The 57,224-nt window shown below is 67.3% G+C and carries 49 protein-coding genes and 1 pseudogene; 17 read left to right on the plus strand and 33 right to left on the minus strand.

Going from position 1 to position 57,224, the window contains the following annotated elements:
* Positions 1-576 precede the first annotated feature (576 nt).
* The 7 genes and pseudogenes from ASF49_RS20615 to ASF49_RS23955 form a co-directional block, all read right to left on the minus strand.
* Entirely contained in the window at positions 577-762 is a 186-nt protein-coding gene (locus tag ASF49_RS20615; protein ID WP_056477546.1) for a hypothetical protein, read from the minus strand.
* A gap of 36 nt (positions 763-798) precedes the next feature.
* The gene (locus ASF49_RS20620) at positions 799-1,338 is read right to left on the minus strand and encodes a DUF2059 domain-containing protein (RefSeq protein ID WP_056477548.1); all 540 of its coding nucleotides are present in this window, start codon (positions 1,336-1,338) and stop codon (positions 799-801) included.
* Positions 1,339-1,409: 71 nt separating this feature from the next.
* Entirely contained in the window at positions 1,410-1,787 is a 378-nt protein-coding gene (locus tag ASF49_RS20625) for a hypothetical protein (RefSeq protein WP_335338472.1), read from the minus strand.
* A gap of 991 nt (positions 1,788-2,778) precedes the next feature.
* Positions 2,779-3,045, minus strand: a complete 267-nt coding sequence (locus ASF49_RS20630) for a hypothetical protein (protein WP_056477550.1) — start codon at positions 3,043-3,045, stop codon at positions 2,779-2,781.
* 2 nt (positions 3,046-3,047) lie between these two features.
* On the minus strand, positions 3,048-3,260 hold the full coding sequence (locus ASF49_RS20635; protein ID WP_056477552.1) for a hypothetical protein: 213 nt from the start codon (positions 3,258-3,260) through the stop codon (positions 3,048-3,050).
* A 602-nt stretch (positions 3,261-3,862) separates the two neighbouring features.
* Positions 3,863-4,285: pseudogene (locus ASF49_RS24640) on the minus strand (hypothetical protein); the annotation flags it as partial.
* Positions 4,286-4,682: 397 nt separating this feature from the next.
* Positions 4,683-5,012: a hypothetical protein gene (locus ASF49_RS23955; protein ID WP_156653127.1), complete on the minus strand. Its 330-nt coding sequence runs from the start codon at positions 5,010-5,012 to the stop codon at positions 4,683-4,685.
* Positions 5,013-5,202: 190 nt separating this feature from the next.
* On the opposite strand from ASF49_RS23955, the gene ASF49_RS23960 reads away from it, so the two are divergent.
* Positions 5,203-5,493 (plus strand): hypothetical protein, encoded by a 291-nt coding sequence (locus tag ASF49_RS23960; RefSeq protein ID WP_162240991.1) that lies wholly within the window; start codon positions 5,203-5,205, stop codon positions 5,491-5,493.
* A 779-nt stretch (positions 5,494-6,272) separates the two neighbouring features.
* Here the strand turns inward: ASF49_RS23960 and ASF49_RS23350 are convergent.
* The 3 genes from ASF49_RS23350 to ASF49_RS20660 form a co-directional block, all read right to left on the minus strand.
* On the minus strand, positions 6,273-6,584 hold the full coding sequence (locus ASF49_RS23350) for a DUF6894 family protein (protein WP_082511447.1): 312 nt from the start codon (positions 6,582-6,584) through the stop codon (positions 6,273-6,275).
* Positions 6,585-6,701: 117 nt separating this feature from the next.
* Complete coding sequence (locus tag ASF49_RS20655; RefSeq protein WP_056477558.1) at positions 6,702-7,841, minus strand: GGDEF domain-containing protein; 1,140 nt, start codon at positions 7,839-7,841, stop codon at positions 6,702-6,704.
* 212 nt (positions 7,842-8,053) lie between these two features.
* Positions 8,054-10,414: a bifunctional diguanylate cyclase/phosphodiesterase gene (locus ASF49_RS20660; protein WP_056477560.1), complete on the minus strand. Its 2,361-nt coding sequence runs from the start codon at positions 10,412-10,414 to the stop codon at positions 8,054-8,056.
* Between the two features lie 445 nt (positions 10,415-10,859).
* Between ASF49_RS20660 and ASF49_RS20665 the strand changes: the two genes are divergently transcribed.
* Entirely contained in the window at positions 10,860-11,138 is a 279-nt protein-coding gene (locus ASF49_RS20665; RefSeq protein ID WP_056477562.1) for a hypothetical protein, read from the plus strand.
* A 191-nt stretch (positions 11,139-11,329) separates the two neighbouring features.
* Here ASF49_RS20665 and ASF49_RS20670 read toward each other — a convergent pair whose 3' ends face one another.
* Positions 11,330-11,782, minus strand: a complete 453-nt coding sequence (locus ASF49_RS20670; RefSeq protein ID WP_056477564.1) for a hypothetical protein — start codon at positions 11,780-11,782, stop codon at positions 11,330-11,332.
* 257 nt (positions 11,783-12,039) lie between these two features.
* Between ASF49_RS20670 and ASF49_RS20675 the strand changes: the two genes are divergently transcribed.
* Both ASF49_RS20675 and ASF49_RS20680 read left to right on the plus strand, forming a co-directional pair.
* Complete coding sequence (locus tag ASF49_RS20675; protein WP_056477566.1) at positions 12,040-12,597, plus strand: hypothetical protein; 558 nt, start codon at positions 12,040-12,042, stop codon at positions 12,595-12,597.
* A gap of 222 nt (positions 12,598-12,819) precedes the next feature.
* Positions 12,820-14,142 carry an MFS transporter gene (locus tag ASF49_RS20680; protein ID WP_056477931.1) on the plus strand — a complete coding sequence of 441 codons (1,323 nt, stop codon included), beginning with the start codon at positions 12,820-12,822 and terminating at the stop codon, positions 14,140-14,142.
* Positions 14,143-14,539: 397 nt separating this feature from the next.
* On the opposite strand, the gene ASF49_RS20685 is transcribed toward ASF49_RS20680, so the two are convergent.
* Both ASF49_RS20685 and ASF49_RS24785 read right to left on the minus strand, forming a co-directional pair.
* Positions 14,540-14,806, minus strand: a complete 267-nt coding sequence (locus ASF49_RS20685; protein ID WP_056477568.1) for a hypothetical protein — start codon at positions 14,804-14,806, stop codon at positions 14,540-14,542.
* Positions 14,807-15,251: 445 nt separating this feature from the next.
* On the minus strand, positions 15,252-15,386 hold the full coding sequence (locus ASF49_RS24785; RefSeq protein WP_272481518.1) for a hypothetical protein: 135 nt from the start codon (positions 15,384-15,386) through the stop codon (positions 15,252-15,254).
* 69 nt (positions 15,387-15,455) lie between these two features.
* Here ASF49_RS24785 and ASF49_RS20690 point away from each other — a divergent pair, with 69 nt between their 5' ends.
* Together ASF49_RS20690 and ASF49_RS20695 are read left to right on the plus strand one after the other, a co-directional pair.
* Positions 15,456-15,647, plus strand: a complete 192-nt coding sequence (locus ASF49_RS20690; RefSeq protein WP_056477569.1) for a hypothetical protein — start codon at positions 15,456-15,458, stop codon at positions 15,645-15,647.
* Between the two features lie 85 nt (positions 15,648-15,732).
* Complete coding sequence (locus ASF49_RS20695) at positions 15,733-15,924, plus strand: hypothetical protein (RefSeq protein ID WP_056477571.1); 192 nt, start codon at positions 15,733-15,735, stop codon at positions 15,922-15,924.
* Between the two features lie 107 nt (positions 15,925-16,031).
* On the opposite strand, the gene ASF49_RS20700 is transcribed toward ASF49_RS20695, so the two are convergent.
* Positions 16,032-16,277, minus strand: coding sequence for a hypothetical protein (locus tag ASF49_RS20700; protein ID WP_056477574.1), 246 nt, complete (start codon positions 16,275-16,277; stop codon positions 16,032-16,034).
* 230 nt (positions 16,278-16,507) lie between these two features.
* Complete coding sequence (locus tag ASF49_RS20705) at positions 16,508-16,732, minus strand: hypothetical protein (protein WP_279292746.1); 225 nt, start codon at positions 16,730-16,732, stop codon at positions 16,508-16,510.
* A gap of 375 nt (positions 16,733-17,107) precedes the next feature.
* Between ASF49_RS20705 and ASF49_RS23965 the strand changes: the two genes are divergently transcribed.
* Positions 17,108-17,248 carry a hypothetical protein gene (locus ASF49_RS23965; RefSeq protein WP_156653129.1) on the plus strand — a complete coding sequence of 47 codons (141 nt, stop codon included), beginning with the start codon at positions 17,108-17,110 and terminating at the stop codon, positions 17,246-17,248.
* A 151-nt stretch (positions 17,249-17,399) separates the two neighbouring features.
* Here the strand turns inward: ASF49_RS23965 and ASF49_RS20710 are convergent, their stop codons facing one another.
* Positions 17,400-18,716 (minus strand): polysaccharide biosynthesis/export family protein, encoded by a 1,317-nt coding sequence (locus ASF49_RS20710; protein WP_056477578.1) that lies wholly within the window; start codon positions 18,714-18,716, stop codon positions 17,400-17,402.
* Positions 18,717-19,353: 637 nt separating this feature from the next.
* Between ASF49_RS20710 and ASF49_RS20715 the strand changes: the two genes are divergently transcribed.
* The gene (locus ASF49_RS20715) at positions 19,354-20,712 is read left to right on the plus strand and encodes a glycosyltransferase (protein ID WP_243214839.1); all 1,359 of its coding nucleotides are present in this window, start codon (positions 19,354-19,356) and stop codon (positions 20,710-20,712) included.
* Positions 20,713-21,228: 516 nt separating this feature from the next.
* On the opposite strand, the gene ASF49_RS20720 is transcribed toward ASF49_RS20715, so the two are convergent.
* The 3 genes from ASF49_RS20720 to ASF49_RS20730 form a co-directional block, all read right to left on the minus strand.
* Positions 21,229-22,017: a response regulator transcription factor gene (locus tag ASF49_RS20720; RefSeq protein ID WP_082511450.1), complete on the minus strand. Its 789-nt coding sequence runs from the start codon at positions 22,015-22,017 to the stop codon at positions 21,229-21,231.
* 362 nt (positions 22,018-22,379) lie between these two features.
* Entirely contained in the window at positions 22,380-23,153 is a 774-nt protein-coding gene (locus ASF49_RS20725) for a methyltransferase, TIGR04325 family (RefSeq protein ID WP_056477582.1), read from the minus strand.
* A 279-nt stretch (positions 23,154-23,432) separates the two neighbouring features.
* Complete coding sequence (locus ASF49_RS20730) at positions 23,433-24,431, minus strand: hypothetical protein (RefSeq protein ID WP_056477584.1); 999 nt, start codon at positions 24,429-24,431, stop codon at positions 23,433-23,435.
* A gap of 257 nt (positions 24,432-24,688) precedes the next feature.
* Between ASF49_RS20730 and ASF49_RS20735 the strand changes: the two genes are divergently transcribed.
* Genes ASF49_RS20735 through ASF49_RS20750 form a run of 4 tightly spaced genes read left to right on the plus strand, consistent with a single transcriptional unit; the run spans position 24,689 to position 38,518 of the window.
* Complete coding sequence (locus ASF49_RS20735) at positions 24,689-26,584, plus strand: non-ribosomal peptide synthetase (protein ID WP_162240992.1); 1,896 nt, start codon at positions 24,689-24,691, stop codon at positions 26,582-26,584.
* Positions 26,581-34,632, plus strand: a complete 8,052-nt coding sequence (locus tag ASF49_RS20740) for a hybrid non-ribosomal peptide synthetase/type I polyketide synthase (RefSeq protein ID WP_056477590.1) — start codon at positions 26,581-26,583, stop codon at positions 34,630-34,632. Before ASF49_RS20735 ends, ASF49_RS20740 begins: the two co-directional genes overlap by 4 nt.
* Complete coding sequence (locus ASF49_RS20745) at positions 34,629-37,394, plus strand: condensation domain-containing protein (RefSeq protein ID WP_056477592.1); 2,766 nt, start codon at positions 34,629-34,631, stop codon at positions 37,392-37,394. Before ASF49_RS20740 ends, ASF49_RS20745 begins: the two co-directional genes overlap by 4 nt.
* On the plus strand, positions 37,391-38,518 hold the full coding sequence (locus ASF49_RS20750; RefSeq protein ID WP_056477594.1) for a dienelactone hydrolase family protein: 1,128 nt from the start codon (positions 37,391-37,393) through the stop codon (positions 38,516-38,518). The genes ASF49_RS20745 and ASF49_RS20750 overlap by 4 nt, the downstream gene beginning before the upstream one ends.
* 113 nt (positions 38,519-38,631) lie before the next feature.
* Here the strand turns inward: ASF49_RS20750 and ASF49_RS20755 are convergent, their stop codons facing one another.
* A complete protein-coding gene (locus ASF49_RS20755) occupies positions 38,632-39,777 on the minus strand; it encodes a glycosyltransferase family 4 protein (protein WP_056477596.1) in 1,146 nt (381 codons plus the stop codon).
* A 268-nt stretch (positions 39,778-40,045) separates the two neighbouring features.
* Between ASF49_RS20755 and ASF49_RS20760 the strand changes: the two genes are divergently transcribed.
* Complete coding sequence (locus ASF49_RS20760) at positions 40,046-41,257, plus strand: glycosyltransferase family 4 protein (RefSeq protein WP_056477598.1); 1,212 nt, start codon at positions 40,046-40,048, stop codon at positions 41,255-41,257.
* Between the two features lie 181 nt (positions 41,258-41,438).
* Entirely contained in the window at positions 41,439-42,311 is an 873-nt protein-coding gene (locus ASF49_RS20765) for a glycosyltransferase family 2 protein (RefSeq protein WP_056477600.1), read from the plus strand.
* A gap of 90 nt (positions 42,312-42,401) precedes the next feature.
* On the opposite strand, the gene ASF49_RS20770 is transcribed toward ASF49_RS20765, so the two are convergent.
* From ASF49_RS20770 to ASF49_RS20800, 7 genes are all read right to left on the minus strand, one after another.
* The gene (locus ASF49_RS20770) at positions 42,402-42,785 is read right to left on the minus strand and encodes a hypothetical protein (protein WP_056477602.1); all 384 of its coding nucleotides are present in this window, start codon (positions 42,783-42,785) and stop codon (positions 42,402-42,404) included.
* Positions 42,786-42,796: 11 nt separating this feature from the next.
* Positions 42,797-43,789, minus strand: a complete 993-nt coding sequence (locus ASF49_RS20775; protein WP_056477604.1) for a CsgG/HfaB family protein — start codon at positions 43,787-43,789, stop codon at positions 42,797-42,799.
* A gap of 139 nt (positions 43,790-43,928) precedes the next feature.
* Positions 43,929-44,345: a curli assembly protein CsgF gene (locus ASF49_RS20780; protein WP_243214838.1), complete on the minus strand. Its 417-nt coding sequence runs from the start codon at positions 44,343-44,345 to the stop codon at positions 43,929-43,931.
* Between the two features lie 93 nt (positions 44,346-44,438).
* On the minus strand, positions 44,439-45,128 hold the full coding sequence (locus tag ASF49_RS23970) for a hypothetical protein (RefSeq protein WP_156653130.1): 690 nt from the start codon (positions 45,126-45,128) through the stop codon (positions 44,439-44,441).
* A gap of 8 nt (positions 45,129-45,136) precedes the next feature.
* Positions 45,137-45,538, minus strand: coding sequence for a curli-like amyloid fiber formation chaperone CsgH (csgH, locus tag ASF49_RS20790; RefSeq protein WP_056477610.1), 402 nt, complete (start codon positions 45,536-45,538; stop codon positions 45,137-45,139).
* An 8-nt stretch (positions 45,539-45,546) separates the two neighbouring features.
* Positions 45,547-46,116: a LuxR family transcriptional regulator gene (locus tag ASF49_RS20795; protein WP_156653131.1), complete on the minus strand. Its 570-nt coding sequence runs from the start codon at positions 46,114-46,116 to the stop codon at positions 45,547-45,549.
* Positions 46,117-46,323: 207 nt separating this feature from the next.
* Positions 46,324-46,539: a hypothetical protein gene (locus ASF49_RS20800; protein ID WP_156653132.1), complete on the minus strand. Its 216-nt coding sequence runs from the start codon at positions 46,537-46,539 to the stop codon at positions 46,324-46,326.
* Positions 46,540-46,894: 355 nt separating this feature from the next.
* On the opposite strand from ASF49_RS20800, the gene ASF49_RS20805 reads away from it, so the two are divergent.
* Positions 46,895-48,139, plus strand: a complete 1,245-nt coding sequence (locus ASF49_RS20805; RefSeq protein WP_156653133.1) for a hypothetical protein — start codon at positions 46,895-46,897, stop codon at positions 48,137-48,139.
* Between the two features lie 4 nt (positions 48,140-48,143).
* Here the strand turns inward: ASF49_RS20805 and ASF49_RS24790 are convergent, their stop codons facing one another.
* Complete coding sequence (locus ASF49_RS24790; protein ID WP_272481519.1) at positions 48,144-48,278, minus strand: hypothetical protein; 135 nt, start codon at positions 48,276-48,278, stop codon at positions 48,144-48,146.
* Positions 48,279-48,323: 45 nt separating this feature from the next.
* Between ASF49_RS24790 and ASF49_RS20810 the strand changes: the two genes are divergently transcribed.
* Both ASF49_RS20810 and ASF49_RS20815 read left to right on the plus strand, forming a co-directional pair.
* On the plus strand, positions 48,324-48,905 hold the full coding sequence (locus tag ASF49_RS20810; RefSeq protein ID WP_056477618.1) for a hypothetical protein: 582 nt from the start codon (positions 48,324-48,326) through the stop codon (positions 48,903-48,905).
* 140 nt (positions 48,906-49,045) lie between these two features.
* Positions 49,046-49,939 (plus strand): lytic transglycosylase domain-containing protein, encoded by an 894-nt coding sequence (locus tag ASF49_RS20815; protein ID WP_056477620.1) that lies wholly within the window; start codon positions 49,046-49,048, stop codon positions 49,937-49,939.
* A gap of 2 nt (positions 49,940-49,941) precedes the next feature.
* On the opposite strand, the gene ASF49_RS20820 is transcribed toward ASF49_RS20815, so the two are convergent.
* From ASF49_RS20820 to ASF49_RS20840, 5 genes are all read right to left on the minus strand, one after another.
* Complete coding sequence (locus tag ASF49_RS20820) at positions 49,942-50,289, minus strand: hypothetical protein (RefSeq protein ID WP_156653134.1); 348 nt, start codon at positions 50,287-50,289, stop codon at positions 49,942-49,944.
* Between the two features lie 834 nt (positions 50,290-51,123).
* Entirely contained in the window at positions 51,124-51,522 is a 399-nt protein-coding gene (locus ASF49_RS20825) for an MAPEG family protein (RefSeq protein WP_056477624.1), read from the minus strand.
* A gap of 134 nt (positions 51,523-51,656) precedes the next feature.
* Positions 51,657-52,778, minus strand: coding sequence for a catalase family protein (locus ASF49_RS20830; RefSeq protein ID WP_243214836.1), 1,122 nt, complete (start codon positions 52,776-52,778; stop codon positions 51,657-51,659).
* Positions 52,779-53,258: 480 nt separating this feature from the next.
* Complete coding sequence (locus tag ASF49_RS20835; RefSeq protein WP_056477628.1) at positions 53,259-55,505, minus strand: polysaccharide biosynthesis tyrosine autokinase; 2,247 nt, start codon at positions 55,503-55,505, stop codon at positions 53,259-53,261.
* A gap of 779 nt (positions 55,506-56,284) precedes the next feature.
* Complete coding sequence (locus ASF49_RS20840; protein ID WP_156653135.1) at positions 56,285-56,761, minus strand: hypothetical protein; 477 nt, start codon at positions 56,759-56,761, stop codon at positions 56,285-56,287.
* Between the last annotated feature and the right edge of the window lie 463 nt (positions 56,762-57,224).

Here is a 57,224-nt window from a genome sequence, read left to right on the forward strand (position 1 = left end):
CGGCACCGGCTACGCCGCTGCCGTCGGCACCAACCGCCGCGGCGAGACCGAGTTCGCCGTCGTCCGCGCCGGCCTGAACTACAAGTTCGGCTCGTACTAGGATCGACGGGACTTTTAGGTTCGGCCTAAGCGTCCCCAGCCCCGATCACCTGGCCGCTTTCGTCGTAACGCGCCTCGAGGAGAAATCCTCGGGGCGCTTTTCTTTGGTTGAACCTCGAGCCTTGACGATCGGGACCAAAGCAGGAACCAGCCGGGTCGACTCCATCAGGCTCCTGCAAATCGAGTTCCTCACACGCTCAGCCGCATGACCCGGCGCTCAATGAAGAAGACCGGCCAGCCGAAGCTATGGCTCTGCCCTTCTGCTTCAGGCGATTTCCTTGGCTCGCGCTTGGTCGATGCGCACCGAACAGATCAGCAGAACATCGCCGCTTCCGACCGGAACAGGCACATGCCAGAAGCGACGGGCTCGATCGACCCAGTGTCGATGCGGCGGTGTGCGGCCGCCCATGGTGCCAATGAGGACCTGCCGCCGCAGAGCGAACCCTCGCCGCCACGACGGCTCTGAATGCTGAGGCGCTACAAGCCTTTTTCGGCGTTCTCTTTTGCAAGCCGAAGGGCCTTGAGACGCACCGTCTTGTCCTCGACGGCCTGCTGGGTCGCGTCGTAATCGGCTCGGGCCTCGCCTCCGGCACGAGCCTTTTCCAGATGCTTGGCGGCTTTCGTCTCGCGACGATCCTGAGCGCCGCTGTCATCGCTGGTCATGCTGATGTCCCTCTTCGAGGCCGACGACCGCCGATTTCAACGCGGCTTCGGTTGGCCATTCGTGGTCCAGCCGTGTGCCTGGATCGCCTTCGCCAGCTTGCCCTGCATCTCGGGCATCACGGACTGCATCCACTGCTGTGTTCCAGCCAATTGCGCTTGGGCAAGCTGCGGCTGCGCCGTGACGAGACGCTTGCCGGCCGGCGTCGCATAGAAAGTCGCGATCGCCTGCAGGTCGTCCTTCCCGAGCACTGAGGCGAAGCTCCGAGCCTGGATGTCGAGAAGCTCGTCGTAATGTGCGGTCAGGGTCGGCATCACGACCTCCTGAACGAGGACCTGCGCCTGGTCCTGCTGCTTGATCCCGATCTGCTGCATCATCCCGACCATGGGCGCAGCGATCGCGCTCAGCAGGGCCGTACGATCGCCCTGCATCTGCATGACTACCTCTCGGGCCGCCTTCAAGGTGGCCGGGTCAGAAACGGCGGTCGGTGCCGTGGGCGCAGGCGCAGGCTGAGCCATCGCCGCGCAGGGCAGGACGACACCGAGGCAGAGGCTGGCAAGAAGGCGGGGGATGCGCATGTCTGTTCCAATCACCGGGACCGCGCGATCCAAGCGGCGCGGCTCACAGGCGCTGCTAACACACTTCCGTGTCAGATCTGCCCAGGCTGACAGCCGTAAGGTGGCACTGCGCGGGGAAACCTATCCTTGATGCGTTCGCAGCCCCAGGAGCGCAGGAAACCGGGCAGGTGCCGGTTCACCTCGATGCCGACTTCATCGTAGGGTGAGGCACCGGCCGTCACGTAGCTGTACCAGCGCCAGCCGATTGTCCCGAAGCCCGCGACGAGGATCGCGACGGCCACCGTCAGAGCTAGGGCCGCTCGCGACAGTGGGCGCTGTGCTTCGCTTGCCATGTCGGACTCCTCCCGTTTTTCGGCACCATCCGTCGCCTCATGAGCGAGGAAGCGGCAGAGGCCAAGCTCGATCCGCGTCACGGCTCGCGCCGAGCTGCCGTGGGGTTGCGGCGTCATCCCGCCTCCGAGATTGACCGCCGATTCCCCGTTGGTCACATCCTGCTGTCTCCAACAGGATGAGGCCATTTTCTACAGAATCCATGACGGATGGAACGACGGATACCTGCCAATCTCAGGGATCAAAGAGGACTCAGGCCGCGTTCACTGACGATCCCCGCTCTCGGCAGGAGGGTCGTCATGGGTCTGACCGCGTTCATTGTGTTCGTCGTTCCGTGGATGTTACTCGCAGTCTGGTTGTTCAGCTTGCCCAGTGCCATCCGTCTAGGTGCTCCCTCCGCTCCATGGCGCCCACTGGCACCCGGGCGGGACCAGATACGGGAACAGGCGCGGCGCGAGACGATTCGCAACGACATGGCCGTCTTCAGGTCAGGCTCGGCAGCCGGAAGTCCGCACGAGCCGCACACGCTTCCGCGCGGAGAAGCGTTGGGACCGAGCGTCGAGGATACTGAGCCAAGAGAATAGCAAGGGGATAGGCCGCCCCCGATGCCTCTCCGTTCAGAAGGATCGTTCTGCGAACCCGTCGCCACGATCCGCACCATCGCATCCGGCAGGGCGCGCTGCGGCTAAAGCCCGATCTCCGTCGGTGTCGCGCTCCCCGCCTCCGGCGTCGTCGGCAGGATCGGAATGGCCTTCGGGTGGTTCGGCCCGACCAAGCCGCTGGTCCCACAGGTCAGGAGCGAGAACAGGCGATGATCCGCCTCCGCGCGGTCGGGGCCTCGGCCTTGATACCGCGCAGGGCCGCCCAGGGCCGTCGGTCCGGGCTCCCCACGTTGCGCACGTCGGAGACCGGACGGCCAGAACTGCTTCGGGTTCGGGAGCTCTCGGCGAAACATATCAAGAATGCGCGCCATCCACGGCCACCTGCACGATCGGCAGCGCTGATCGGAGACGATGCCCGGCAGCGGGTTGCCCGCGCGATCCACCGAGACCCGAAGGAGGTGCCGAAGCTCGGGCCGATGCGCAGCCGACCGTTGAGGTCGCGCATGGCTCAGGTTCTCGATGGCAATCCCGCGCTCGTCGGGCCACCCGTCGTGTCGAGCTTGGCCCGGCACGTCAGGCCGTAGACGTTGGGCGTCCGGCTTCCCGCTTCGCGCTGGAAGCGACAGGTTTGTGTGAGGGTCAGGTACACGTCCAGCATCGAGGCTTGCGCCCCGAAGCGCTGGCGCAGTCGCTCGACTCCGTAGGACCCCCGTCGCCCGCAGGGGCTGCACAGGACCACGAGGCGTTTGGCCTGGACATCGCACAGACGCTCCATGGTCAGGCGTCCCGATCAGTCGGTAAGGCGCCGCGGACATAGCCGTAGGAGATCCGTCGCTCAGCCGTCGTCAGCTTCGCCTCGAGGCGCAGGATGTCCTCGATGGCTTGCAGCAGGGCACGGCGCGCGTCGCCCGCGGCCGCTTCCTCGTAGGCCAGGGCGATCCTCTCGACCTCGCTCATGGACGCCATCTCGGCCATCTGCGCTGCGGTCATCGTCCTGGTCCTGGTCCTAACGGGCACAAAACAGGAACACGCTGAACCAAAGCGGGTCAAACGCTTTGTGGAGACCCTGTGTAGACCGAGGATAGGCAGCCGAATGTCCTTGCCAGGAGGTGCGTCACGCTGGGCGCGAAAGTCTGGCAAGCGCGAAGAAAGACCCGCCGCGGCCGGCGGCCGGGCGGGTCTCGGACCGTGGATCGGCGCGCCCGGGCCCTTACAGGCTCAGGAAGGCATTGGCCGAGCCGACGATGGTGAAGGCAAGGCCACCCGCGAAGGCGGCGATCATCGCGTAGGAGAAGCCCTCCAGCAGCATCGACGCGTCTCCGCCGATCAGCAGCGGTTTCCGCCGGAGGTCTGGCCGTATTGCTGGGTGGGGAAGTTCTGCTGGTTGGCGTTGCCCTCACGCGGTGGCGAGGGCGGCGATACGGGTCTTCATGAAAGTTTGCGAGCTCCTTCACAGTACGAACCAGGTCTCTGGTGCGTTTCTCTCTGTCTGAACCTCATATGGGAAGGACTTTCCCGTCTCGACGTGTCGGAGGACACGCGCTGCGCGGGATTAAGGCCGAGCGCCGCGCATCCGATCTTTGGCTATTCTGGTACGGGCCGCGGAAGAGGCCGCCTAAAGCCTTGCGTCCGAACAAGGTATACCAGCGTCGGCGCCGGTGTTCCGGCCGATCGTGGTGCCTGTGGCAGCGCTGACCGGAGACCGCGCGGTTCTTGTCCGCGATGTTCGCCAGGTCAGGATCGCGATGGGCGGTGGCGAGGACCACGCGGGTCGTTCGGACAGTCCCGAGCCCGTCGTCTGCCCCGACCGCGAGGCAGACGAAGCGACCGGCTCTATCCCGCCAGGATCCCGCCTCTCCGTCCTATCAGCGGCCATCGCCGCGGTGGTGGACGGTTTGCCCATGCGGCCGAGCGCGGACCTCGCACCTGCCACCTGCGCGCGTGAAGTGGATGACGGCCGAGAGCTGGAGCCGCTCGATGGGATCGACGAAGCGGTGCGCGCGCCGGATGGGCATGGCCGCAAAAGGCCGTGCTTCGTGCCCCGAGGGCCAGGCCTTCGTTCACGGATCAGGTCCGACCCGGCTTGCCCGCCTGCAATCCGGCCGGGGGTACGATCTTTGATCGACCAGCCCTACATCCGGATCGAACATGGAGGGCATGTCGTGTTGACAGTGAAGGGGATCGATCCGAGCGGCAGGACCATGACCTTTGCCTGCGGTACGGACGAGCAGGCGATGGAAAAGACGTGGGAGCTCCGGCGCCGGGGCTTCCGGGACGTCGTGGTCATCGACCACAAGGGCAAGGAACTCGGGGACGCTGCCTTCGAGCGATCCTTGGAGATCGAGTGGGACTGACGTGCTTCAGCAGGCGCCGGCTGCAACGTGGAAGCCGGTCGGAGTGCAACGAGGACACCTACTCGGTTCGGTACTTTCCGCGCCATCTACGGCGATTGATGTGCTTTTTGAGCTCAGGTAGCTGCGAAGGCAGAAGTTCGTGCGTCCTCGTTGGAGCCGGTAGGACAGGCTTCAAATCATCATTCGGAACTTTGTCGTTTTTCGTCGTTCCGCGGGCCGCCGGTAGCACCCAGGCGATCGCCGACAAGCCGACGAACATCGTCAGGCCGAAGAGTCCGCTCGAAATGCCTTTCCAGGAGGGCTCGGGCTGAATCATCATCGAGATGATCCCGCCGAACGCGAAGGCCGCGGCAAGAATGCGAAAGAGGTCGGAAGTCGTCATTTCCATGAGAGGATCGATCAGGGTAATTACCAGTCGATGAAAGGGCTCATGGCTTTACACGCCAGGTCTCAGTTTTACACTGCGAAGCGGCCAAGAGGGCATCAGGGTGCCGACACAGCTTTGTTCGGATATTGATCACGCGCTGTCAGCGGCCTGTGAACATGTCGGTGGTCCTGAGAGTCAGACTCCTGGATTCGTGGATGACGTCATGCGCGTGGTCGATGGAGCCCTCCGATTCCTCGAACAGGACCGCGGCATCTGGGAGGCCCGCCGAGCCGTGCTCGAACGGCTGGAGAGTGCTGCGCAACGGATCGATCGCGATAGGACCGGACTTTATGACGGACGTTCCAAGCGAGCCATCGAAACGGCGCGGGCGCATGCAATCCAAACGATCAGAGATCTGCAGGCGCAGATCATGCGGCACGGCTGCGTGAACGCTGCGGGTGACCGGGTTGGGCTCGGAAAGGCCGGCGCGACCATCTCGTAGGAACCGGCGTGCGCATCGAGAATACGGGCGGATCAGTCCGTAATCGCATGCAGGCGTCCCTGTCGTCCCACGATGCCTATCGAACGCCGAGCTGCGGTGCATGCGTTCGAACGACCGGGAAGCTCCGGTATCCTGCCGGTGCACTTACAGGAATGCGACGGAGCCTGCCGACGTCACTGAAGATCCAGCCGCCTGACGAAGCGCTCCACCTTCGGGTGCGCGGACGCAACCAGCGCGGCTGCGCCGAAGGCGCCGAGAGCATGACGAGCACGGCCTGGTCAGCCATTCCGCTGGCGGATACGTGAGCAAGATGACGCGCTGTCGTGTGGCCGCCTGCATCACCGTGTTGTCAGTCGGACCCGGCGCCCCCAAAGGCGGCCCGCGCCCCAACCGGTGAGATAGAGGATCAGAGCCGCGAGCGTGGCCATTCCGGCGGGTCGGAGATCGGGCATTCCGGAGACGCTGCCATGCTCAACCAATTGGAGAGGCGATCCCGCAGCGTTCGGGTTCATGGGAACGCCACCCAGCATCGTCATGCGTCGACACTTCTGAGCCGGATGAAGCGGGTCCAGACCTCCTCCCAGACAGGCAGGAAGCGGTCGGGCCTCCCAGACGGCTTGCCCTGCGAGCGCGATAGCCAGCAGCAGGCAGGGAACTGCAAGGGTAAGGCCCATGCGCTGCTGCCGTAACAATCGATCCACGGCCTCGCCTCCTCGGTTGGGTACGCCGTTGCAGGCCCCGCCTTAAATTGGTGGGGGACTTCGGGATGCCCCTGCCTCTCACGCGGGCCGGCTGGCGGACGGCCGATGCTTGGGAGAGCGTGGCCGACGTCTCCGAGACGGCGGCGGCCCATCCTCGTCCGGCAACAGATCGGTGAACGGCACCGTGAACAGATGCCGATGCTCGGCATCGGCCACCGAGAACCGATAGCTGGTCAGCTGCGGATTGCGGCTGCAATCCCCGTGCGAGGTGAACCCGGCTCCGTGACGGGCCAGCGTCAGTGCCGCCTCATCATCGGTGCAGTCCAGCCCCTGATAGTCCAAGCACACGAGGCCGGACTGGGATTGTACGTCGAAGAAATATGTCGGCATGGCGCGCTCCGCCCCTGCCCCCTCTCGAGGCGCTCGGGCTGTTGGTCGCCCTGGCCTCACGGCGCGAGTGTCGCGCCAATCCGGCCGGCTGTCACCCTGCCTTCCACCGCCGTCGGATCAGGCCGCCTCGTCGATCGCCGCGAGGGCGCTGCAGCTCTTGCCGCTGCCCTTTGCCGCGTAGAGGGCCTGGTCGGCGGCCGAGAGCAGGCTCGTCAGATCGGTGCCATGCTCGGGGGCCAGCGCGATGCCGATGCTGACGCCGACCGTCACGGTCCGATCCGGGTTCAGCGTGAAGGGGACGCAGATCTGCGAGACGATTCGTTCGCTGAAGGCGATCAGTGCAGCGGGGGCCAGGATGTCGGTCAGGACGACGAACTCGTCGCCTCCGATGCGCGCGACGACGTCCCGAGGGCGCGCGCCTTCCCGGAGGCGTTCCGCGACGGCCTGAAGCAACTGGTCGCCCGTGCCGTGGCCATGGGTGTCGTTGATGGCCTTGAAGCCGTCGAGGTCGAGGTAGAGCAGAGCGGCGAGACCATCGCGTCGTGCGGCGATCGCTTCGGCCAGGCCGGCCCTGTTCAGCAGGCCTGTCAGGCTGTCGTGCTGGGCCCGGAACGCCTGGTCGCGCTCGGCCTGCATGGTGGCGACCAGCATCCGGTTCAGGCGAAACCCGGCGGCGCTCATGCTGGCGAGATAGAACGGGATCTGCAGGAACGTGATGAGGAGGAGCGGCTCTCCGGTAAAGGGCGCGGCGAGGCAGCAGGAGCCGAGGGTCAGGACGATCATCGCGCCCGCCAGCCGCGGGGCTCCGAAATTGCGGAACGAGATCCCCCCGACCATCGCTGCCGCCGAGAGGCACGCCAGGGTCGCCGCGACCCAGTCCCCGCTGGCCAGGCTGATGAAGGTCCCGTAGCCGACGCTCGCGGCCCAGGCGAGGCCGAGCAGGATGTAGAGGTCCGTCGGGGTCCTGCGCCGGGCGACGGCGGCGCGCTGCGCGATCACCAGCACCAGGAGGCGGGCGATGCAGATGCTGAACTCCAGTGCGCACCAGAGCAGGAAGGATGGGTGCGGGATTCGGTAGGCGAGGAGCGTCGAGACCGAGAGGGTGTTGAGGACGCCTCCGGCGAAGATCGGTAGCGTGCCGAACAGGCTCGCGATCAGGGCGGTGCGGATCTCCTCCGGCACGTCGCGGCCGGCATCGGTCAGCCACCGCGTCACGCGCCAGCGGGGAAGGCTGAACAGCCGTGAATCGTTCTGCATCGAACCACCTGGAACCCGTGGATGAACGGCCCCCGTGGCGCCTGACGATCTGAAGGATGCCGGGCACCTGCCTCGTCCCGATCGATCGCCCGGATTGGGTTAAGATTCACACCATCACGCGTCTCGTGCCGTGCCCTGGGAGCACTCGCAGTGCTTTCGCCCGCGAGCCGCGCGGCCTTCGCCGGGCCGGATCGATGCGGTCGCCGATGCGGCTAGGCGGCCTGACTGCCCACCTCTGGAAAAGCACTCTCCAGGAGACGGGCAGGGCGGCCGATCAGGTAGCCCTGGACCGCGTCGCATCCGATCGCGCGCAGGAGATTGAGCTGCTCGCGGCTCTCGACCCCCTCGGCCAGCGTCGGGATGTTCATGTCCCGGCCCATCTGCGTCACGGCCTTGATGACGGCCAGGGACTGGCGGTCGTGCAGGGCCGTGGCGACGAAGCTACGATCGATCTTGATTCGATCGAGGGGGAGGTCACGCAGGTGGGCCAGGGAGGAGTAGCCCGTCCCGAAATCGTCCATCGCGATCTTGATGCCGAGCCCGCGGAGGGCATCCAGGGTGTGGGCGATCTGCGGTCCGTCCTCGACGAGCGCCGTCTCCGTCAGCTCGAGTTCGAGGCGGCCCGGCGGCAGCCCGCTGCTGGCCAGGGCATCGGCGACGTGCGAAAGCAGAAGGGGCGACCGGAGCTGCACCGCGGAGACGTTCACGGCCAGATGCCGCTCGGCCGGCCAGTTCGCCGCCTCGCGGCAGGCCTGCTCCAGCACCCACCGCCCGATCGGGACGATGAGACCATTCTCCTCGGCGAGGGGGATGAACTCGTCCGGCGAGACCAGTCCCCGATGCGGGTGGTTCCACCGGATCAGGGCCTCGCACGACACGATCCGGTCGCTCGCGAGGGACATGATCGGCTGGTAGACGAGGTGGAGCTGTCCCTGGGCGAGCGCCCCGCGCAGATCGTTCTCGAGATGACCGCGCTCGGCGATGGCCTCGATCATGCCGGGCTGGTAGCTGATGGCCAGCCCACGGCCACGGCGCTTGGCCTCGTAGAGCGCGATGTCGGCGCGCTGCATCAGATCGCTCGGGCTGGTGCTGTCGTCGAGGCTGCACACGCCGATGCTGCAGCCGATGACCACCGTCACGCTCTCAAGCGCGTACGGCTTCTCGATCTCGGCCACGATCCGGTCCGCCAAGGTCTTGGCTGATCCGGCATCGCGCGGGGTCAGGATCGCCAGCTCGTCGCCGCCGTGCCGCGCGATGAATCCATCCGTGCCGATCACGGCGCGAAGCCGGGTCGCGACTGCCACGAGAAGCTGATCCCCGACGGCATGCCCGAAGGTGTCGTTGACGAACTTGAAACGGTCGAGGTCGATCAGCAGGAGAGTCGATCGTGCGGCATCGTGGTGATCGGCGAGCATCCGCTCGTTGAGCGCGCGCCTGTTGCACAGGCCGGTCAGCGGGTCGTGATAGGCGAGCTGCGAGATCTCCTCCTGGGCAAGCCGGTCCCGGGTCACGTCGTCATAGGTCAGGACGGCGCCGTCGGCGACGGGCTGACAGGCGATCGACAGGATGCGGCCGTCGTCGAACCGGTGTTCGACGCGGGTCTCCTCGCCCTTGCTCATCCAGAGCCAGTGATTGTCGATCACACGCCCGATGCGATCGACGTCCCACCCGTTGACCGCACCGGTGGCCTTGAGGAAATCATCGAGCCGCATCCCGGGGCGCAGGCTCTCCGGCGTCAGGCCGAGCATGCCGACGAGGCGCTGGTTGTAGAGCTCGATCCTTCCGCCGGACGAAATCTTCAGGATGCCGTTGGACATGTTCTGGAGCGCCGTCGCCAGGACGTTCAGATGCGCCTGTTCCCGTGCTTCGAAGCGCTGCGTCGCGGCCAATGCGACGAAGGCGCCGGTGATCAGGATCGCTGCGCCGCCCGCGGTCAGGATGCCCAGTGCCACCTGGATGTTCGAACCGAGGCCGCCGACACGCTGCCCCTCCACGACCGTGCCGGCGAGGGAGGTGAAGTGGGTTCCGCACACGGCCAGGACGATGAGCGCACAGGCGACCGCACCGAATGGCCGCCGGGCCGGAAGCAGGCTCGCGACGGCCATCACCCCCGCTCCGAGCAGGTAGGCCAGCATGTTCGCCGTGGCCGACTGGCTCTGCGTGCAGCCCTCCAGGGCGGACATGCCGGTGATGTGCATCGCGCCGATGCCGAGGCCCGACACCGCGCCGAAGAGGCCGCGGCACGGGCGGCTCGCCGGCAGGACGGAGAGGGCGAGGGGCAGGCCGACCGCGAGGACGGCGATCAGCGCGGACGCGACCGTCGTCCCGTAATGATAGCTCAGGACGAGATCGCTCCGGTACCCGAGCATTCCCATGAAATGCGTCGTCCAGACGCCGAGCCCCGCTGCGAGGGCCGTGCCGACCAGCCACGGGGCGCGCCGTGCCGGGAGAGCGGTCTCCGCTTTCCGCAGGAGGTGCACCGTCAGCCACGCACTGAGGGTGCAGATCGTCGCTGCGGCCAGGACAGAGATGACTGCCTGACTGTCCAGAAATGTTGCGAGGGTGAGCATCATGCGCCAGATCTAGCGCGAAAGGCCTTGAGTCTCCGTCAAGAGCTTGGGTGAACGAGGCGTTATTTCGTCTACCAAACGACTGGGTGCGCGCTGAATTTTTATCATAGATCAAAAGACTATCGAGTGCGCACGACTTTGTGAACGCGCGAAAGTGGCTTGGTTGTCTGGTGAAGGTGTTCGAGCCTCCTGGTGTGCCGAACTTCGGGCCTGGGGATCCCCGCGTGTCGATGCGGCCGCGGAGGTTCTCAGGTCGGGCTTCACACCACCTGACGCGCGCCGTTCGAATTCGGTGCCAGCTCGATCCGCGATTCGTCCGTGCATCCCTGCTCGGCACCGGTTAGAACACAAAAAGAACATGCAGGGTCTGCGGCCGTGCAGCGCGGCCCTCCGTACCCAGTTCCGTCGGCCCGAGACGCTACGGCCGGCGTGAGAGAAAGGCTCGAGGATGGCATTCAAGACGAAATCCGCGGCCGAGACGAAGGCCGCCGACTTGGCGTCCGCCCTGATCAGGATCGCCGATCGCGAAGGCGCGCCGCTGAACATCGGCGTCGACGCGCTTCGGCAGAGCAACCCGCGCCTGACGCCGCTGGCGATCGGTCAGACGTTCCGCAAGCATCGGGACAGTCTCGACGCGGCGCTGGCCGAGCGTGGCTACGTCCTCGTCGCCTATGCCGACCAGGGCCCGGGCGGGGGCATGGCGTTCGAGATCGGGACGGACGACTGAAAGGAACGGCCATTTCGGCCGAACCTCAACGCAGTATCATGGATTCCGTAATCGCCCGCCGACCCGCCCCGCCCGGGCGTCGGCTCCGACGCCGGGGTTCCCATCACGGTGACGGGGCGGGCTCCGCGAAGGCAGCGCCTCGCCGATGGGCAGCAAAGCGGATCCGTCCCGGTCCTCGAGCCCGAACGGGTCTAACCTGCGGGTGGGGTCAGCACGAGCTTGCCCTCGAACGGGGCCTTGCGGTTGCGGGTGCTCGTGCAGGCGTAGGTTTCCTCGCCCGCCTTCATGGTCCGGATGCGCAGGACGCCCTTGCCGTTCTGCTTGACCAGGTATCCTTTCTCGCTCGCCACGTGGACGAGGTCGCCGTCGGCATGCAGCACGTTGGCGTTCTCGAACTGTCCCGGCGCCGTGATGGTGATGGGCTCGGCAGCCTGACTCACGACGTGAAGCTCCACGTTCGTATTGGCCGGAAGCTTCAGTTCCGCCGGCGCACATACGGGTTTGTCGCCATCCATCGTGATCGTGAGTTCGACGGGCGGCATCACGTCACTCGAGGCCGGCGGCAGCGGCTTGCTCTGGGCAAGGGCCGCGCTCGCGAATGAAGTGGCGGCCAGCGCACCGAGTCCGAGCACTGCATATCGCATGGGTTTGACCTCGACAGATCTGAGTTGACAGTCTGGGAAGGGGCCGCGGCGGGTCGGAGTTCCGGCACGCGGCGGGTGGCCGCAAGGGCGGTCCGGTGCGCGGCCGCCTCATCGCAAGCTCCGACCCATCGCATGTGTCGGCAAGGGGTAGGCGACATTGCGTCCGCTTGAGGGTCGCGGGCGCCGTGCCATCTCGAAGAGCGGCACCACGACGGGCGACATCCGCCCTTCGCAGAGGCGTCCACGCCGAAGGCTGCATGGCAACGTTCTTCACGGCCGACACACATTTCGGGGATGCCTCCCTCGTCCAGCGGCGGCGCCAGGCGTTCGGAGCGGTGGAGCGTCACGACGAGGCCCTGATCGCCCGCTGGAACGCGGTCGTCGGTGTGGGCGACGAGGTCTGGCACCTGGGCGACTTCGCGGCCGGCGCCAGCCGCGCGCATTGCGCTGCGGTCTTCGCGCGGCTCAACGGCATCAAACGCCTCGTACGCGGCAACCACGATACCAACCGTGTGCTGGAATTGCCCTGGACGGACCCACCCGTGGAAAGTGTCCGCATCACGGTGCCGGATCGCGAGGGGCGCGCCTGGCGGCTCTTCCTCTCGCACTACCCGCACCGGTCCTGGCCGGGTTTCTGGCGCGAGACCCGCCACCTGTACGGGCACACCCACGCCTGCCTGCCGGACACGACTCGATCCTGCGACGTCGGCGCGGATGCGTGCGACTACCGCCCGGTCGACTTGGCGACGCTCCTCGCCCGCCAGGAGGCGGCCGGGCAGGCGCCCGAGGAGATGGCGGCGCGGGGCATGCGCTGAGCCGTCGGAGCGGGCGTGCCGGAAGCTTCCGGCGCTCACGGCTTCGCGAGGGGAGCGGCGATCGCGATGCCCGTTGGCTCCCGTTCATGCGAGCGGCGGCACGAGGCAGACGCGCGGTTCGCGCGGGAACGGCCCCTTGTAACGAGCCTCGGAAGAGAGCGACGCGACCCGTCCGGTAGGGCGACCTCGAGACACCAGCCCTCCGAACCTGAGGATATGACGATGCACACGGACGAGACGACCGAGGGCGCGCCGCGCCTTGAACGCAAGGCGGTTGCCGCGGTGGTGCTCGGCAACGCCCTCGAGTTCTACGACTTCACGATCTACGCCTTCTTCGCCAAGCCCATCGGCGAGGCGTTCTTTCCCGCGCAGAACGCGACCGACAGCCTGCTCGCCTCCCTCGCCCTGTTCGGCATCGGTTACGTCATGCGGCCCATTGGCGGCGTCCTCATCGGAGCCTTCGCGGACCGGGCCGGGCGCAAGCCCGCCATGCTGATCACCATCGCGCTGATGGCCATCGGCATGGTGATGCTGGCGGGCTCCCCTGGCTACGCCACCCTGGGGGGCTGGTCGCAGGTCATCGTCATCGTGGGCCGGCTCATCCAGGGACTCGCCCTCGGGGGCGAGGTCGGCCCCTCGACCGCCTACCTCCTCGAGGCCGCGCCCCCGAAGCACCGCGGCTTCGTGGCGAGCTGGCAGATCGCCAGCCAGGGCTGCGCCGCGCTGATCGCCGGCCTCGTCGCCTCGGCCCTGACCTACGCGGTCGGCGATGACGCGATGGCGAACTGGGGCTGGCGGGTGATGTTCGCGCTCGGCATCTGCGTCGTCCCCGTCGGCCTGATCATCCGCAGCCACCTGCCAGAGACCGCGGGGGAACGGACCGACCCGGCCGCGGCCGATTCGACCCTCGCGGTGGTCCGGCGCCTGGTGCGCGAGCACGGCCGGATGCTGCTCCTGACCTTCCTCATCATCGCGGCCTCCACCGTCTCGAACGCGGTGGGCACCAACATGCCGGTCTACGCCCAAGCCACCCTCGGGCTCACCGAGACGATCTCCACCGCCGTGCCGATCGCCCTCGGCCTCGCCTCCATCGCCTTCCCGCTCCTCGGTGGCTGGCTCGCCGACCGGTTCGGCCGGCGCGCGGTGATGATCTGGCCCCGCGCCCTCATCGTGGTTCTGACTGTGCCCGCCTTCGCCTGGCTCGTGCGCGAGCCGACCGGCCCTTCGGTCTATGCCGTGACCTTCCTGCTGTCGGCCCTGTCCTCGATCAACGCGGCGGCGATCATCGTGGCGATCCCCGAATCGCTGCCGCGGGCGGTGCGCAGCGCCGGACTCTCCATCGTCTACGCCTTCTCGGTCTCGGTCTTCGGCGGCAGCACGAACTACGTCGTGAACAAGCTGATCGCCCTGTCGGGCGATAAGCTGGCTCCGGCCTACTACCTCGTGGCCTTCAGCGTCGTGGGCACGGTCGCGGCGCTGCTCATGCCCGAGACCCGTGGCCGGGATCTCGGGGCGGAGGCGGGGCGGTATCCAGACCGGCCGTGATGGGCAGACCGAGCGATTCCGAGAGCCTCGCGGCCCGACCGGGCCGGATCGCGTCGACGACACCCGCGATGACGCCAAGGCCGTAGGCGATTCCGCGTGCGCCGCGATCGCCTGGGCGAGTGCCCGAGGTTTCTGCGCGTGGACGTCCGCGACGACCTGGATCCGGCGGATGGGCTTGGCCGGGGCGCCCCTTCGTCGCGTCTGAGGTCGCAACGAAGCGGGATCCGCCGCGGCCGGGGCCGGGCGGATCCGCGAGGGCAATCCGTGCGAACGGAGCTTACAGGCTCAGGAACGCGTTGGCCGAACCCGCGATGGTGAAGGCGAGGCCGCCGGCGAAGGCACCGATCATGGCGTAGGAGAAGGCTTTCAAGAGCATCGGGTTACCTCTTCTCCTCGATCAGCAGCGGTTTCCGCCCGAGGTCTGACCGTATTGCTGGACCGGAAAGTTCTGCTGGTTGGCGTTGCCCTCCGCGGCCGAGCTCATCGGACAGCTATTGGGATTCCGAAGAGGTGCGGTGCTGCGCATCTCGATCGATCCGGTGGTTTCGACGTCGTAGGGCGAGAACACCGTGTACCGGGAGGGGCTGTCATAGGCCATCGCGGACGAGATCGGAGCAAAGCCAAGGACAAAGGCAGTGGCGAGAGCGGCGATACGGGTCTTCATTTTAGCTGACAAGCTCCTTCACAGTACGAACCAAATCTGCTGGTTCGTTTCTTTCTGTCTGACACTAAGATGGGGTATGAATTTCATCCTTGACGTGTCGGGGAACACATGATGAGCCGGATTAAGCTCGACGACGAAGATCCATTGTCGATGTCTTCGACGGATGTTTTGCATTTTATGCCCTAAAGTTCTGCACCCAAAGCAGATATACCAGCGTCTGCGGCGTCGATGCGTCCGGCCACGATCGATCTGTTTCGCATGACCGAGGCTGCGCCGGCTTGCCGTGGCGTGGCCATGCGCGGGGCGGGACAATCGTCGCGATATGCCGAGCATGGGTAAGGGCGCGAGACTGCGTGAGGGCCGATCGGCCGGTACGATATGGGATCCGCCGGATGTGGGCGGTCCGCCGGCTCATCGCGCAGGAGGGGGCCTCCCTCGGATTGGCTTAGGCCGCCGCCCGGTCGATGGGCTTGACGTGGAGCACGCCAGCCTCGGCACGCGCACCTGATGCGCGTCCCGCGCGCATCGCCGTGAACCAGCGCTTGCCGGAGGCGTTGCGTGCCTGAAGATGCGGACGCATCCGGGAGCGGTTCCCCGCGCGGTGCCACCCGGTGGGGATTGGCCGGGGCAGGTCTGAAGCCGAGGCTCGATGGATTGCGAAGCGGTGGCGGCTCGGGTGCTCGAGCTCATGGTCGAGAACACGGAGTTGCGCCTGCAACTGGCCGAAGCGCAGGAGCAATGCATCGAGATGGCCGTGGATGCCGGAGCTCTCCAGGCGGAGATCGATGCGCTGCGCGACGAGGTCGCGAGCCTGCGGGCGGGGCGAACGGACCCGCGTTAACGATACGTTAGTCATACGCGTTGCGCTATTACCGGGTGCCCAAGCGTGCCAGGCACGGGCCGATATCGAAGGCGAGGGAGTTTCCATGCAGCTGATCGTCACCGGCAGACAGAACGACAGCGAGGTATCCTTTCAGCGGTCGTCCCCCGACGACGCCTTGCAGATGGCGCGGGACCTGGAAGCCAGCGGATTGCATGCGGTCAGCATCAGCGACATCACGGGGCGGGCCTATGAGCCCGACGAGTTCGATGCCTGCTTCGTACGGTTATCGGACTGAGCCGTGGCGACGGCGGTGCCCGGGACCGCCGGGGCGCAATGGCCTGACGAGACGGTGCACCTCACGGCCTTCCGGCTCTCTGGGCGAGGGGCAGCCGGGCGGACAAGCTAATTCGGTCGCGTGACCGACCGTGGCTCGGCCTCGCTCTCCGCAGGTGCGAAGCGTGCGAGGCGGCCCAGGCTCGCTTCGCTAAGGCCGCCCGCATTGGCGAAGGTCGTCAGCGCAACGCTGACGAGCATCTCGGCTTCCTCCTTCGACATCTCCGTGCCGTACATGACGCTCGCGACGCCGCGCGTCGCCTGTACCGCCTTGCAAAAGGCCGCATCCGCTCTCAGGTCATCGTGCCGGGTCATCGCGCACCCCTGTCGTCGGGGCATTCTCCGGTGGATGCCCCCAGCCTTGCGATAACCGCCCTCGCCGTGTCGAGAGTTCGGGGCTTCGTTGACGCAGGCCGTCGTCGCGCGATCGAGGATCGCTACGGTCCGGATCGGTCGGCGCGATGTCCGATGTCTCTCCGACCGGAGGTGGCGGCCCGCGTGCCGCGGGATCGTCGGGTGCCGTCGCGAGGGCAGTCAGGGGCGGCTTAGGCCGCGGTCAGGCGCTTCGTGTTGGCAGCCACATGTTCGCGGTAGCGGGCGATGACGGTCTCGGGCGAACCGCCCATCATCAGGGTTCCGGCCGCCTCCATCGCGGCTTCGATCTTCTCGGCCACCATGGACTGCATCTCGTCCCGGCCTTCGCGGCCGCCCCATGCCAGGCGCACGAGCCGAAGCTCGACGACCTTCTGAGCCTCGAGGGCAAGCATCATCGTCGAGAGAAAGGGATTGTACACGGCACACTCCTCGCCGCGGGCAGATGCGGCGAAGGTCAACCTCGCCGCGTCGCCGAATGATCCCTGCCGGTACAGGGCCGGGCACTGCGTGAGACGCATGCCGATCGGAACGGAGCACACGCATATCCGGCGCCACGCGTCGCCGACGCCGCATCCGCGTTCTGTCGCGAAACCGCCATCGATCCGATCCATGGCGGGGCACCGATCGCCGTCCCAGTCCCCGGACGGGACGCATTCCGGTCCATCGAGCCCGGATCGGACGTTAACGGTTCGTCAACCGTATTCCATGATCGTTCTGGTGCGGGCAAATGTAGGCCGGTCCGTCACGGGGGACTGTCTATGGACGACATCATGGCAGCACGGGAGGATGCAGGCGGACGTTGGGTCTCCGACCCGCATGTCTGGCACATCGCACCGATCACCCTGGTCCTGAGCGCCGCTCTCTGGACGCTCATCAGCCTGGTCGTGGCGCTCTGCCTCAGGATGATCTGAACACCGGCACGGGACCCCGTCCCTGCGCCTCGATCCATGTGCCCCGAGGTCGAGGATATCCGAGTGTCGCACCGCAGGCGGAGCGATCCGACCGCGGCTGACGTGATGGCCGCACACGCATTGCGCCCCGAACCATTTCTCGAGCCAACCCTCAGCGTGCGAGCGTGGGGCCGGATGCCTCTGCCGCGGGAGGCAGGATGGCTGCCTCGTGACGCAGTTGCGGGTTGTAGTCGGGCAGCTTGAGTTCCACGGTCAAGGTATCGCCGGGCAGGAGAATGTCCGTATCGATGGCCGGCACCGTCTCGCCCCCGGACGGCGTCCGTCGTGTGATCGTGTAGTTCTGGACCGGTCGGGTTCGGCTCCGCTGCAGCAGCAACGGGGCTGACAACTCGGACTCGCTCAGCAGCCGCTGCGTCGTCGCATACTTCGCCGTGACCGTGTCGATCTTGCCCTGAACTTCCCGAAGCTCCGTCGTCACGTCGCCGGCCCGCTTGTTGCGCAGCTCCAGCAATCCGATCTCGGTCCTCGAGATTTCCTGGAAGCCTTTCATCAGGCTGACGCTCAACTTGATCTTGTCGCTCTCACTCTGGGCGACGGAGCGTTCCATCGCGAGCTGGCGCGAGGTGACGGCGAGACCCTTGTCGACCAACGTGATCAGGGTCTGAAGCTCGCGCTTGATCAGCGAGATCTGCTTGTCCTCGAGGACCAACTGCTCCTTGAGGGAATCGATCTCCTTTTCGACATGTGCCCGCAACTGAACGAGTGCTGCCGTCTGGGTGTCAAAAGCCTCTCGACGGGCCGAGAAGATCGCCTGTTCCTGCCGCAGGGCCGTCGTGAAGGCGCTGTCCGAGCGGTAACGCTCCAGGGTCGTGGGCGGCTGGAAGGTCTTGCTGCCGCTGAGCTCGGCCTCCAGGCGCGATCGGCGGATCGACAAGGTCAGCCACTCGACGAACTGAAGGCGCAGGTCGCCTTCCGAAGTGATCATCTCGCGTTCCAGCCGCAGGGGTCCGAGGTCTCGGGACTGCAGCACGCCGCCCGCGATCGCCACCGCCTGAAGGACTGTGAGTCCCGGCCTGTAGGGATAGTCGCCAGACTTCATGACCTGGCCCGTGACGTAGAATGGGCGGTATTGGATGATTTCGACCGAGACGTCAGGCTGACTCTTCAGTCCGAGGTTGCGCTTCAGTTGTTCAGAGATCCTGGCTGACAGCTCGTTGGTTGTGGTCCCATCCGCCTCCAGCTGGCCGACGAGGGGCAGCATGACCGTTCCGCTTGGACCGACGTTGTACTCGTCGTTCAGCGATTCCCATTCGTAGATTTCATCGCGCGACGGGCGCCACTCGAAGGCCTTGACCCTGATCTTGTCCTGCGGCGCGAGGCGATATTCGTCCGCTGACGCGGGACACGCCACCACGAGCGCAACGGCGGCCACGAAGAAGCCGCGCAGGAAAGGGGAGTGAGTGTGCATGGAACCTCTCGCTTGCTCAGGCATCGAAGCGCAGCGGCGACGATTAAGGGACCACGGTCTCCACGCGCATCGGACTGCCCGTGAGAAGCCGTTCAACGGAACACCGTCGCGCGAGCGGTCATAGGACGCCCCTGCGGAGCCGCGGCCCGCGACCCTTCGGCCGGTCACCGACACTGGTCCGCCGCGTGTCAGAGCCAGGGCGCGCGAGACCTTCGTGGCGCCTGCGTCGGCCTGAGCAGAGCTTGGACCTGCGCCCACCGGGAAGGGTGCCCATCATGTCGTCTCGCTTACGAAATCTCGCTTGCCGCAGGATAGGCGTAAGCCGGTGCGGCGGAACCACCGCTTTTCGGGCGATTGATCGGTCTCGCCCTGTCCGAAAGGCGTAGCATCGCGGCGTTTTCAGTCTCGGGACCCGTCGCGCCGGCTTGTCCGGGCGCGAATGCTCAAGCCCCCGCGACGTGACCTACGGTGTAAAGCCGCTCCAGCCATCGCTGCGTGTTTGTGCCCAGTCTTCCCGGACGCCCAGGACTGCGAGCCGGACCCTGTAATCGTTCGGTGCCTTTCAGGGTGCCAAAAGGGGTAGTCGGCACAATAGAACGGCGTAGGCCACTCGTCGATCGACGCCCGATCTCATCCGATGATCTGTCCCTACCGCACTTTGCATTCGTGGCGACGTCCGGGAAGGCTGACCACAATGCGGTTCAGGCCATCAAACCGGAAGAGCCCGTTCCGAATGTCCAGCCAGATTCTCAGCCATCCGGCGGCCCTCGCGACCCTGGCCGCCTCCGCCGCTCCGTCCTTCTCGGTTGTCCCGAAGCCGGAGACCTGGGACGCCGGTGTCGAGACCCGCCAGGTGTCCGACCTATCGGTGGCCGTCGTGCATGACTGGTGTCCATCGTTCCGCGGAGGCGAGCGGGTGCTGTCCGCCCTCTGTCGCATCTTTCCGAAGAACGATGTCTATACGCTGTTCGATTTCCTGGAGGATTCCGTCAAGGACGAATTCTTTCCGAATAAAACATTCTACACGTCTCCGGCCAACAGCCTGCCGTTCATCAAGAAATACTATCGATCCCTGTTCTTTGCCTGTCCGTTCCTGATCGAGCAGTTCGACGTGACGGGCTACGACGCCGTGATCTCGTCCTCCGCGGCCTTTGCCCGTGGGGTCATCACCCATCCCGACCAGCCGCATCTCTGCTACGTGCACAGCCCGGCGCGCTACGCATGGGACGAGCAGTTCTCCTACCTGAACGAGGCGAAGCTGGGATTCGGGCCGAAGGGGCTGCTCTACCGCATGATGCTCCATCATCTGCGGACCTGGGATACCCGCACGGCGAACGGGCCGGACATGATGCTCGCGAATTCGGAGTTCGTCAGGCGGCGCATTCGTCAAGTCTACGGTCGCGATGCGCGGGTCGTTCATCCGCCCGTCGACTTGAACGAATCGGTCTACGGGCGGGAGAAGGACGACTACTACGTCACCGCGTCCTTCCTGGCGCCGTACAAGCGCACGGATCTCGTCGTGGAAGCCTTCCGGACGATGCCGCACAGGCGCCTCGTCGTGGTGGGCGAAGGTCAGCAGTCCAAGAAGCTGCGCGCCATGTCCGCACCCAACATCACCTATACGGGATATCTGCCGCGGCAGGATTACCTCGAAACCGTCGCGCGCGCGAAGGCGCTCATCTTCGCCGGATGCGAAGATTTCGGGATCGCGCTCGCCGAGGCTCAGGCATCCGGCACGCCCGTCATCGCGTTCGCGCGCGGGGGAGCCGTGGACATCGTGCGACCTCTCGGCAAGGACCGGCAACCTACGGGAATTCTCTTCCGGGAGCAGACCACGGGAGACATCCAGGCCGCGGTCGAACGTTTCGACGATCGCAGGCATGAGATCCGGGCCGAGAACTGCCGCCTGAACGCGCAGCGCTTCTCCGTTCAGCGCTTCGATACGGAGATCGCCGCAGCCTTCGCCGACGTGCTGGAGCAACGAGCTTCCGTCTGAGCTCCCTCGGCCGCGCCCGGACCGTGTCCGGGCGGTGCATTCGAAGCCGAGCGCTGCGGCGTGGGGCGCGGTCCAAGGAACTCTCGTTCAAGGTCGTGGAGACCTGATGCGCTGCGGACGCATCGGCCCCGCGCGAAGCGGTGGTACCGAGCGAGGAGGCGGCCCGTCGCGAGCGACTGGATGGCAGCACCCGCGGGGGCGGATCGTCTGGAGGGATGCTCGACAGGAAGCGTTCGCGATCGAGCCGGGTGCACCGTCCGTGATCATCGGCGGGGACTGGTAGGGCGTGTTGCGCTCACCATCCGGCATCGAGAGATGCCGGCCGTCGATCCGAGCGGATCGATCGCATCTCCGTGGCGACCGACTGAGTTCTGCGTGCCGCTTCGGGCGACCGCCCACCGGCGGTACGAACGCTCCCGGACACGCCGCTACGATGCGGCGTCCCCGGGAGCGGTGTACGGAACAGTCCTGCATCGGCGATGCTCCCAACCGGACACCGCCACATAGACCCTGTGGTCACATGGCATGGACGTCGCGGTTCCATTCCGACGGGGCGTGTGGCCGCGCGTCGTGGCGGAACGCGTTGATGAGGACTGCAACCTCGGTCCGGTTCTTTGCCTTGAGCTTGCGCATGATGTTGCGAACGTGAACCTTGACGGTGCTTTCCTGCATGCTGAGTTCGTAGGCGATCACCTTGTTTGCCTTGCCGCTGCGAAGCGCATCGAGGACGGCCGCCTGGCGGTGGGTGAAGATCGCATCGCCGACATGCAGTGCCAGGGACGGCGGCTTCACGGGAGTCCGGGCGGCGACGAGGCTGTGAGCCGGCACGTAAGTCCCGCCGGCCTTGACGAGGCGGATGGCCTCGACGGCCACGCGGATCGGAAGGTTCAGGGGAACGTAGCCGCGGACACCCTTCCCGAGCATCTCCAGGATGCACTCGATGTTGTCCTGCTCAGCGAGCACCATGATCGGCAACAGGTTTCCAGCTTTCGCCAGGATATCGAAGTCCGAGAGCACGTCCTGGCGGCTGCGTCCCCCGCCCGAAAGCATGAGGACCACCGCGGATTTTCCGGCTCCGCTGGACATCCAGTCCTCAACCGTCGCGTGAGCCGAGACCTTGAAGGTTGAGAATGATTCGACACCTTTGACGAAGCATTCGCGAATGAAATGTCTGGGTTCGATGAGGATAATCGTACCGTCGACCGCGACGCTGTTGATCTCTATAGCCGTCTCACTGTCGGAATTGTCGTGAGTCTGTAACGCCGCTTTCTGAATGGTCGAGCGCGATCCATTAAGGACGTACATGACTCAAAGTCCCTCTGTTGTTCATCACATTTATCAAGTTCTTAGTTTTCCGACGTTTCGGCTTTTTGGGCGCCAACGGAGATCTTAATACTTCATTAACTTCTTAGGCGGAAGTGGCCGCCCCTACCACTTTGGGGTTACGTGGGCCGAATCGACTGTTGTCTCAGAATCCGGGCGGGCGGAGGCGGGGCGATCTTCTCAGGATCGGCTTTTCGCGACTCGCGCAGCACATGCCCTTGATTGGCGCTGATCTCGGGACGGGAGATCGTTGCTGCTCTCTCTTCTCTCACCGATCGTGTTGGACGGGCAGCCGGCGAGTCCTGTTCGAACGAAGTGGCAAGGATCCTGTGGATGGCTCGCGCTCAGGCTCGGATCCAGGCCTGGCCGATCATGCCCGCTCTCAATTCACCCGTCTGATGCGGGACCTTGAATCGGCGGCCCGGAATGTCCCACTGGTTCAGCTTCTCATAGCCGAGACCTTCCCGAACCTTCGTGAGGTAACCGTCCGTCACCACCCGGTGCGGCATGCGCTCGCGGTCGAAGGATTCGAGCGTGTAGAAATCCTGGTCCGAGACCGAGACCTTGTTGATGATGATCATTCGAGGGGCAGTGCGCATGTCCGCGACGATCTGATCGACAAATCTGTCCGAATACTGCAACGAGCCCGAGCACAGGAGGACGTCGCAGTCTGCCGCGGTGTCGAGGCTTTCGTGGTAGCTCAGGCCTGCGTCGTCCGGCCGTATCCTGCGCCGCCCCTCTCGGCAGATCGCGGGGACGTCCACGACCTGCCACGCGATGCCGGGCGGAAGCGGCATGGCATTCCGATAGGCGTGATACTTGACGCCGACATGTCCGCCGAAATCGGTGACGACCTTGAGCTGCCGCTCCTGATGGAACCTTTGAAGAAAGAACATCACCGGCCAGTCGAAGGGGTGTACGGCCTGGAAGGTTTCAAGGTTGATGGTCACGACGCGATCGCTGTCGTAGGTCGCTCGCTTCGGCTTCGACAGAAAACTCTCAGCAGCGGAGCGGCTCGGAAAGCAACCCCAATAGGCGCCGTAGCCGATTCGAAAGCGGGTATTCAGGAATGCGGATTGGCGGACCTGCTTCAACCCGGGCGTCGACCAGATGCTCATGCGAAGATGACTTTCGTTCCGGGCGGAGTGGATCCCGATCTCGCCCTCTGACCATGACAGCTCTGCCCGCGGGCCGGCGGAAGTCGATCCGTCCTTCGCGTGAAGTGCGGTACGCCATTCGGGGAGGTCCGCGGGGTCGCGAGGGGCCGTTCGTCGCGCGGACCGATGGGGTCGGTACCTCGCCTCGACCAGAGAGAGGGGAGCCACGAATCTCCCTCCACGTCGCCTTGGCCGCGCGCGGGTGACCTCCGGCCGCCGGCCTCGACGGCGGCTGTCGGGCTAGCGCGAGCAGGTATCCGTCCGTTTTCGGGAGCCGTCGGCCATCACCCGCTTCGCGGCGGTGAAGGCAGCCTTGGTTCCGCCCAGCGCCCACTTGCCGTTGCCGGTCTTCGTCAGGCGCACCAGGCCCATGTAAGCCTCGTCCCCGGGCGCCCAGTAGGCTTCGTCCAGCAGTTCGTAGATGAACGCGCCCTCGATTCGATAGGTCTGCGCGAGATCGAGAAACCGGCGCATCTGACACTGGAGGCCGCTCGCCTGCCCGTCCTCACCGTCGCGTTTGCTGCCGTAGGCGTGGTTGAATTCGGTCACCCAGATGGGCCGTCCGTAGGTTGCCAGGACCTTCAGGGCCAGTTCGGGATCGCCGTCGTAGTGATGCCAGACGGAGATTTCCCACGGGATGCCGTCCCGCTTCAGGCGCTCGAAGATGCCCACATGCCCCCAACCGGCCGACCCGATCGCGCGGACGGCCTCCGGATCGGCGGAGCGCGCGCCTTCGGAGAGGCCTCGCAGCACGGCCGCAACCTTGAGGTAGCGCGGTCCATAGTATTCGAGCGGTCCCCACCCGCCGGCGGGACCCCATTCGCAGGGATATTGCGTTCCGTCGTCGCGACGCTCGCAAGGCTGGATGATCGCGTGGTTCTCGAGTTCGTTGCCGAGCTCCCAGACCGGGATGTCGTGGCCGAACCGTCGCACGAATGCTTCGGCGAATTCGAAGCTCTTCCGATAGAGATCCGGCTCGGACTCCGCCGAGAGGGAGACAGGCGGAATCAGGATGGGCAGGATCGTGATCGAGTGCCGCTTCGCGGCCGCGATGAGCGCTGCGAGCTGATCGGCCTTGTCGAGGCTCGTCACGTCGACCCGGTACGACTTGGCACCCAGGTCGTTCAGGATCACCAACTGCTCATCGAACGTCACGCCAGGATAGGAAACGAGCGGATGCCCGTTGACCCCCCAGAGAATCTCGGCGTGGAGACCCGAAGTCAGGAGGAAGAGGTTCAAGACTGACTGTGCCGCAGTCCGACGGATGGATCTCATGAATGACATCACGGCCCGAACTTTCGGATCAATCTGACGTTGTGATCTTGGACCTTATCCAGTTTTCGGCACAGTCATTCCTGTTTAAAAGGGCAAAGGACCACTCAAAAGGCGTAGGGGCGCAGTCGTAAGCAGGAATTGAAACGAAGAGGCCCGTCCTATCAGTCTGACCCCCGCCGGCCATGTGCCGTTGTCCGGGTCTCAAGACTGAGGTGGCGATCTTGTTGACTTCAAACGCCACGCAGGCCGCGACCGCAGCGGCGAAGGGAAGCATCGTCGGGCTCTTCGACGAACGCGCCCGGGCGTTTGCCGACGCCGTGGCCTTGCGGACGACCGGCCATGACTGGACCTATGCCGAGCTCGACGGCCGGTCGGATCGGCTCGCCCGCAGGCTGATGACTCTGGGCATCGGACCGGGCGATCGTGTCGCGCTCCTCGTCGAGCGTTCGCCCGCCGCAATCTGTGCGTTGCTCGCGGTGCTGAAGGCGGGGGCGGCCTACGTGCCGCTCGATCTCGATTATCCTTGCGCGCATCTCGCCGCGATGATCGCGGATAGCCGGCCGGCGGCACTCATCGTAGATTCGGGCGGGCCCGTTCCCGAGGGCCTGTCGTGGACGGGTCCGACCGTCTCGATGGATGCGGCCGGGCGTGTGCCGGGCGAAGTGTCGGAAGGCGTTCCCCTTCCGGTGCGCGATCCCGGCGATCTCGCCTACGTCATGTACACGTCGGGCTCCACCGGCCGCCCCAAGGGGGTAATGGTCCCGGACCGCGGGGTGGTCCGGCTGGTCGACCAGCCCGATTACGCCAGCTTCGGCGCCGACGACGTCTACCTTCAGCTCGCCCCGCTGGCCTTCGATGCCGCGACCTTGGAGATCTGGGCGCCGCTCCTGAACGGAGGCCAACTCACCTTTCCCGATCGGCGCCGGCCCTCGCTGCGGGAGATCGGCGCCATGGTCCGCTCCTTCGGTGTCACGAACCTCTTGCTCACCACCGGCCTGTTCCACCTGATGGTGGATGAAGCGCTCGACGACTTGGCGGGGCTGCGTCAGCTGCTGGCCGGAGGGGACGTCCTCTCGCCGACCCATGTCCGCAAGGTACTCGATGCCCTGCCGCACTGCCGCCTGATCAACGTCTACGGCCCGACCGAGAACACGACCTTCACCTGTTGCTTCACGATTCCTCGGGATCAGCCGGCAGGGGCGATCCCCATCGGCCACCCCATTCGCGGAACGCAGGTCTACATCCTCGACGACGCGTTGAATCCGGTCGCGGCGGGCGAGGCCGGCCAGCTCTGCGCCGGCGGCGAGGGGGTCGCGATCGGCTACCTCGACCGGCCCGACCTGACCGACGAGCGCTTTCTGCCAGATATCCATTCCCCGATTCCGGGCGGCCGACTCTACCTGACGGGGGACCTCGTCCGTCGCCGGCTCGACGGCGTGATCGAATTCCTCGGGCGCCTCGACACGCAAGTGAAGATCGATGGAAAGCGCGTCGAGCTCGGGGAGATCGAGTCGGTCCTCCGCGGGCTTCCCGGCGTGCGCGACGCGGCCGTGGCAGCCGTGCAGGCGGATGCTTACGGCAAGCGCCTGCACGCCTTCGTGGTGAGCACCGGCCCGTCGCCGCTCGACCTCGTCTCCCTGCGGGCGGCGCTCGCCGTGAGCCTGCCGGCTCATATGCGGCCTGCGACGCTCGAAGCCCTGCCGCACCTGCCGCTGAACGTGAACGGAAAGGTTGATCGCTCCGCCCTGGCCGCCGAGGCGTCGCGAAACCCCGAGAGGCCTCGGTCCTTCGCCGAGCCGCGGACGGAGACGGAACGGCGCATCGCCTCCGTCTGGCGGAATGTCCTCGCGATCGACGAAGTCGGCATCGAGGACAACTTCTTCGAACGCGGCGGCTCGTCGCTCAAGCTCCTGGCGGTGCACCAGCGCCTGACGGAACAGGGGACCGCTGCGGTTTCGGTCATCGACCTGTTCGCCCGGCCGACCATCCGCGCCCTCGCCGAACTCATCGACGGTGCTGCGGACCGAACTGCGGTGAGCGCGAGCGTCGGTGCCCGCGGATTGCGACAGGCCGGAGCGCTCAAGCGCCTCGGCACCTTGGGGAGGCATGCGCGATGACCACCGTACCCGACCCCTGTGCCGGCTCGGATGAGCCGCCGATCGAAGGGATCGCCATCGTCGGCATGGCGGGCCGCTTCCCTGGGGCGGCGAACCCGGCCGAGCTGTGGCGCCGCTTGTGCGCCGGCGACTCGATGGTCGCGCCCCTCGCCGCGGAAGCGCTCGAGGACACCTTCACCGACGAGGAGCGCGCACAGCCCGAATACGTGGCGGTGCGACCGGTCCTCGAGAACGTCGAGCTCTTCGACGCCGCCCTGTTCGGCATGCGCCCCCGCGAGGCGGCGCTGACCGACCCGCAGCACCGGGTCTTCCTCGAGGTCGCCTGGGAGGCGTTCGAGGATGCGGGCTATCCACCATTGGCACCCGGTCGTCCGGTCGGCGTCTACGCCGGATGCAGCCTCAACACCTACCTGCTGCACCACGTCCTGGGAGAGGCCGGCGCCGCCGAGCGCTTCACCTCCGAGTTCCAGGTCGGCAACTACGAGGCGCTGACCGGCGCCATCGCCGACGCCCTCGCCACCCGCGTCTCCTACAAGCTCGACCTGCGCGGTCCCAGCATGTCGATCGCGACGGCCTGTTCGACCTCGCTCACCGCCGTCGCCCAGGCCGTCCAGGCGCTTCTCCTGCATCAGTGCGACATGGCGCTGGCCGGCGGCGTGTCGATCAGCCTGCCGCAGCGGCGCGGCTACATCAGCCAGGAGGGCGGCATCGTCTCGACCGACGGCGTCTGCCGGCCGTTCGATGCGGATGCCAACGGCACCGTCTTTGGCGCGGGGGCGGCCGCCGTGCTCCTGAAGCGGGTCGAGGACGCCGTGGCGGACGGCGATCACATCTACGCCGTCATCCGCGGTGCGAGTGTCAACAACGATGGTGCGTCCAAGGTCGGGTTCGCCGCCCCGAGCGTCGATACGCAGGCCGAGGTCATCGCGACGGCGCATGCGATCGCGGGCATCGCCCCGGAGACGATCGGCTACGTCGAGTGCCACGGGACGGCGACGCCTCTCGGCGATCCCATCGAGGTCGCGGCGCTCGCGAAGGCGTTCGGGCCGATCGCGGTCGTGGAGCGCTGCCTCATCGGCTCGGTGAAGGGCAATGTCGGCCATCTCGACGCCGCCGCCGGCGTGACGGGCCTGATCAAGGCCGCCCTCGCCGTCGAGAGCGGAACGATCCCGGCGACGGCGAACTTCCGCGCCCCCAACCCCCTCCTGGACCTCGAATCGACGCCCTTCGCCGTCGCTTCGCGTCTCGCGCCATGGCCGGCGCGCCGCGGTCCGCGCCGGGCCGGCGTCTCGGCCCTCGGCGTGGGCGGCACCAACGTTCACGTCGTGCTGGAAGAGGCGCCCCGCACCGACCGCACCGACCGCATCGCCCCCGCCGCGCCGATCCGGCCCGCCGCATCGGTGATCCCCCTCTCGGCACGCACGAGCGCGGCCCTGGATGCGGCCGTGCTGAGCCTCGCGGACCATCTCGAGGCGACGCCCACCCTCGACGTCGCCGACGTTGCCCACACGTTGCAGGTGGGCCGTACGGCGTTCGAGCACCGTGCCGCCCTCGCGTGCCGGGACCTGCCTGGCGCGATCGCGGGCCTGCGGGGAAGGCTGGCGCGCCGCGAGGTCGGCGGACCGGCCTCCGTGGTGTTCATGTTCCCCGGCCAGGGCAGCCAGCACATCGGTATGGGCAGGGATCTCTATCGGGGCGAGGGGGTCTACCGCGACGCGATCGATCGCGGCCTCGATCTCCTCGATCCCGCCGGCCGGGCCGACGTCTGGGCTTTCCTGGACGGCGACAGGCCCGATGAGGCCACGGGTGGCCCCGCGCCCACCGGTGTCGCGCAGCCGGCGATCTACCTCACCCAGCACGCCTTGGCGGCCCTCTGGATGAGCTGGGGGATCCGGCCCGCTGCGATGGTCGGGCACAGCGTCGGCGAACTCACGGCGGCATGCCTCGCGGGCGTGCTCACCTTCGAGGATGCCCTCGCCTTCGTCGTCGAGCGCGGGCGCCTCATGCAGTCCGAGCCCGGCGGCGCCATGCTGGCCGTGCGCTTGCCCGAGGCGGAGCTGCGGGCACGCCTGCCGGCGGCCCTCGACATCGCAGCCATCAACGCACCGAACCTCTGCGTCGCCGCGGGGGCTTTCGATGCGGTGGCGGAGCTCGAGAGCAGCCTCCTCGCCGCGGAGGTCAGCGTGCGACGGCTGCATACGTCGCACGCGTTCCATTCGCGGATGATGGATCCCGTGGTCGACGGGCTGGCCAAGCTCGCGGAACGGATCACCCTGAACGCTCCGAACCGGCCCTACGCGTCGAGCGTCAGCGGTGGCTGGATCACCCCCGAACAGGCGACGAGCGCGCATTACTGGGCGCGCCATTGTCGCGAAACCGTCCGGTTCGCCGACGCCCTCCGGACGGTCGCGCAGGACGGATCGGTCCTCTTGGAGGTCGGGCCGGGCCGGACGCTCTCCACTTTCGCCCATGCCGGCCTGCAGCGCGGCACGGCCCGCGCGGTGATCAATTCGATGCCGGATCCGGCTCAGGTGGCGGACGGCCAGATCGTGGCGGCCGAGGCGCTCGCCGAACTCTGGACCGCCGGCGTCACACCCGATTGGGAGGCCGTCGGGCGTCCCGGGTGCAGGCGCCTGTCTCTTCCGACCTATCGGTTCGACCGCCGCCGGCACTGGATCGACGCGCCGGCGCGCATCGCGCCACCCGCGGCGGTCCCCGTCGAACAGACCGGCGGCGCGCGGCCGAACGATCCTTTCATCAGGCCTTCGACAAGCAACGAAGAGGCGCAGACGACAATGGGGCAGACGTCGGATCACGGTTCCGTGGCGGCACGGACAGAGCTCGCGTCGGAGCTCATCGCGATGGTGGAAGAACTCTCGGGCGTCTCGATCGACGCCGACCACCTCGACAGCACCTTCCTCGAACACGGGCTCGATTCCCTGTTCCTGGCGCAGTTCGTGACCCGGCTCCGCAAGCAGTACGGCGTGAAGCTGACGTTCCGGCAGCTGTCGAGCGACCTGCCGTCGATGGCCGCCCTCGCCGATCACATCGCGGCCATCCGCGTCAAGGCGCCCGCTGCGCCCGAAATCACCGTCGCTGCCGAGCCGTCGGTCGCGGTGCCGATGCCTGCCCCCGTCCCGAGCCCCATCGCGGTTCCCGCGCTGCTCGGACCGGCCGCTGCGATCCCGGCCGACGGTGCCCTGCACAGCCTCCTGCATGCACAGCTCCAGACGCTGCAGTCCCTCCTGAGCCAGCAGTGCGGTCTGCTCGGCACGGCCCCGGCCGCAGCGCCGGCGGTTGTTCCCGTGCAGGCGGTCGTCGCCCGTCCCGCCCCCGCGATGCCCGCAGCCGCGGCGGCGAACGCGGGAGCCGCGCCGATCGCGAAGCCGGCGACCCCCTCCGCTGCCACGGCGGTTCCGACATCGGCCGACGAGGCTCCCGCACGTATCCGGCTCTACCGGCCCGGCGCGAATGCGGTCGGAGCGATCACGCCGCGCCAGCGCACCTTCATCGACGACCTCGTTGCGCGCTACAATGCGCGGACGCCCCTCTCCAAGGCGCGGGCTCAGGCTTATCGGTCCGTGCTGGCCGACCCGCGCAGCGCCGCGGGCTTCCGCCAGGAGTGGAAGGACATCGTCTATCCGGTGGTCTGCGAGCGCTCGAAGGGCTCGCATATCTGGGACATCGACGGAAACGACTACGTCGACCTGGTGAACGGCTTCGGCCAGACGGCCTTCGGCCACTCGCCGGACTTCGTCACGGAAGCGTTGGTCGCGCAGCTCGAGCGCGGCTTCGCCATCGGCCCGCAGAGCCCCCTCGCCGGGGAGACGGCGGCCCTGTTCGCCGAGATCACCGGCAACGAGCGCGTGACGTTCTGCAACACCGGCTCCGAGGCGGTCATGGCCGCCATGCGGGTCGCCCGCACGGTGACGGGCCGGGACAAGGTCGTGATCTTCACGGGCGACTATCATGGGCAGTTCGACGAGGTCCTCGTGAAGGCTTCCGGGCGGGCCGGTGCGGTCGCGTCGGTCCCGGTCGCCCCCGGCATCCCGTCGGAGGCCGTCAGCAACATGGTCGTGCTGCCCTACCTTGCCCCCGAGAGCCTCGCCTGGATCCGGAGCAACGCCGAGGACATCGCCGCCGTCATCGTCGAGCCGGTGCAGAGCCGGCACCCGGGCGTGGAGCCGGAGCCGTTCCTGCGCGAGTTGCGGGCGATCACCGAACGGAGCGGCACGGCCTTCGTCTTCGACGAGGTGATCACGGGCTTCCGCGTCCATCCCGGCGGCATGCAGGCGCTCCTCGGCATCCGCGCCGATCTGGCGACCTACGGCAAGGTGGTGGGCGGCGGCATGCCCGTGGGCATCCTCGCGGGCACCGCGCAGTTCATGGACGCACTCGACGGCGGACAGTGGAGCTACGGCGACGCCTCCTTCCCCGAGGTGGCCCCGACCTTCTTCGCGGGCACCTTCGTGCGGCACCCCCTGGTCCTGGCCGCGGTGCACGCCGTCCTGCTGCACATCAAGGAGCACGGGCCCGCTCTCCAGGAGACCCTGTCGGAGCGCACCCGTCTCCATGTGGAACGCCTCAACGCCGACTTCGCGCGGCGCGGCCTCGCGACGACCATCGAGCGCTGCAGCAGCTGGTACTACCTCGACATGGCGCGCGAGGACCGCCTCGCGACCCTGATCTTCCCCTATCTGCGCCTCCACGGCGTCCACATCCTCGAAGGGTTCCCCTGCTTCATCACCACGGCGCATTCCGATGCGGATCTGGCGCATATCGAACGGGCCTTCACCCGCGCGCTCGACGATCTGCAGGATGCCGGCCTCCTCCTGCCGTCGATGCCCGTGATGTCCGCGGCCGAGGAGAGAGCGCCGGACGCGGATGCGGGTCTTCCGGCCGAGGTTCCGCTGACCGAGGCGCAGCGCGAAGTCTGGCTCGCTGCCCAGCTCGGCGACGGCGCCTCCTGCGCGTTCAACGAATCGGTGTCGCTCCACCTGTCCGGTGCGCTCGACACAACCGCCATCGAGGCCGCCCTCGACGATCTCGTCGCCCGTCACGATGCGTTGCGGGCGCGGATCGGACGCGGCGGCGCGACGATGCAGGTCGTCCGGACCTTGTCGCTGGCGCTGCCTCGCACCGATCTGACCTCCGCCCCGGATCCGGAGGCGGCCATGGCGGAACTCCTCGACGAGGACGCCCGCACGCCCTTCGACATGGAGGCCGGACCGCTCGTGCGGGCACGGCTCATCGCCCTCGGCGCCGATCGCCACGTGCTCGTGCTCACGGCGCACCACATCGTCTGCGACGGATGGTCGATCAACATCCTCACCGGCGATCTCGGCGCCCTCTACACCGCGCACCGTCTGGGCCGGAGCGCGGACCTGCCCGCGCCCCTCCCGTTCCGCCGATACGCCCTCGACCTCTCCGGCCGCGACACCGGCGAGGTTCCGGAGTTCTGGCGCAAGGAGTTCGAGGTCCTGCCCCAGCCCGTCGACCTCCCGGTCGACCGCGCGCCGGTCCATCCGAGATCCTTCCGCGGCGCGACCCTCACGACCTGGATCGACGGCGACCTGACCCGCGCCGTCAAGACGGCCGCCGCACGCGAGGGGTGCACGCTGTTCGTGGCACTGTTTGCCGCGTCTCAGGTTCTGTTCGGCCGGCTCGCCGGGGCTCAGGACGTCGTGATGGCGATCCCGAGCGCGGCCCAGAACGGGCTCGACGACGCGATCCTCGTGGGCCATTGCGTCAACTTCCTGCCCCTGCGGGCGGCGTTCGCGCCGGGCGAGCCCTTCGCCGACCACCTCAAGCGGGTGAAGCACAAGGTCCTCAGTGCGTTCGAGCAGCCCGACACGACGCTGGGCACGCTGGTGCGGCGCCTCGAGATTCCGCGCGACCTCAACCGGCTGCCGCTCACCAGCATCCAGTTCAACCTCGAACGGCTCAACGACAAGCTCGCCTTCGAGGGATTGGAGGCGTCCTTCACCTCGAACCCGAAGGCCTTCGTCAACTTCGATCTCTTCCTCAACATCGCCGAGACGAACGACGGCTTGAAGATCGACTGCGACTACAGCACGGATCTCTTCGACGAGGCGACCATCGCCCGCTGGATCGGACACCTGCGGTCCCTCCTGTCGAGCGTGGCGGAGGATCCCGCCCGGCGCGTCGAGGCCCTTCCGCTGCTGTCCACGGACGAGCGCCGCTGGCTCGTGGAGGATCTCAACCGGGCCCCGTCCGTCGCCCGGGACGAGGCGACGCTGGAGGAACTCGTCACCCTCCAGGCGGAGCGGACGCCGGACGCCGTTGCCGTGGCCTGCGGGGAGGCGCGCTGGACCTATCGGCAACTCGCCGATCGGGCCGACCGGATCGCCCGCGCCGTCGGAGCCCTGGCCGGCGCCGAGCCCACGCGGATCGGCCTCGCCGTCGAGCGCTCCCCCGAGATGGTCGCGGCGATGCTCGGCATCATGAAGGCGGGCCATGCCTACGTGCCGCTCGATCCGACCCAGCCGGTCGCGCGGTCGCGCCAGGTCCTGGCGGCCGCCGAGGCCGCTCTGCTCCTCTGCGACCGGTCCTCGACGGCCGCGATCGCAGAGGGGGGGCTGCCCGTCCTTCAACTCGACCAGCCGCTGCCCGATGCGCCGCCCGTCGCGGCCGCCAAGCCCGGCCGGGCGGGCCGTGCCGCCTACGTCATCTTCACCTCGGGCTCGACGGGCACGCCCAAGGGCGTGGAAGTCGGTCACCGCTCGGTCGTCAACCTGCTCCGGTCGATGGCGGTCGAGCCCGGGTTCACCCCCGCCGACACCCTCCTCGCCGTCACCACGACGACCTTCGACATCTCGGTCCTCGAACTGTTCCTGCCCCTGATCCTCGGCGGCCGCACGGTCATCGCGGACCGGGACGAGGTCCGCGGCGGCTTCGGCCTCGTCGACCGGATCCGGACCTCGGGCGCGACGGTCCTGCAGGCCACTCCCTCGCTCTGGCGCGTCCTGCTGGAAGCCGGCTTCCAGCCCGGGCCAGACCTGAAGATGCTCTGCGGCGGCGAACCGCTGCCGCAGGATCTCGCCGACCTCCTCCTGGCGAACGGAGGCGAGCTCTGGAACCTCTACGGGCCGACCGAGACCACGATCTGGTCGAGCGCGGGCCGGGTCGGGCCGGGCCGGGTCACCATCGGCGGGCCGGTGGCAGGTACCCAGCTCTACGTCCTCGACCGCGACGACGCGCTGGCGCCGATCGGTGTCGCGGGCGAGCTCTACATCGGTGGCGTCGGCCTCGCGCACGGCTACTTCAACCGTCCCGACCTGACGGCCGCCGCCTTCCGCGAGATCGACGTTCCCGGCCGCGGCCTGGAGCGCCTCTACCGGACCGGCGACCTCGCGAGCCGGGCCGCGGACGGTACGATCCGCCTGCTCGGGCGTGCCGATCAGCAGATCAAGCTGCGGGGCTTCCGCATCGATCTGGAAGAGATCGAGCTGGTGCTGCGCGCCTATCCAGGCGTCGCGGCCAGCGCGGTCGCTCTGCTCAAGCGCGGCGACAGCACGAGCCTCGTCGGCTACTTCACGGATGTGAGCGGAACCGTCACCGCGGCTGCCCTGGCCGCCCATGTGGCCGCCAAGCTTCCGGACTACATGGTGCCGACGCTCTGGCAGCGCCTCGACGCCATGCCGATGACCGCCAACGGCAAGCTCGACCGCAAGCGGCTTCCCGAGCCCGAGGCCGGGGCCAGGCGGGACGCGCGCCCGGTGGTCCCGCCGCGCAATCCCCGCGAGGCTCAGATCGCAGCGATCTGGCGGGACGTGCTGAAGGTCGACGACATCGGCGTCGATGACAACATCTTCGCGCTCGGCGCGGACTCGCTGCACATCTTCCGGATCGCCGCGCGCCTGATGGACGAGAAGATCGATCTCGAAGCCAAGCACGTCTTCGAGAACCCGACGGTCGCCGCGCTCGCCAGTGCCGCCGACGCGTCGGAGACCCGGGCGTCCCGCACGGTACTGCCGTCGCTCATGTCCTTCCGACGCGGATCCACCCTGAATGGGGTTGCCCGATGACCACCCTGCCCAACGAGATCGCGACCGGCGCCCTACCGGTCCCCGAGCCGCTGATCTTCCCCTGCTCGTCGTCGCAGCGGCGCTGCTGGTTCATCGACGCCCTCCATCCGGGCTCGACGATCCTCAACATCGCCCTGCGCTGGGAGCTGGAGGGGGAGTTCAGTCCCCCGGTCATCGAGCGGGCGCTGCAGTTCCTGATCAATCGGCATGAGATCCTGCGCACGCGCTTCTACGTGCGGGACGGCGAGCCGGTCCAGGAGGTCCTGCCTCAGCTTCGCTTCAAGCTTTCGCAGGTCGACCTCACCATGGTGCCCGAGGCGACCCGGGCGGACGAGGCCGTCGCCCTGGCCAAGCGCGAGGCGAAGGCACCCTTCCAGCTCGATCGTCCGCCGCTCATCCGGGTGACGCTGATCAGGACGGGTTCGAACCGGGTCTCCCTGCTGGTCACGGTCCACCAGATCGCCTTCGACGGGATCTCGATCGGCCTCCTGGCCCATGAATTCGGACTCGTCACGGCGGCTCTGCAGGCCGGGTCGGTTCCGACCCTGCCCGAACTGCCGATGCAGTACGGCGACTACGCGTCGTGGCAGAAAGCAATGTTCAGCAGCCGCGGCTTCGAGGCCGAGGCCGCCTATTGGCGCCGCCAGCTGGCCGGCGCGCCCTATTTCGAGGTCGCCCCCGACCTTCCGCGGCCGGCGGTGCCGGCCTCGAACGGCCACATCATCGCGCAGATGCTTCCGCAGGAATTCAGCGACGCCCTGGACGCCTTCGCGAAGACGGAGCGCGTGACGCTGTTCGGCCTCTGCTACGCCGCCGCGATGGCCGGGCTCCATCGCGTCACCGGCGAGACCGATCTCGTCATCGGAACGCAGCTCGCATCGCGTCACCATCCCGACCTCGAGAAGATCGTCGGCGTCTTCCTCAACAACCTCGTCCTGCGCGTCGCCGCCTCGGGCGACCTCAGCCTGCGGGACTTCCTCCAGCGCGCCAACCGGACCGTGCAGGATGCGCTGATCCACCAGCAGATGCCCTTCGACCACCTCGTCGAACTTCTGAATCCGCCGCGAGACCCCTCCCGGACACCGCTCATCTCGATCAACTTCGCGGTCCTCCACGAAGTGATCCGGGAGGAGACCTACGGAACGTTCGATCTTCGGGCGCAGCCGTCGCTCTCGCCGGGTTCGCTCTACGAGCTGAACTTCTTCCTCGTGCACTGGCCGAGCGGCTGGCGCCTCGCCCTCGAATTCAACACGGACCTCTTCGAACTCGAGACGGCCGAGCATCTCCTGGCCGGCTGGCGGGCCGCCCTGGACGGATTCCTGCTGGACGCCGACCGGCCGCTCTCGGCCCTGCCGATCGCCCTCCGCACGGCGGCGAATTCCGAGGAATGCACGGCCGTCGAGGAAGTGCTGCTGCTCGACCCGCTCGTCGCGGAAGCCGCCGTCGTGGCGCATTCACGCCCGGACGGCACGCCGGCACCCTACGCCTACGTCGTGCCCGCCGCCGATGTCCGCCAGCCCCTCGAAACGCTGCCCGTGACGCTCATGGGGCACCTCGCGCGAGACGCGCGGCTGCAGACGCAGCCCGCCGGCATCAGCGTGCTCCTCGCGTTGCCGCGGACCGCCGGGGGCGCCATCGATCGGCCGGCGCTCCCGCATCCGCCCGCCGCCGTCACCGGGCCTCCGGCGAAGGCCGGCCCCCCGTCTGAGATCGAAGCGGCCATCCGGACGATCTGGCAGGATGTGCTCGACGTCACCGCGATCGACCCCGACTCGAACTTCTTCGATCTCGGCGGACACTCGCTCCTGGCGGTGCGGATGTGCGTTCAGGTCGGCCGGAGACTGGGACGGCAGGTGGATGTCGTGTCCCTCTTCCGCTCGCCGACGCTGGCGGCCTTCGTTCGCCACGTCGAATCCCTCAAGGAGGATGCGACGGACGGACAGATCGTCGTGGTGCAGCCAGACGGCGACGGCACGCCCATCATCGCCATCAATCACCTGCTCTCCTATTACGATCTGTCGCGCGCCGTCGGCTCGGGCCACCCCTTCTACAGCGTGCAGACCCTCGACGCGCACGTGACGCCGGCTGTGGATGGGCGCAGCTTCGAGGAGATCGCCGCGGACTATGTCCGCCTCATCCGCAAAATCCGACCGCAGGGACCCTACATCCTGTTCGGACTCTGCGTTCACGGCCTCATCGGGTACGAGGTCGCGCAGCAACTGCGGGCGGCCGGAGACGAGGTCGAGGTTCTCGCCTTCGTCAACGGCTGGCACCCGAACTACTTTGAGCGCTTGAGTTTGCTGAACAAATCCAAAATCCGTCTCAAGCACGTCAAAGAAAGTCTCGCACTCGTATTCTCCGGAAAGAAGACTTTTGCTGAATTTCTCAGCAATTATTCGCTTGCGCATAAGGTCGGGATACTCAAGGCTGCCGTCGCCTTGAAGCTGATCGATCGCGTGCCGCCACGCACCGGGTCGGAGACCGCGGACGGCTGGCTGCTTTACCTGATGAACGCGCGAAATCTTTATCGACCCAAGCCCTATCCGGGACGCGTGGTTCAGTTCCTCGGGATGGACGCGCCGCGCGGGCGGGGGTTCGACCCGATCCTGGGCTGGACCGGCACGCTGACCGGGTCGGTCCTGGTCCAGGATGTCGAGGGTGGATTCCAAGGCACCTTCGCGGACGAGGCGCTGGACACCCTGATCAGACAGTTGCACCTCGGACTCTCGGAGATTTCCGGCACGGAGCGTGCGGTTCGATGACGATCGGCGGCCGCGGGCGCCGATGGCCGGCGCTCGCTGCCGTGGTGGTGTGTTTCCTGGCAGCCTGCATCGCCATGGGTTTCATCGCGACGGAGCACGTCCGGTCTCTCGTCTTCCTCGCGGCTCAGCGGCCGGCCCCCACCGGTGCGCATCCCGTAGGGGCGGCGGCCTTCAGTCCCGTCGGTGGCGCACGGGTCGAACTCTGGTATCCGGCCAAGGGGGGCTGCCTTGGCCTCCTCGCGCGCGCCGTCGCGCTGTTGCGAACGGTCCTGCGGCCGACCCAGGCCGTTTCGTGCGACGCGCCGCCAGCCCCCGGATTGCATCCGCTGATCCTCCTGCTTCCCTCCTGGTTCGCCGAGCGCGACGTCAATACGTTCATGGCGGCCAATCTCGCCAGCCACGGCTTCGTGGTGGCGGCCGTCGACGATTTCGTCCACGGCCCGCCCCTGTCGGGAGGGGATCGGATCGCGCAACTCGGATCGCTCGACATGACTTCCGAGGAGGCCTTCGCCACCTCCCGCGCGGTGTCCCGACGGCGGGCCGTCCTCGGTGCACGCGCCGCGACGGCGACGATCGACGCGGTCATCGCCCATCCGACACTCGGACCCCGCATCGACGCCGACCGCGTCGGGGTGCTCGGCTACTCGTTCGGTGGCAGCATCGCCGCGGCGATGTCGCGGGAGACCGGCCGTCTCCGGGCGGTGGTCAACCTGGACGGTGACGTCGTCGCGACCGAGGCGTGGCCGCCGACGGTTCCCTATCTCTTCCTCACGAGCGATCTTCCCTACCCGAGTGCGGCCGACCTCGCCTCCGACGATCGGGCCTTCCGCTTCGAGAGCATCACCACGCGCGACACCTATGACCTACACGAACGTCCCGACTTTCCGCGCAACGGCCTGGCACTCAGCGTGAAGGAGGCGGTGCACGCAGATTTCTCGGATCGCCTGGTCATGCCGCCGTTTCGGGACTTCCTGAAGCCGCGACCGATCGATCGCAAGCAGATGTGGCACGACATCAATGGCCTGATCGTCTCGTTCCTGTCCGCCCATCTCGGCACCATGGACGGCACTATCGGTCAATCCGACGCCTTGTCCGGGCGCTTCGTGAAGCTGCCATCACCCTGAATGCCGAGGCTTGCGGAGCCTGCGCGCCGTCCGACATGGAGGGCGGCGCCGGCGCGCTCCGGGGTCGGGTCCGGCGCAGCCACCGAAGTCTGGCGACACGGCCGCCGCTTGCCCTACTGCACCGCCGGCGTGGACGGGAGCGACCCGGTGGGCTCCGAGACGGAGGGTCCCCGGGCGCCGCTCGGACGCGCCAGCATCCGCAGGTAGAGTTCCGCCGATCGCTGCCAGCTGAAACGCCGGGCCTGGGCCAAGCCTCTGTCGACCAGCGCCGTGCGCAGGGCCGGATGGCGGCGCAGAAGCCGGAACTGCGCATGCCAGTGCCTCATGCGCGTGGGATCGGCATAGAGGGCGGCATCGCCGCAGATCTCGGGAAGACTGGCGCGGTCCGAGACGACGACCGGGCAGCCGAGTGCCATGGCCTCGAGCGGTGGAAGTCCGAAGCCCTCGGTGAGCGAGGGGAAGGCGAGGCAGAGCGAGCGCTGGAGCAGCGCCGCGAGCTCCGCGTCCTCCAGGCGTCCGAGCCAGGCGATGCCCGGTCCCTCGACGTGAGGCATCTGCTGCGCGAAAATTCCAGGATTGCTCTGCCCCACCACCGCGATCCGGAAGCCGTCCCGCACGAGGCGATCGGCCACCCCCAGGATGGCCGCGACGTTCTTGTGGGGGGCCGCGCTGCCGAGGAGCACGATCGTGTCCTCCCCCGAAGCCTCCGCGACCGCCCGCGACATCCGGGGGCGCCAGGCGTGGACGTGCTCGTGCCCGTTGGGGATGACGGAGATCCGCTCGGCCGACGCGATTCCGAATGTCTCGATCTGGTGGGCGGAGAACTTCGACACCGTGGTGATCGCACGGACACGCCGCCCGATCAGGGGCTGGATGATCCTGTACAAGCCGCGGAACGAACGGGAATAGCTCTCGGGGCAGATCCGCGGGTTCAGGTCGTGGATGCAGACGATCTGGTTCGCGATCGCGAGCGGTCCCGTGTTGCCGAGACTGAGGAGACCGCCCCGGACGCAGGTCGGGAGCTCGGCCTGCTCCCACGCATGGCCGGTGAGCCGGCCGATGGTGCGAACCGGGATGTGCTGCAGGTCCAGGCCGCCGGCACCGCGCGGAACGGCGAGGTCGAGCTCCACGGCATCGGCGAACTCGCCGCCCTCGCCGACGAGGCGATCCAGCGTGGTCACGATCTGGCGCGCGTAACGCTGTACGCCGGTCATGGGCTGCGCCAAGAAGCGGCCGTTGATCGTCCATCGCTGCCGCATGCCGGCCGCCTCCCCACCCCCTTCGCACTAGCATCGGCCCGTCGGCGCCATCAGAGGCAATCACGGTCCGCACCGTACCTCGAAGGGTCGGATGGATGTGCGAAAGCGTGGAGGGGATCCGTCCTTTGGATGACTGCCCGTGGCGTCGGGGATGCCGCACTTATCGGATGCACGGGCGGAGGCGCGAAGAGGCGGACGGTGTCCGCCGGGCGCGACCGCCTAGGCTGACGGGCATGCGACCGGTTGCAACGCGAGTACGGGCCAGGCCATGAGCAACAGCGTCGTCAAGGGGGCCGCCTTTCGGTCGTATGCCGGCGGGACCTCCGCGGCGCCCGCGCCCGTCATTCCCGGCACGTCCAGGCAGCGCCCGCGGGGACACGCGCCCATCCGCTCCTGGACCATCAACGGCGATTTCCTGACCCTCAATCCGGAAGGGGTCGCGCGCTACGCGCGCGAACTGGTCCGGGCGCTCGATGCCCTGGTGAGCGAGGGGCATCCGCTCACGGAGGGACTCCGCCTCACGATCGTCTCGCCGATCGCATCACGCGAGTCGCTCAACCTGCGGACCATCCCGGTGCACGTCGTTCCGGAAGCCATCCGCCCCCGTCTTCCGCAGGTCTGGGTGCAGTTTCAACTGCCGCGTCATGTCGGCGGCGGCCTCCTGAGCTTCTGCAACCTCGCACCGCTCGCGGTCTCGCGCCAGATCGTCTGCATCCACGATCTGCAGACCCGGCTGACGCCGAAGAGCTACGGCCGGATGTTCCGGTGGATCCATCGCGTGATGCTGCCGCTGCTGGGGCGGCGTGTCGCTCGCATCGTCACGGTGTCGGAAGCCTCGCGCCAGCATCTCGCCACCTATGGAGTCGCTTTGCCCGGCAAGATCACGGTCGGCTACAACGGCAGCGATCATGCCCTTCGCTGGCAGCCCGACCGCGCCGGCGTCCAGCTCGCGCCGAGGCCCTACGTCCTGTGCGTCGGACGCACCCAGGCCCACAAGAACCCGGAACTCGTCCAGTCGATCGCCCCGCGCCTCGATGCCGCCGGTTTCGACCTCGCCGTCGTCGGCAACCCGGACCAGTTGCGCCCGCTCATGGGCGAGGCGGCCAACCTGCGCTATCTGGGACGCCTCGACGACGATGCGCTGGCCGCGACCCTTCGGGCGGCCCATTGCCTCCTGCTGCCCTCCCGCTTCGAAGGGTTCGGCCTTCCCGCCGTGGAGGCGATGGCCTGGAACTGTCCGGTGATCGCTTCGACGTCGCCCTGCCTCCCGGAGATCTGCGCGAGTGCCGCCCTCTACGCGGACCCGGAAGAACCCGAGGCGTGGGTGGCCGCCATCCTGAGCCTCGCGGCCGACCCGGACCTGCGGGCGCGTCTCGTCGCGGCTGGCCAGCGAAGGGTCGAGCGGTTCAGCTGGCGTGCCGTCGCCGAGACCTACCTGTCGCTGATGGCCGAGATGGACGCCGCCAGGGCCGAGGCGTGACCGCGTTTGCGGCCGGCGGGCTCCCCGCCTTCGCGGATCGGGCGACCGGACGCGGGGTTGCGCAGGCTTCCGGACAGATCTGGACGCTGCTCCGGCGGCGGCGCGCGCAGGGGCTGCCGGCCGGGTCGGAAACCGCTCCACACCTCGAGAACGTCAGACCCGTCGCTTCAGGTTGCGTGACATGAAACTGGCAGTCGTGATCCCGACCCTCGGTCGAAACGAGCTCCTCTCGCGACTCCTCGCGCATCTGGCCCAGCAGAGACGGCTTCCCGATGCCGTCGTCGTGTCGGCCGTCGACCCGGACGGGATCGACGAAACCCAATCCTATCCCTTCCCGGTGCGGTTCATCTACGGACCGAAGGGATTGTGCGCCCAGCGCAATCGCGCGCTCCGGACGGTCGTGGACACCTTCGATGTGGTGACCTTCTTCGACGACGATTTCATTCCGGCCGACAGCTACCTGGAAGCGCTTCTGGCCGCGATGGCCGGGAACCCGGACTGGGTCTCCGTCATGGGCCACGTGCTCTACGACGGCATCGGCGGACCGGGCCTCAGCTTCGACGATGGGCTCCTCCGCCTCGCGAGCGCCCGGGACCCAGCGGGCATGCCCATGACGGTCACGCTGCAGACGGGGTCCTACGGCTGCAACATGTCGGTGCGTACGAAGGCCGTCAAAGGGCTCGCCTTCGACGAGCGCCTCGTTCTCTACGGCTGGCAGGAGGACATCGATTTCACGCATCAGCTCTGGCGCAAGGGCAAGGTCGTGCAGATCGACACGCTGGAAGGGGTCCATCTGGGCCATAAGTCGGGCCGCGTGAGCGGACTGCGCTTCGGCTACTCGCAGGTCATCAATCCGCTCTACCTCATCCGGAAGGGGACCATGCCCGCGCTGTACGGCCTGCGCCTGATCCTCCGGAACCTCGTGGCCAATGTCCTGAAGAGCGTCCGCCCGGAGGCCTATATCGACCGACGCGGGCGTCTCCGCGGCAACCTGCTGGGTCTGTGGCACGCCGCGGTCGGACGCGTCGAACCCGAGTTCATCCTCAGGCTCTAGGCGCGACCGCCGCCGGGCCGGCTCGCGACCGGAGGGCTTTCGCGGACCTTCCACCCCAGATCACCGCTCTTGTTTTGGACACCGTCCGCCTCAGGCGGTGGCGAAGCGCCGGGCGGCGTCGCTGCGCGGATCGGACGATGCCTGCCTGCACCGATAGGCGCTTCCGATCGCGCTCGCTCCGCCCCAGCCTGCGGAGGGGTTGGTGAGGTACAGGTGCGTTCCCCCGAGTGCGGCCGTTCGCCGGCGAAGCGCATCCTGGAAGGCCTCGTACCCCGAAGGTGGTCGAGCGCCTGGAACGAAGGTCGGAGCTCCGACGGGGGCGATGAAGGCGCAGGTCGTGACCGAGGCGAGATCGGTCACGATCGCGACGGGCGGGGGCGGGTTGCCGGCGGACACGCATCCAGCCAGGGCGAGGCCGAGGCAGGCGTGAGGGGTCAGGCGCAGCATGCGGGTGAGCGGCAGGGGGGCGGGCATGGCGCGGCGACCTATCGGGCGGGCGTATCGCCGGCGCGGAGCGGCGCCTCGGGCGGAGATGCGGGTGCGGCGGCGGCCGAGGCGGGGGCCGGCGGCGACTCGAGATGCGAATACTGGGTCGGCGGCACCGGATCGGCCAGTTCGGCCTTCGCACCCACCACCGGTGCGCCGCGGTACCGTTCGATCAACGCGGCGGCGCTGCCGCCGTTCTTGAACTTCCACAGCTTGCGCTCGGCGCCCTCGATGATGAGGGAGTAGACCGCGAGCTCGATCGCTTCGCGGACGGCCAGCTGCGTCGGTTCGTTGCGCGAGAAGCCCGTCTCGGCCTCGAGGATCCGGTCGAGGGCCACGAACTTGTAGATGTTGCCCGAAACGAGGACCGAATAGATCGTCTTCGTGGTGGTCACGCTGAGCAGCACCTGCCCGCTCTGGACCGAGACGACCCGCATGGCCACCGTGACCATGTCGCGGCGATACTTGGTGTCGAGGCCGACCCCGAGATAGCGGGCGCCGAGGCCCCCCGTCACCGTGTTGGCGTCGTAGGCCAGGATTCCGCCCTCCACGAGGAGTCCGGCGAAGCGCAGGGGCGGGAGCGGCTTGGCGTTCACGCCCTCGAATTCCGTCCGCGTCGCGCGGATGAGCTGGCGCTCCTGCAGCAGCGACTGCAGGCCGCCGCGCTCCACGACGTTGAACCACTTGCCGCCGCCGGCCCTGCGCAGGGCGTCGACGGCGAAGGCCGAGCCGCCCTGAGTCACGGCGCGCGAGTATTCGGCAAAGTTGTCGCTCGGCTTGTTCTGTCCGGTGAGGTCGGGGAAGGCATAGATGGCGACGTCGATCGCCCGCTCCGGGGGCGGCAGGGTCTCCAGGCCGATTCCGGTGGGGGAGGCGGGCGTGATCACCGGGGCCTCCGCCAGCGGCTCGCGCTGGCCCAGCACGGTCTCGCATCCGGCCAGTGCGAGGCAGGCGAGGCAGGCGACGAGCAAGCGCTTGGGGAACAGGGTCATCCGAGGGCACCGGGAGGCATTGATGGCAGCGATCCGTCCGGGCGGGGCGCTGAGGACCCTGAGCGGAGCTGCGGTTCCGTGGGATCCCCGCAGGTCCTCGAAGTGCGAGGGCGGGATCTCACGCGAGGGACGGGAAAGGTCAGAAGCCGAGGGGGACCGTCACCGTGGAGACGGTCGCTCCGTCGTTCACGGAAATCTGGACGTTGGGGCCGAGCTGCTGGAACTGGATCGTCGTGCCCTGGACGACGAAGGTGCCGCTCTGCTGCGCGTTCTCTCCGAAGATCGCGTTGGTGATGCGGTCGGCCACCGCCGCCAGCAGGCGCGCATTGATGACCGCGGCGAAGTTCGAGGCCGTGGAGGGGGTGTTCCGGGCTTGCTGCTGTTGCTGCGCGATCTGCTGTGCCATCGCATCCGCGATCTGCTTCTGGCGGACGAAGATGTTCTGTGCCGTCGCCTGCGACTGGAGCCAGTTTCCGTTGAGCGGCGAGCCGCCAAAGGAGGGATTGACGGGCTGATAGTTCAGCGGGCTCGCCGCGACCGGGAACAGCGGCCCCAACAACGCGAATATAAAAATGATAAATCCACGCCTCGGCATCGCCGCCTCCCTTTAACCATCCGCGGCGATAAGCCTATCTGCGCAGGCCTGACATTATCGCGAAGAACGGGCCGAGTTTACCCCACCCATTGATGACGGCAACCCGCTCGGATTTGTTGCGAGTGCTGATCCAATACTTCTCTGATCCACAGTGATATTTTTATCACCGGAATTCGATGACGTAATGGAGAGTCCGTAGGATAAATTTGAGCCGTTCTGCGTATTCGTGATGGTGTAACCCGAGCCGACGACGCTGATGTTCGAGGCGTTGCCGTTTCCGACCTGACTGTTCACGAGGGCATTGTTGTCGCCCAGGAGGCCAAGGGTCGATTGATTCAGCGCCCCATCCTGGGTCTGTGAGGTCACGTTGCCCGTCCCGGACACGCTGGCGCGGGCCGTGTTGCCGGTGCCCATCTGCGTGATGGCGCTGCGGTTCGCGGTGCCGGACTGATCGATGATCGCGATGTTCCCGGATTGCGCGGACCCCGCTGCCCCGGATCGGCCGGCCGCGGCGATGGTCTCGGACAGGCTGCCCGTGGTCCGCGATGCGGCCGGCAGGCCGAGCGTGGCGGGCGCCGTGCTGACGAGCGCCGACTCGATCGCGGCCTGGTTCGAGGGCCGCCGCGGTGAGGTCGCGGCCGTCGGATCGATCTGGCCAATATAGACGCTCTGCTGGGCGGCCAGGGGCGTGCCGCTGGCGAGCCCCAGAGCGACCACCAGGGCGCGCGTGACGAGGAGAGTCATGTGGCACCTCATAAGGGCGTCGTCGTCGCGGAACTGGCCTCGCAGCTGATCCGCTGGCCGTCGACATCAAGCGTCAGGGTCGCCTCGAACCCCGCATCGGGCTCCAGGCTGAGGCGGACTTCACCGAGCCCGGCTTGGCCGCCGGCCGCGACCTGGAACCGCCCGCCCTGCGACACGCGGGACGAGCCACCGGGCCCGGTCTTGACCACCAGCAGGGTGTAGGTGCCCGCCGCATCCCGGCGCGCCAGCGCGATGCCGCGCAGCGTCGTGAGCGGGCCCGAGGTCTCCCGCTGGATCCGGCACCGAAGGGCGCCCTCCGCGGGGGATCCGGCTGCCGGTTCCATGCCGTGGGCTCCGATCGCGAGAAGGGGAACGAGGGCGCCGACGAGCGCGCCGATCAGCGGGCGCATCGTCCGTCTCATGGGAAGATCGCGACCCGGGTCAGCAGCGCGACGAGCTCGGCCTGCCGGCGGGTCTGGGTCTTGGTGAACACTGCCGAAAGCTGGGTCCGAAGCGTCGCGTTGCTGAGACCCATCTTGGTCGAGACCTCCGACAGGGTTCGGCCGCTGACGATCTCGATCGCCAGGCGCGCCTCGGCCGGCGTCAGGTCGAACAGCTTCTGAAGGACGTTGAGCGTCGGGCGCGGAGAGTGCCGCAGATCCACCAGGATGATGACCGTGCGCGACCCGGCCGATCCGGTCTGCGCGAGGGGGATGGTGTGCAGCACCAGGGGCGCGCCGGTCGACCGGGAGACCGTAACCCAGGTCTCGGTCTCGATCTGCAAGGCCTGGCCGGCCTGTTTCAGGAGGCTGCGCAGCGCGCGCCGGCTTCCCTCCGGAGATGGAATGCCCAGCGCTCCAAGTTCCTGCTGGCCGAGAATGTAGGCGGCCGTCGTATTCAGGTCCATCGGATCCCCCTCGGAATCGACGACCACAGCGCCGCAGCTCATCCTGTCGAGCAACTGCAGCAGGGGCTGGCCTGAACTCACGATGACTCCGCAACGCTTTCAAGATGCTCAGCATCTGTAGCGAATTTCGATTAATTTTTACAACCGAGCCGTCTCCGAAATCTCTTCGGCATACCCGGTTGAAATTACGGAGCTCGTATTGCCCAGGTTTGATCGAAGGCGCCGGCAGCGTGATATGGCGCTGCAACACGCCAGTACGACACCGATACCAGTGTGGATTCCGCGACGTCATGGGCTGATCAGCCAACTCGGCGGCATGCAACTGCGAACCCAGTTCTCCGCCTCGCCAAGGGACGCGAAGATGAGCCCTTCCGCCTCGAACGGCCCGAGCCCGAGTTGCAGGAACCAGCCGCTCTCCGCCTCGACGAGGAGCGCGACCAGACGGCCGTGAACCCAGATCAGATAGGCGCTCTCGTGCTCGAGGGTGGACGCCGCCCTGATCACTTGAGATGTCACGTACGGCATGACGGCGAAAAGCCAATCGAAAGAACAGGTCGGAGTGCCTGCTGGAAGCTCGATAACTAGCGCTGAAGTCGCTCGATGCGCATCATCTGTTTGGATGATTAACTTTGATCTATGAGCGATGTGTCTGTCGCCGCATCGTTCTAAACAAATTCTGAATCGTCATCCAATTGGATGATGTGGCTTGGCCGGACACTGTGTAGCTAACAAATCGTTAAGGATCGAATGCCCGGCGGGGCGGACGAGTATATCCTTTGACATAAACTGCGGCGCAAGTCCGCTCATCGACACTTGGGAGGAGGCGAAAGCCTCTACTCCGCACAGGAGTTTAGCCATCATGCATAAGCATCTTCTCGCTCTTTCCATGGGCGTTGCTGCAATCGGCCTGACGACGTCTGCTTTCGCAGGTGATCGCAATACCGTTGACTTGACCCAGAACGGAACGGGCAACCGGACGACGACCTCCCAGCAGGATGGTTCCGCGGGCACTCGATACATCCGCGTCAACCAGGACGGTGTCAGCAACACCGTCGATGCCACCCAGGCCGGCGGCTCCGTGAACGGGCAGATCTTCGTCGACCAGAAGGGCGTCGACGGCAACACCGCGACGAAGAATTCGGCGACGGCGACGCAGGGCAGCGGCTCCACGAGCAGCTTCATCCAGATCACGCAGGGCGGTTTTGCCGACGGCGGCAACAACAGCGGTACGGCCACCGTGTTCCAGGGGCAGGGTAACGACAACCAGGCCCGCGTGAACCAGACGGCGACGCTCGCGACCACGACGGTGAATCAGGTCGGCAACGGGAACCGGGCGACGACCGATCAGACTCAGGGGAGCGGTTCAGCGCAGTACTCCTCCATCATCGTCAATCAGCAGTCCGACAACAACCAGACTTACGCGCTTCAGACGACAGGGCGCACCACCGCAGACATCTTCCAGGGCGGCGGCGGTTCGCATGTGGTCGAGTCGTATCAGACCCAGGGAACGGCAAACCTGACCGTCCAGCAGACCGGTGTCTCGAACAGGGCCTACAATCTCCAGTCGACGGGCGGAGGCAACGGTCGCGACGCGACCATCGTGCAGCGCGGCGAGCGTGGCTACGTGCAGAACGTGCAAGGTGGTTCGGTCAACACCTTCTTCGGCATCCAGGATGCAGGCAGCGTGCAGAGCCAGATCTACAATACGCAGAGTGGCAACGGAGTTTTCGCCGACACGTTTCAGGGCAGTGGCACCAATAACCTGATCGTCAACACTCAGAACGGAACCGGTGGAAACGCGAGGCTGTACCAGTACGGTGGTGACGGCAACACGATCTACAACACCCAATCGGGCACGAACGACATCTCTCTGATCACTCAGTTCGGGAACACCAACTACGTGCAGCTCGTGCAGGGTGGGTTGGGCGCCGCCGGTAACAACGCCGAGATCGTCCAGTCCGGCAACAACAACACTGTCAACGGCATGCAGATGCAGAATGGCCCCGGCGGGCAGAACGTGATGACGATGTCGCAGAACGGCTCATTCAACACGACGTCGTTCAGCCAGACGGGCAGCGGCAACGTCGCCACGGTCCGCCAGTAAGCGCTCACGGGCGCGACGCGGCGATCGGCCTCCCCTGGATGTCGGTCGCCGCGTCGAGCATCTCGACCGCGGCTGCGACGGCAGACTTCGCAGTCTCCCTCCAAAGCGACGTTCGGATCAGCGTGATGACACCCATCATCGGAGCTTCGACGTCGCACAGCGCATCGTCCTGTCAGAGCGGCTCATGATCCGGTTCCTCACCACGGCGGCTCTCGCCATCCTCGCCGTCCCGGTCCTCTCCGCGATGACGGCGCAGGCGCAGGCGCCGGCGCCCGCAGCGGCCTGCAACGCGGATTGTGTCCGCTCGAACGCCGACCGGGCGCTGCAACCCTGTGCGTCCCAGATCGAAGCGCAGGCTCCCAACGACTTCGACTGGATCTCGCGACCCTACGGAGGCATCTTCCAGGAAGCCGATCCGCCTGAGGTTCCGACGTCCTCCGTGGTGCGCTACCGGGGCGATTCCATCCGTTTCCTGAGCCCGCAAAGGGAGTGGGCGCGGATCATCTACGAATGCAGTTGGGACGCGGCCGCCGGCAAGGTGATCGCCGTGAAGGTCCGGATCGGCCTCCTCGGCAAGCCGAACGCCGTGGCGACGGCCCCGATGTCCGGCGCTCGGCCGCCCGAGGCGGCGAGGCCGGCGCCCGCCATGGTCGCGGCTCCCCCCGTCCCCGCAGCGGCCGCCCCTTCGGCGGGCCGCCTCAAGGTCGGCGAGCCGACGATGACGGAAGTGCGCCAGGTGACGCCGAAGCCCGGGTCCGTTCGCTGATCCCATAAGGGATCGATCATCATCGGCGGTTTAGACTAGCGCGGACGTCTCTCCGACGGCGCCGTGCGGCCGGTGGCAAACGTTCTTGAGATCGAGGGCCAGCCCGGGAAACGCGGCGGTCCCCCGGGGGAGGGCTTCTCATGCGGACGATCGGTGTCGGACTCGTCGCTGTCCTGTCCATCGTCGCGGTCGAGGCCGGCGCCGCGCCGCAAGCACCCGGCGGCGAGGCCGAACTCCTGGCCCAGTTGCGGGCCGGCTCCGGGGGAACCGCGTCCCAACTTCTGCTGCCGACCTCGGGTCCGACCCTAACCCCGCAGGGGTCGGCCACACCCCGCTTCCTGCAGGCGAGCGCGGCCGGACCCGTCGCCTTCGCGCCGCTGGTGGAGGCCGCCGCCCATCGCCACGGCATCGCGATCGACTTCTTCAAGCGTCTCATCCGCCAGGAGAGCGGCTACAACCCCAACGCCGTCAGCCGCGCCGGCGCGCAGGGCATCGCCCAGTTCATGCCGGGTACGGCGGCGATGATGGGCCTGGACGATCCGTTCGACCCGGCCAAGGCCCTGCCGAAATCCGCCGAACTCCTGGCCGCGCTGCACCGGCGCCTCGGCAACGAAGGGCTTGCGGCCGCGGCCTACAATGCCGGGGAGGGCCGCGTGCGCGCCTGGCTGTCGGGCCAGGGCGGCCTGCCGCTGGAGACGCGTAACTACGTGCGGGCGATCACGGGCCGGGAGGCCGAGGACTGGGCGCCGGCGAACCTCTCGGCGATCCTGATGCCGGGACCCCTGCCGGCGGCCCGCGGCTCCGCCTTCACCGGAGCCTCGGCCCGCATCTCCCCGGAATGGGCCTTCGCCCTCACGATCCTGCCTTCCGGGGCCGCGAATTCGGCCTTCGCCAAGCCCGCCGCGTCCCGGCCTTCGCAGACGGTCCAGGCGGCCGGCCGGCCGGGACGGAGGGTCGGACGCCCGATCTCGGGCGAGGCGGCGCTGTGCGAGGGCATGCGCAGCACCGGCTGCATCGTCGCGGCCGTCTATTGAGCCTATCGCTGGTCCACGCGCAGGACGTTGCCCTGGCCGGCCTGCACCGCCGACATCCGGTTTGCGTATCCGCCCTGGATCGTGACGATCGTCTGCCCGGACCCGGATTGCTGCAGCGCGAGGGCGTTCTGGCTCCCCAGCATCACCGCCTCGATGGTGTTGTTCCCGCCGCTCTGGATCGCTGCGACGCTGTGGTTCCACCCCGTCTGGTGGATCGCGAGACGGTTCGCCGAGCCGGTCTGCTGCACGTCGAGGGCATGAGCCTCGCCGCTCGGGGCCAGGAGGTGCGGCTCCGGCCCCGTGCCCGGCGAAGGGGACGGTGCCGCCGAAGCCAGTCGGGTCGATCGCATCGCGCTCGGCGAAACCTGGCCGATCCAGATCTCGTTCGCCCATGCCGGAAGTAGGCCGGTGAGAAGGAACGCCGTGGCGCAGGTCATCCAAAGGGCTGGACGAGAAAATCTGCGCATTGTCTGGGATCCGGGCAGCCTCTAAGATCCTGAGATCAATAAGGCAGCTGTCTTTCCGGTGGGTTAAGCTACGATTGGAAATCGAACCCGTGCCGCAATCGACGTGTGACCTGACGTGAAGACACTGGCGCTCCGATTTTTCTGGGCTGCGACGGCGGTCCTCGGGCTCTCCGGCGCACCGGCTCGCGCCCAGACGGCCGGGAATGTCAACGACTGCACGTTGATCCAGGACCCGACGGAACTGCGCAATTGCATCCTGCGCTTCGAGGGACAGCGGACGCCGCCACCGGTGACGCTGGAGAGTGGGACGGACGCGAACGGGCGCCCGATCCCGGCGGGTGACGGCACATCCGAGCCGCCCGCGGCCGCCGTGCCGCCGCCCTCGAAAGCTGGTCCGCGGCTGCCCAGATCGAGCACGGTCCACGGGACCATGGGCCGGCCCCGCGGCAACCGGAATCCGCATAAGCTTCGGCCGCAACCGCGTCCGAGGGGACAGGATGTCTGGGTCGAACAGCTCAGCCTTCCGCATCGGAAGGGAAAATGATCGTTAACCCGCCGGGACGGTCCAAACGCCTCCCGGGCGCCCGGGCCGTGTCGATCCTCCGGTGCGGGACTGTCGGATGGGAGCGCGTCTGCACCTGGCGGTCGGGGACCGATGCTCGCGCCGCACGCCGTCGCGGCCTCGCTCACCCGAAAGCATGAGGTGCGCCGTCGGCCTCAGCCGACGCGCAGGAGAAGGGCGACGGCGGCGACCGCGATGACGGCGAAGGTCGCCAGGATTCCGCCTCCGCGACACACGAACTGGCTCGGCGCGTTCTTCGGCGCGAACATCCCGAAGGGGTGCAGCACGCGCGCGATGACGAGCCCGATCAGGAGGCTGCGCACCAGGGTCGGGCCGCCACCTCCGGCCTCCAGCAGGCCGATGAGGAGGAGGGCCAGCGGCACATACTCCCCGAAATTTCCCTGCGCGCGGATCCGCTTCTCCAACCCTGCATTGCCGCCGTCCCCGTGCAGGACATCCGCGGAGACGCGGCCGGCCATGACCCAGGCGGAGAGCCCGACATAGAGGAGCGCGAGCACCGCCCCGTAGAAGGCCGTCGAGGCGGGATAGATCACGTAATCACTCCGATGGATGGTAATGCGGGGAGCAGGGTCCGGCGTGGGCAGGATCACGAACCGTGAATCCCTGGGGCGACCCGATCCTGTGCTTCAGGCAGCGATGGGACGGAGACCCGGCACCGGCCGGGTTCTCAGCGCCGGGCGCCGGGTTCGTGGATGGGACACCCATTGAAACGCTGCCGGAACTCGGCCGAGTGCGCGTAGGGACTCTTGCGCGCCCGATTGATGTTGCCGAGGGGCTGGTGGGCGGCCAGCCCCGTCCAGACGCTGAAGCGCATCTCTTCGTCGACCGCCTGGACGCGGGCGGCGTCCCAGCTGTCCTGCGGCCGGACCGTGATGAGGCCGACGCGCTGGAACGGCGCATCGGCCTCGCTCCACTCCACCGTCGGATCTTCGACGGGCTGGCGGTCGAGGTCGCGGCAGAGCTGGACGCGGAACTCCCAGGTGCCCTCGAGGTCGCGCATCTCCGACCGCACCGTTTCTCGGATCGCATCGGGACGGCCGGACGCGTCGATCTCGGACCCGGTCAGCGCAGTGAGTGTGGGGGCGACGGGGGCGACGGAGAACTTGGCGATGTGCTCGCCGTACCGGAACGGCGTGACGCTGTAATAGGTCTCGCCCAGCGGGTCGACGTTCGGCGCGCCGCCGAGGGAAGCCAGCGTTGTGCTCTCGACACCCACGGCGTGCAGCGCCCTGTTGACCCCGCGCAGCACCGTCGAGGCCGCGACCTTCAGGCCCTCGACCCGATCGGTGGTGGCGGCCAACAGCTTCAGGCTCCCGAGGAACGTCTCGGCGCTCGGCGCCTGGAACACGTTGCCGTTGACCATGATGAAGTCCTGGGTCGTGCCCTCGGCGCCCGGCAGGCGCTCGCCCTCCGCGTCGAGCACCTTGAGGGCGAGGCCGCGCGGCAGGGAGACGGCGTCCGGCAGGATATCGCCCGCATTCGTCGACAGGCGCAGATAGACCGTGTGCTTGCCGGGCTTGGCGAAGAGGCCCTGCGCCAGCTCGGGTGGCAGGTTCGCGTCGATCCTTAGGACGCCCTCCAGGATGCCGTGCGCCTTGGCGTGCACCGCGCGGACCGCGTGCCCGGAATCATCGGCCACGGTCCGCAGGATCTTGTCGAAGGTCTCGTTCAGCCGCGCGATGGTCTCCCCTTCATCGGGCTTCACCTGTTCGACTTCGGTCGTGTAGCGGACGGGCGCTTGCAGGATCATGGGCTCGGGCGGGATCACGGGCTGGGTACGGTCACGCATCCCGGTCGGGACACGCCCGAGGTGAACCGGCCTGGCGGTCCACCGTTCCGGTCACCCCCCGTTCAAGGCTCCGTGAGCGCGCCGGTTCGGAGTTCCGACACGACGGAATCGTCGGGACCTCGAATGGGCGGGCGTGCTCCGCCAGGGCTGCCCTGCGCGGTGTCACCGCTTCCTCAGGCCGTCTCGCCCGCCGCGCCCGTCCTCGGGTCTGATCCGGACGGATCTCGTTCGAGACGCGGAGGGGAGGGGACGTCGATGCCGATCCGCGGCCCAGTTCCGGGGTCTCAGGTCACGGGGGTGGTCCGCCGGCCCTGTCCGGTTCGCCCGAACGGGCCGCTGCTCTCAGACGAAGGCCCGCGGACCGCAGCGCAGGTTTTCGTATGCCGGACCCGGACCGCCGCGGCGCAAGTGCCGTCGAGGCCCTGGGGCCGCGCCGAAGCCCCGGAGCGCCGACATCGCCGCTCCGGGGGCGGGGAGGGTTCAGGCGGCTTCTTCGTGATAATAGTCGCTGTAGTAGCGTCCCTTGTAGAATTCGAGACGCTTCAGGGCGGCGATGTCGGCATTGTTGAGGACGACGCCGAGGGTCCGCTCGTGGATCGCGCCGGCGTTCGAGAGTGCCTCGACGACGGCATGCTGGGAGGTCTTGCCCCATTCCACGACGTACACGAACGCATCAATGAGGTGAGCGGCGGCCTTGGCATCCGCCACCGACATGATGGGAGCGAAGTCGACGAAGACGTACTCGTAGGTCCCGCGCGCATCCGACAGGAGCTGGGCCATCGCCATCGACGAGAGCAGCTCGGCCGTGTTGGGAATCCGCTGCGGCACGACCGCGGGAAGGAAGTCCAGGCCGGTCTCGGTGTCGCGGCAGACCCCGTCCGCGAGGCCCACTGCGCGGCGGAGAACCTCGACGACACCGACCTCGGCGTGGGGGGTGAGATTGCGGGTGAGGGTCGGGTTGCGCAGGTCGCCATCGATCAGCAGGACCCGGTGACCGGTCTGGGCCACCAGTTCCGCCAGATTGGCGGCCACGGTGGTCTTGCCCTCCTTCGGCAGGGACGAGATCAGTCCGATGACCCGCACCTCGCGTCCCAGGCGCGCGATGTCGATCGAGACCTTCACGTTGCGCAGAACCTCCGTGTAGCGCGAGAAGGGCGTATCGACGACGTGCCGGAAGCGACTGCCCTTCCCGAGGGCGACCTTCGAGGTGACGTTGATCGCCGAGGGCAGGCTCGCGCCGGAATCCGGGACCGACGGAAGGATGCCGATGCATTCCAGGCCGGTCTGCTGCTTGATCTCGGCCGGGGTGCGGAAGAAGCTGTTCAGGAGTTCGAGGCCGATCGCGGCGACGACGCCCATCATGAAGCCCGCGATCGTGCCCGCCGGAACGATCAGCATCGTCTTCGGACCGGATTTCCCAGACGGCTCCGTCGCCGGCGTGATCACGCGCGCATCGGTGATCGGGAAGGTCTGCTGCTGCGTCGCCTCCTCGAATTTCTGCAGGAAGCTGTCGTACAGATTGCGGTAGGTCTGGGACGAGCTCTCGAGTTCCCGCAGCTTGACCTGCGCCTGGCTGCTGGTGCCGGCCTGGTCGACGAGCTTGGAGAGGCTGGTCTCGAGGGAGACCTCGCGCGCCCGGGCGATGTTGTAGTCGCTCTCATAGGTCTGCGCGATTCTGCGGACCTCGTCGACGATCGAGCGCTTGAGCTCCTCCATCTGGTTGCGGAGATTCACCGTGGCGCTGTGCTGGGGGCCGTACTTGGCCGACCAATCCGCCTCCTTGCGCGCGGCGTCGAGGTACTGCGCGCGGGCGCGGTTGATCACGTCGTTGCGCAGGGCGTCGGCGACCGTCGCATCCGGCAGGTTTCCGTTGCTGATCTCGCGGACGCGGTCGAGGCGGGCCTTGGCTTCCGCCGTGACCGCCCGCGCCTGGATGAGCTGGCTGTTCACGTCCGCCAGCGACTGCTCGCTCATCAGGCCGCGGCTCGTGTCGACGATGTTGTTCTCGGACTTGAACGCCTGCACGGCGAGGTCGCTCTGCGTCGCCTGCGCCTTCAGTTCGGTGATGCGCTCCTGCAGCCACCGGCTGGCACGGCGGGTGGCCTGGAACTTCGCGTCCAGCTCGCCGACCATGTAGGCGTCCGCGATCGCGTTCGCGAGACGGGCCGACTTCTCGGGATTCGTGGTCTGCACATCGACCTGGATGACGTATGTCAGGCCGACGCGCTTCGCGGTGACGCGTCGTACGAACGCCTGGATCGCGTCCCGCTCGATGTCCTCCTGCGAGCGCACGGCCGGTTCCGAGTCGTCCCAGGAGAACAGCGAGAGCAGCGAGCCGATCAGGGACGGCGAGCCCGAGCCGACGAATTCCGGGTCCTTGAGGAGCTGCTGGTCGCGAATCACGGACCGCGCCACGCCCTCGGATTTCAGGATCTCGACTTGGCTCTCGACGGCGCCGGCATCGACCGGGCCACCGAAATTGACCTCCTGCTTCGAGAGGACATTGTTCTTCCGGGTGTCGATCAGCAACTTCACCGAGGCGGTGTAGCGCGGCGCAGACGTGGCGACGTAACCCACGGCCAGGAACATGCCGACGAGCGTACAGGCCAGGATCACGGGCCACTGCCGGCGCAGGATCATGACCATATCTTTGAGGTCGAGCTTCTTTGCCGGCCGTTCCTGTGGCTCTTCGGGCATGGGACGCGTCTGGTCCAGCAGCTTCAGCATCCCGATATTCTCCCACCGGTCATTTGGTGCGTTCGAAGACAATGTAACAAGGTGCCCTGTCCGAGATCGACCAGGCAGGCTCAGTGTCTGAAGCCCACTTGGAGCCTATCGCCGGGTTAGGCCGGCAATGCGTGTTTAGAAAGGCATGTCCGCCTGACCATCCCGTCGTGCCGGACCTTGAGGACGGAGGCCCGACGTCGTGCCGCCATTCCCCCGCCGGTTCGCCCTGACCCGGGTGCCGCGGATTTCGATGGGCCGACGCATCGACGCTGGAGCCGACCGCTTCGGGGCCGTCGGCGTTCCAAACGCCGGGTCGCCCTCGGCGATCACCCTGCCGCGATTCGTGCCGTCACCGGTGGGTCCGTGAGGAACGCGGATTCGGCGGACCCCGCCGTAGATCCCGGGCAAATTCGGTGCCGTCCCGCCCTTTTCACGAGGACGGGCCGTCGCGGTGCAGTAAATCGGCGCGCCGCCGGCGAATCGAACATACGGACGATCGAACCCGATGCGTGCGGAGTGAGCGCAAAGACGAGGCTGCGAAACGCATCCGATCGCTGCGCTGACCGGCAATCTTGAGGGGAGCCGGTCCGACCAACCAGTCTTTGGACACACCCTCAAAACTGCAACCTCCTACCTGCGCGCTGCAACACGGCAAACCCGGTCGCGGCTGGCTGCGTAGAAGGACTTTAGACCAAGCAACCCCTCTTACAAGGTGCTGATCCTTAAAAATTTGTGCGCCGCAACGACCGGGATGCGGATGGGAAGTTTTTTTGCCAGGTCTAGGGTCGGAACGCGCTCACCGAACCGGATCGGCTGGAGAGGGGATCCCCATTGCTCGACGAGCCGCGCGTGCCGGCAGCCGCGATGAAGTTTCCGCTCAGGAGGTATACGGATCCGGTGGGAAGCACGCCGCTGCTCCTCTCCAATGGCGCGCGCGGATAGACGCCCCCGCCGGGGACGCTGTCGGCCACTTCGCCCGGCGGCACGGACGGCGGATTCGCCGGGACGGCTTCCGTCACGATGTCGCCCGCGACGCCTTCGAAGCCGCGCTGGACATCCTGGTTGCCGGCGACCACCACGGCGCGCTGCATCCGAAGCGCGATCGTCGGGTTGCTCCGCATGCAGATCACCGCCGCCGCACCCAGCCCGGTGCCGAGTGCCCGCATCTGGTCGGCGGTTCCCTTGCCGTTCAGCGTCAGAAGGCGGTCGACCAAGTCGGGGCTCCGGAGGGTCGCGTTGCGGACCTCGATCGCCATCGTCCCGCCGCCCGCGCCGAACTGGGTAAGGAGAGAGGCCGGATCGGCCGCGAGGCGTTCCGCGGACGCCTCGGCCTCGGGCGAGCGCGATGGCATGCATCCGTCCGTCGCGGCCGAAGCGCCGGAGATCGAGAGGCCCGTGGAGACGACTGCTCCGAAGAGGGCCGCGTAACGTCTGGTCATTGACCCAAAGCCCTGAACCGGCAGGCACTTCCTGCCCGGACAGCAACTTTAAGCCATGTCGCCCGGTTCCACAATCAAATGTCCGCGATATTCACAGATCGGAAACCGCCGATTCGGCGGGCCGATTCTGTAGAACCATGATCCGCATCGGCGCTGGACTTCGGCTTCGTCGAGTCGCGGCCGGGCACTCTGGGGTGCAATTCGTAAAGGGCGGACGCGTGAACTTGATCACGCTCGCGGCTGCTGGGCGGTCGAGGAAAACGTCAGTTCGGGACAAGTC

Source organism: Methylobacterium sp. Leaf104 (genome assembly GCF_001422885.1).
Lineage (GTDB): Bacteria > Pseudomonadota > Alphaproteobacteria > Rhizobiales > Beijerinckiaceae > Methylobacterium.

Bases quoted from the DNA above. Each gene is read 5' to 3' on its own strand.
- ASF49_RS20615 (WP_056477546.1), bottom strand. From the start codon at position 762: ATGACCAGCGATGACAGCGGCGCTCAGGATCGTCGCGAGACGAAAGCC.
- ASF49_RS20620 (WP_056477548.1), bottom strand. From the start codon at position 1,338: ATGCGCATCCCCCGCCTTCTTGCCAGCCTCTGCCTCGGTGTCGTCCTG.
- ASF49_RS20625 (WP_335338472.1), bottom strand. From the start codon at position 1,787: ATGACGCCGCAACCCCACGGCAGCTCGGCGCGAGCCGTGACGCGGATC.
- ASF49_RS20630 (WP_056477550.1), bottom strand. From the start codon at position 3,045: ATGGAGCGTCTGTGCGATGTCCAGGCCAAACGCCTCGTGGTCCTGTGC.
- ASF49_RS20635 (WP_056477552.1), bottom strand. From the start codon at position 3,260: ATGACCGCAGCGCAGATGGCCGAGATGGCGTCCATGAGCGAGGTCGAG.
- ASF49_RS23955 (WP_156653127.1), bottom strand. From the start codon at position 5,012: ATGGAAATGACGACTTCCGACCTCTTTCGCATTCTTGCCGCGGCCTTC.
- ASF49_RS23350 (WP_082511447.1), bottom strand. From the start codon at position 6,584: ATGCCGACATATTTCTTCGACGTACAATCCCAGTCCGGCCTCGTGTGC.
- ASF49_RS20655 (WP_056477558.1), bottom strand. From the start codon at position 7,841: ATGCAGAACGATTCACGGCTGTTCAGCCTTCCCCGCTGGCGCGTGACG.
- ASF49_RS20660 (WP_056477560.1), bottom strand. From the start codon at position 10,414: ATGATGCTCACCCTCGCAACATTTCTGGACAGTCAGGCAGTCATCTCT.
- ASF49_RS20665 (WP_056477562.1), top strand. From the start codon at position 10,860: ATGGCATTCAAGACGAAATCCGCGGCCGAGACGAAGGCCGCCGACTTG.
- ASF49_RS20670 (WP_056477564.1), bottom strand. From the start codon at position 11,782: ATGCGATATGCAGTGCTCGGACTCGGTGCGCTGGCCGCCACTTCATTC.
- ASF49_RS20675 (WP_056477566.1), top strand. From the start codon at position 12,040: ATGGCAACGTTCTTCACGGCCGACACACATTTCGGGGATGCCTCCCTC.
- ASF49_RS20680 (WP_056477931.1), top strand. From the start codon at position 12,820: ATGCACACGGACGAGACGACCGAGGGCGCGCCGCGCCTTGAACGCAAG.
- ASF49_RS20685 (WP_056477568.1), bottom strand. From the start codon at position 14,806: ATGAAGACCCGTATCGCCGCTCTCGCCACTGCCTTTGTCCTTGGCTTT.
- ASF49_RS24785 (WP_272481518.1), bottom strand. From the start codon at position 15,386: ATGCGTCCGCATCTTCAGGCACGCAACGCCTCCGGCAAGCGCTGGTTC.
- ASF49_RS20690 (WP_056477569.1), top strand. From the start codon at position 15,456: ATGGATTGCGAAGCGGTGGCGGCTCGGGTGCTCGAGCTCATGGTCGAG.
- ASF49_RS20695 (WP_056477571.1), top strand. From the start codon at position 15,733: ATGCAGCTGATCGTCACCGGCAGACAGAACGACAGCGAGGTATCCTTT.
- ASF49_RS20700 (WP_056477574.1), bottom strand. From the start codon at position 16,277: ATGACCCGGCACGATGACCTGAGAGCGGATGCGGCCTTTTGCAAGGCG.
- ASF49_RS20705 (WP_279292746.1), bottom strand. From the start codon at position 16,732: ATGATGCTTGCCCTCGAGGCTCAGAAGGTCGTCGAGCTTCGGCTCGTG.
- ASF49_RS23965 (WP_156653129.1), top strand. From the start codon at position 17,108: ATGGCAGCACGGGAGGATGCAGGCGGACGTTGGGTCTCCGACCCGCAT.
- ASF49_RS20710 (WP_056477578.1), bottom strand. From the start codon at position 18,716: ATGCACACTCACTCCCCTTTCCTGCGCGGCTTCTTCGTGGCCGCCGTT.
- ASF49_RS20715 (WP_243214839.1), top strand. From the start codon at position 19,354: ATGATCTGTCCCTACCGCACTTTGCATTCGTGGCGACGTCCGGGAAGG.
- ASF49_RS20720 (WP_082511450.1), bottom strand. From the start codon at position 22,017: ATGTACGTCCTTAATGGATCGCGCTCGACCATTCAGAAAGCGGCGTTA.
- ASF49_RS20725 (WP_056477582.1), bottom strand. From the start codon at position 23,153: ATGAGCATCTGGTCGACGCCCGGGTTGAAGCAGGTCCGCCAATCCGCA.
- ASF49_RS20740 (WP_056477590.1), top strand. From the start codon at position 26,581: ATGACCACCGTACCCGACCCCTGTGCCGGCTCGGATGAGCCGCCGATC.
- ASF49_RS20745 (WP_056477592.1), top strand. From the start codon at position 34,629: ATGACCACCCTGCCCAACGAGATCGCGACCGGCGCCCTACCGGTCCCC.
- ASF49_RS20750 (WP_056477594.1), top strand. From the start codon at position 37,391: ATGACGATCGGCGGCCGCGGGCGCCGATGGCCGGCGCTCGCTGCCGTG.
- ASF49_RS20755 (WP_056477596.1), bottom strand. From the start codon at position 39,777: ATGCGGCAGCGATGGACGATCAACGGCCGCTTCTTGGCGCAGCCCATG.
- ASF49_RS20760 (WP_056477598.1), top strand. From the start codon at position 40,046: ATGAGCAACAGCGTCGTCAAGGGGGCCGCCTTTCGGTCGTATGCCGGC.
- ASF49_RS20765 (WP_056477600.1), top strand. From the start codon at position 41,439: ATGAAACTGGCAGTCGTGATCCCGACCCTCGGTCGAAACGAGCTCCTC.
- ASF49_RS20770 (WP_056477602.1), bottom strand. From the start codon at position 42,785: ATGCCCGCCCCCCTGCCGCTCACCCGCATGCTGCGCCTGACCCCTCAC.
- ASF49_RS20775 (WP_056477604.1), bottom strand. From the start codon at position 43,789: ATGACCCTGTTCCCCAAGCGCTTGCTCGTCGCCTGCCTCGCCTGCCTC.
- ASF49_RS23970 (WP_156653130.1), bottom strand. From the start codon at position 45,128: ATGACTCTCCTCGTCACGCGCGCCCTGGTGGTCGCTCTGGGGCTCGCC.
- csgH (WP_056477610.1), bottom strand. From the start codon at position 45,538: ATGCGCCCGCTGATCGGCGCGCTCGTCGGCGCCCTCGTTCCCCTTCTC.
- ASF49_RS20805 (WP_156653133.1), top strand. From the start codon at position 46,895: ATGCATAAGCATCTTCTCGCTCTTTCCATGGGCGTTGCTGCAATCGGC.
- ASF49_RS24790 (WP_272481519.1), bottom strand. From the start codon at position 48,278: ATGATGGGTGTCATCACGCTGATCCGAACGTCGCTTTGGAGGGAGACT.
- ASF49_RS20810 (WP_056477618.1), top strand. From the start codon at position 48,324: ATGATCCGGTTCCTCACCACGGCGGCTCTCGCCATCCTCGCCGTCCCG.
- ASF49_RS20815 (WP_056477620.1), top strand. From the start codon at position 49,046: ATGCGGACGATCGGTGTCGGACTCGTCGCTGTCCTGTCCATCGTCGCG.
- ASF49_RS20820 (WP_156653134.1), bottom strand. From the start codon at position 50,289: ATGCGATCGACCCGACTGGCTTCGGCGGCACCGTCCCCTTCGCCGGGC.
- ASF49_RS20830 (WP_243214836.1), bottom strand. From the start codon at position 52,778: ATGCGTGACCGTACCCAGCCCGTGATCCCGCCCGAGCCCATGATCCTG.
- ASF49_RS20835 (WP_056477628.1), bottom strand. From the start codon at position 55,505: ATGCTGAAGCTGCTGGACCAGACGCGTCCCATGCCCGAAGAGCCACAG.
- ASF49_RS20840 (WP_156653135.1), bottom strand. From the start codon at position 56,761: ATGGCGATCGAGGTCCGCAACGCGACCCTCCGGAGCCCCGACTTGGTC.